The sequence below is a fragment of the Desulfomicrobium norvegicum genome (assembly GCF_900114595.1).
Taxonomy (GTDB): domain Bacteria; phylum Desulfobacterota; class Desulfovibrionia; order Desulfovibrionales; family Desulfomicrobiaceae; genus Desulfomicrobium; species Desulfomicrobium macestii.
This window is the reverse complement of record NZ_FOTO01000020.1, coordinates 1-50,385: the sequence shown is the minus strand read 5'-3', so window position 1 is coordinate 50,385 and position 50,385 is coordinate 1. Positions and strand designations below refer to the sequence as shown.

Annotated in this window: 48 protein-coding genes, 1 tRNA gene, 2 pseudogenes and 1 riboswitch; of the genes and pseudogenes, 14 read left to right on the top strand and 37 right to left on the bottom strand. The window is 55.7% G+C overall.

The window, feature by feature from the left end; genetic code table 11:
* Positions 1 to 1,410 precede the first annotated feature (1,410 nt).
* From BMZ24_RS18565 to BMZ24_RS19590, 6 genes are all read right to left on the bottom strand, one after another.
* Positions 1,411 to 1,785 (bottom strand): ASCH domain-containing protein, encoded by a 375-nt coding sequence (locus BMZ24_RS18565; RefSeq protein WP_092194462.1) that lies wholly within the window; start codon positions 1,783 to 1,785, stop codon positions 1,411 to 1,413.
* Positions 1,757 to 2,806 (bottom strand): hypothetical protein, encoded by a 1,050-nt coding sequence (locus BMZ24_RS18560; RefSeq protein ID WP_092194460.1) that lies wholly within the window; start codon positions 2,804 to 2,806, stop codon positions 1,757 to 1,759. The genes BMZ24_RS18565 and BMZ24_RS18560 overlap by 29 nt, the downstream gene beginning before the upstream one ends.
* A gap of 18 nt (positions 2,807 to 2,824) precedes the next feature.
* Positions 2,825 to 3,313 (bottom strand): GNAT family N-acetyltransferase, encoded by a 489-nt coding sequence (locus tag BMZ24_RS18555; protein WP_092194458.1) that lies wholly within the window; start codon positions 3,311 to 3,313, stop codon positions 2,825 to 2,827.
* Complete coding sequence (locus BMZ24_RS18550; protein ID WP_143077960.1) at positions 3,297 to 4,331, bottom strand: hypothetical protein; 1,035 nt, start codon at positions 4,329 to 4,331, stop codon at positions 3,297 to 3,299. The genes BMZ24_RS18555 and BMZ24_RS18550 overlap by 17 nt, the downstream gene beginning before the upstream one ends.
* A 168-nt stretch (positions 4,332 to 4,499) precedes the next feature.
* Positions 4,500 to 5,207, bottom strand: a complete 708-nt coding sequence (locus BMZ24_RS19595) for a hypothetical protein (protein ID WP_143077959.1) — start codon at positions 5,205 to 5,207, stop codon at positions 4,500 to 4,502.
* Positions 5,158 to 5,454 carry a hypothetical protein gene (locus tag BMZ24_RS19590; protein ID WP_143077958.1) on the bottom strand — a complete coding sequence of 99 codons (297 nt, stop codon included), beginning with the start codon at positions 5,452 to 5,454 and terminating at the stop codon, positions 5,158 to 5,160. Before BMZ24_RS19590 ends, BMZ24_RS19595 begins: the two co-directional genes overlap by 50 nt.
* A 720-nt stretch (positions 5,455 to 6,174) precedes the next feature.
* Here BMZ24_RS19590 and BMZ24_RS18545 point away from each other — a divergent pair.
* The 4 genes and pseudogenes from BMZ24_RS18545 to BMZ24_RS20275 all read left to right on the top strand — a co-directional run.
* Positions 6,175 to 6,762, top strand: a complete 588-nt coding sequence (locus BMZ24_RS18545; RefSeq protein WP_092194455.1) for a hypothetical protein — start codon at positions 6,175 to 6,177, stop codon at positions 6,760 to 6,762.
* Between the two features lie 14 nt (positions 6,763 to 6,776).
* Positions 6,777 to 7,277 carry a double zinc ribbon domain-containing protein gene (locus BMZ24_RS20570; protein WP_092194454.1) on the top strand — a complete coding sequence of 167 codons (501 nt, stop codon included), beginning with the start codon at positions 6,777 to 6,779 and terminating at the stop codon, positions 7,275 to 7,277.
* Entirely contained in the window at positions 7,274 to 7,741 is a 468-nt protein-coding gene (locus tag BMZ24_RS18535) for a hypothetical protein (protein WP_092194453.1), read from the top strand. The genes BMZ24_RS20570 and BMZ24_RS18535 overlap by 4 nt, the downstream gene beginning before the upstream one ends.
* 95 nt (positions 7,742 to 7,836) lie before the next feature.
* Positions 7,837 to 8,051, top strand: a pseudogene (locus tag BMZ24_RS20275) (transposase); the annotation flags it as partial.
* A 339-nt stretch (positions 8,052 to 8,390) separates the two neighbouring features.
* Here BMZ24_RS20275 and BMZ24_RS18530 read toward each other — a convergent pair.
* Positions 8,391 to 9,551: a Fic family protein gene (locus BMZ24_RS18530; RefSeq protein WP_092194451.1), complete on the bottom strand. Its 1,161-nt coding sequence runs from the start codon at positions 9,549 to 9,551 to the stop codon at positions 8,391 to 8,393.
* A gap of 210 nt (positions 9,552 to 9,761) precedes the next feature.
* A tRNA-Arg gene (locus BMZ24_RS18525) sits at positions 9,762 to 9,839 on the bottom strand.
* Between the two features lie 228 nt (positions 9,840 to 10,067).
* Between BMZ24_RS18525 and BMZ24_RS18520 the strand changes: the two genes are divergently transcribed.
* Together BMZ24_RS18520 and pgm are read left to right on the top strand one after the other, a co-directional pair.
* Positions 10,068 to 11,429: a tetratricopeptide repeat protein gene (locus BMZ24_RS18520; RefSeq protein WP_092194449.1), complete on the top strand. Its 1,362-nt coding sequence runs from the start codon at positions 10,068 to 10,070 to the stop codon at positions 11,427 to 11,429.
* A 54-nt stretch (positions 11,430 to 11,483) separates the two neighbouring features.
* Positions 11,484 to 13,124, top strand: coding sequence for a phosphoglucomutase (alpha-D-glucose-1,6-bisphosphate-dependent) (gene pgm / locus BMZ24_RS18515; RefSeq protein WP_092194447.1), 1,641 nt, complete (start codon positions 11,484 to 11,486; stop codon positions 13,122 to 13,124).
* Positions 13,125 to 13,558: 434 nt separating this feature from the next.
* On the opposite strand, the gene hypB is transcribed toward pgm, so the two are convergent.
* The 4 genes from hypB to BMZ24_RS18495 form a co-directional block, all read right to left on the bottom strand.
* Positions 13,559 to 14,215: a hydrogenase nickel incorporation protein HypB gene (gene hypB, locus BMZ24_RS18510; RefSeq protein WP_092194445.1), complete on the bottom strand. Its 657-nt coding sequence runs from the start codon at positions 14,213 to 14,215 to the stop codon at positions 13,559 to 13,561.
* Positions 14,216 to 14,228: 13 nt separating this feature from the next.
* Positions 14,229 to 14,582 carry a hydrogenase maturation nickel metallochaperone HypA/HybF gene (locus BMZ24_RS18505; protein ID WP_092194443.1) on the bottom strand — a complete coding sequence of 118 codons (354 nt, stop codon included), beginning with the start codon at positions 14,580 to 14,582 and terminating at the stop codon, positions 14,229 to 14,231.
* A gap of 174 nt (positions 14,583 to 14,756) precedes the next feature.
* Complete coding sequence (locus BMZ24_RS18500; protein ID WP_092194441.1) at positions 14,757 to 15,086, bottom strand: hypothetical protein; 330 nt, start codon at positions 15,084 to 15,086, stop codon at positions 14,757 to 14,759.
* A gap of 17 nt (positions 15,087 to 15,103) precedes the next feature.
* Positions 15,104 to 16,813, bottom strand: coding sequence for a LysM peptidoglycan-binding domain-containing protein (locus BMZ24_RS18495; RefSeq protein ID WP_092194439.1), 1,710 nt, complete (start codon positions 16,811 to 16,813; stop codon positions 15,104 to 15,106).
* A gap of 131 nt (positions 16,814 to 16,944) precedes the next feature.
* Between BMZ24_RS18495 and BMZ24_RS18490 the strand changes: the two genes are divergently transcribed.
* Positions 16,945 to 17,598 (top strand): CBS domain-containing protein, encoded by a 654-nt coding sequence (locus BMZ24_RS18490; protein WP_092194437.1) that lies wholly within the window; start codon positions 16,945 to 16,947, stop codon positions 17,596 to 17,598.
* A 47-nt stretch (positions 17,599 to 17,645) separates the two neighbouring features.
* Here BMZ24_RS18490 and BMZ24_RS18485 read toward each other — a convergent pair whose 3' ends face one another.
* The 8 genes from BMZ24_RS18485 to BMZ24_RS18450 form a co-directional block, all read right to left on the bottom strand.
* Positions 17,646 to 18,479 (bottom strand): MBL fold metallo-hydrolase, encoded by an 834-nt coding sequence (locus tag BMZ24_RS18485; RefSeq protein ID WP_092194435.1) that lies wholly within the window; start codon positions 18,477 to 18,479, stop codon positions 17,646 to 17,648.
* 36 nt (positions 18,480 to 18,515) lie between these two features.
* On the bottom strand, positions 18,516 to 18,830 hold the full coding sequence (ppnP, locus tag BMZ24_RS18480; RefSeq protein ID WP_092194433.1) for a pyrimidine/purine nucleoside phosphorylase: 315 nt from the start codon (positions 18,828 to 18,830) through the stop codon (positions 18,516 to 18,518).
* Positions 18,831 to 18,984: 154 nt separating this feature from the next.
* Positions 18,985 to 20,292: a M23 family metallopeptidase gene (locus BMZ24_RS18475; RefSeq protein WP_092194431.1), complete on the bottom strand. Its 1,308-nt coding sequence runs from the start codon at positions 20,290 to 20,292 to the stop codon at positions 18,985 to 18,987.
* A gap of 153 nt (positions 20,293 to 20,445) precedes the next feature.
* On the bottom strand, positions 20,446 to 21,270 hold the full coding sequence (locus BMZ24_RS18470; protein ID WP_161949242.1) for an ADP-ribosylglycohydrolase family protein: 825 nt from the start codon (positions 21,268 to 21,270) through the stop codon (positions 20,446 to 20,448).
* A complete protein-coding gene (locus BMZ24_RS18465; protein WP_092194427.1) occupies positions 21,257 to 21,535 on the bottom strand; it encodes a HypC/HybG/HupF family hydrogenase formation chaperone in 279 nt (92 codons plus the stop codon). Before BMZ24_RS18465 ends, BMZ24_RS18470 begins: the two co-directional genes overlap by 14 nt.
* A gap of 9 nt (positions 21,536 to 21,544) precedes the next feature.
* Entirely contained in the window at positions 21,545 to 22,030 is a 486-nt protein-coding gene (locus BMZ24_RS18460; protein WP_092194426.1) for a HyaD/HybD family hydrogenase maturation endopeptidase, read from the bottom strand.
* A gap of 98 nt (positions 22,031 to 22,128) precedes the next feature.
* Positions 22,129 to 23,838 carry a nickel-dependent hydrogenase large subunit gene (locus tag BMZ24_RS18455; protein ID WP_092194424.1) on the bottom strand — a complete coding sequence of 570 codons (1,710 nt, stop codon included), beginning with the start codon at positions 23,836 to 23,838 and terminating at the stop codon, positions 22,129 to 22,131.
* A gap of 51 nt (positions 23,839 to 23,889) precedes the next feature.
* Positions 23,890 to 24,849: a hydrogenase small subunit gene (locus BMZ24_RS18450; protein WP_092194422.1), complete on the bottom strand. Its 960-nt coding sequence runs from the start codon at positions 24,847 to 24,849 to the stop codon at positions 23,890 to 23,892.
* A gap of 523 nt (positions 24,850 to 25,372) precedes the next feature.
* Between BMZ24_RS18450 and BMZ24_RS18445 the strand changes: the two genes are divergently transcribed.
* Both BMZ24_RS18445 and BMZ24_RS18440 read left to right on the top strand, forming a co-directional pair.
* Positions 25,373 to 26,032 (top strand): NAD(P)H-dependent oxidoreductase, encoded by a 660-nt coding sequence (locus BMZ24_RS18445; protein ID WP_092194420.1) that lies wholly within the window; start codon positions 25,373 to 25,375, stop codon positions 26,030 to 26,032.
* 33 nt (positions 26,033 to 26,065) lie between these two features.
* On the top strand, positions 26,066 to 26,842 hold the full coding sequence (locus BMZ24_RS18440) for a tetratricopeptide repeat protein (protein WP_161949241.1): 777 nt from the start codon (positions 26,066 to 26,068) through the stop codon (positions 26,840 to 26,842).
* 48 nt (positions 26,843 to 26,890) lie between these two features.
* Here the strand turns inward: BMZ24_RS18440 and BMZ24_RS18435 are convergent, their stop codons facing one another.
* The 9 genes from BMZ24_RS18435 to BMZ24_RS18395 all read right to left on the bottom strand — a co-directional run bounded on the left by BMZ24_RS18435 (position 26,891) and on the right by BMZ24_RS18395 (position 37,522).
* Positions 26,891 to 27,322 (bottom strand): GNAT family N-acetyltransferase, encoded by a 432-nt coding sequence (locus BMZ24_RS18435; protein ID WP_092194416.1) that lies wholly within the window; start codon positions 27,320 to 27,322, stop codon positions 26,891 to 26,893.
* Positions 27,323 to 27,362: 40 nt separating this feature from the next.
* Entirely contained in the window at positions 27,363 to 29,624 is a 2,262-nt protein-coding gene (locus BMZ24_RS18430; RefSeq protein WP_092194414.1) for a hypothetical protein, read from the bottom strand.
* 169 nt (positions 29,625 to 29,793) lie between these two features.
* A complete protein-coding gene (gene thiE, locus BMZ24_RS18425; RefSeq protein WP_092194412.1) occupies positions 29,794 to 30,444 on the bottom strand; it encodes a thiamine phosphate synthase in 651 nt (216 codons plus the stop codon).
* Positions 30,441 to 31,064, bottom strand: a complete 624-nt coding sequence (thiF, locus tag BMZ24_RS18420; RefSeq protein ID WP_092194410.1) for a sulfur carrier protein ThiS adenylyltransferase ThiF — start codon at positions 31,062 to 31,064, stop codon at positions 30,441 to 30,443. Before thiF ends, thiE begins: the two co-directional genes overlap by 4 nt.
* Positions 31,061 to 32,167 carry a 2-iminoacetate synthase ThiH gene (gene thiH / locus BMZ24_RS18415; protein ID WP_092194408.1) on the bottom strand — a complete coding sequence of 369 codons (1,107 nt, stop codon included), beginning with the start codon at positions 32,165 to 32,167 and terminating at the stop codon, positions 31,061 to 31,063. Before thiH ends, thiF begins: the two co-directional genes overlap by 4 nt.
* Positions 32,164 to 32,955 (bottom strand): thiazole synthase, encoded by a 792-nt coding sequence (locus BMZ24_RS18410; RefSeq protein ID WP_092194406.1) that lies wholly within the window; start codon positions 32,953 to 32,955, stop codon positions 32,164 to 32,166. Before BMZ24_RS18410 ends, thiH begins: the two co-directional genes overlap by 4 nt.
* A 59-nt stretch (positions 32,956 to 33,014) precedes the next feature.
* Positions 33,015 to 33,215: a sulfur carrier protein ThiS gene (gene thiS, locus BMZ24_RS18405; RefSeq protein ID WP_092194466.1), complete on the bottom strand. Its 201-nt coding sequence runs from the start codon at positions 33,213 to 33,215 to the stop codon at positions 33,015 to 33,017.
* A gap of 83 nt (positions 33,216 to 33,298) precedes the next feature.
* Positions 33,299 to 33,400, bottom strand: a riboswitch (TPP riboswitch).
* Positions 33,401 to 34,541: 1,141 nt separating this feature from the next.
* Positions 34,542 to 35,849, bottom strand: a complete 1,308-nt coding sequence (locus BMZ24_RS18400; RefSeq protein ID WP_092194404.1) for a histone deacetylase family protein — start codon at positions 35,847 to 35,849, stop codon at positions 34,542 to 34,544.
* An 11-nt stretch (positions 35,850 to 35,860) separates the two neighbouring features.
* Complete coding sequence (locus tag BMZ24_RS18395; RefSeq protein ID WP_092194402.1) at positions 35,861 to 37,522, bottom strand: hydantoinase/oxoprolinase family protein; 1,662 nt, start codon at positions 37,520 to 37,522, stop codon at positions 35,861 to 35,863.
* A gap of 250 nt (positions 37,523 to 37,772) precedes the next feature.
* Here BMZ24_RS18395 and BMZ24_RS18390 point away from each other — a divergent pair, with 250 nt between their 5' ends.
* Positions 37,773 to 38,567, top strand: a complete 795-nt coding sequence (locus tag BMZ24_RS18390) for an inositol monophosphatase family protein (RefSeq protein WP_092194400.1) — start codon at positions 37,773 to 37,775, stop codon at positions 38,565 to 38,567.
* Here the strand turns inward: BMZ24_RS18390 and BMZ24_RS18385 are convergent, their stop codons facing one another.
* From BMZ24_RS18385 to BMZ24_RS18370, 4 genes are all read right to left on the bottom strand, one after another.
* Entirely contained in the window at positions 38,568 to 38,774 is a 207-nt protein-coding gene (locus tag BMZ24_RS18385) for a hypothetical protein (RefSeq protein ID WP_092194398.1), read from the bottom strand.
* 189 nt (positions 38,775 to 38,963) lie between these two features.
* On the bottom strand, positions 38,964 to 39,254 hold the full coding sequence (locus BMZ24_RS18380) for a hypothetical protein (protein WP_092194396.1): 291 nt from the start codon (positions 39,252 to 39,254) through the stop codon (positions 38,964 to 38,966).
* A gap of 130 nt (positions 39,255 to 39,384) precedes the next feature.
* Complete coding sequence (locus BMZ24_RS18375) at positions 39,385 to 40,230, bottom strand: menaquinone biosynthetic enzyme MqnA/MqnD family protein (protein WP_092194394.1); 846 nt, start codon at positions 40,228 to 40,230, stop codon at positions 39,385 to 39,387.
* A 59-nt stretch (positions 40,231 to 40,289) separates the two neighbouring features.
* Positions 40,290 to 40,958, bottom strand: a complete 669-nt coding sequence (locus BMZ24_RS18370; protein ID WP_092194392.1) for an adenylate kinase — start codon at positions 40,956 to 40,958, stop codon at positions 40,290 to 40,292.
* 138 nt (positions 40,959 to 41,096) lie between these two features.
* Here BMZ24_RS18370 and BMZ24_RS18365 point away from each other — a divergent pair, with 138 nt between their 5' ends.
* Together BMZ24_RS18365 and BMZ24_RS18360 are read left to right on the top strand one after the other, a co-directional pair.
* Entirely contained in the window at positions 41,097 to 41,903 is an 807-nt protein-coding gene (locus BMZ24_RS18365) for a hypothetical protein (RefSeq protein WP_092194390.1), read from the top strand.
* 368 nt (positions 41,904 to 42,271) lie between these two features.
* The gene (locus BMZ24_RS18360; RefSeq protein WP_092194388.1) at positions 42,272 to 42,553 is read left to right on the top strand and encodes a hypothetical protein; all 282 of its coding nucleotides are present in this window, start codon (positions 42,272 to 42,274) and stop codon (positions 42,551 to 42,553) included.
* A gap of 35 nt (positions 42,554 to 42,588) precedes the next feature.
* On the opposite strand, the gene sbtM is transcribed toward BMZ24_RS18360, so the two are convergent.
* The 4 genes from sbtM to BMZ24_RS20565 all read right to left on the bottom strand — a co-directional run bounded on the left by sbtM (position 42,589) and on the right by BMZ24_RS20565 (position 45,715).
* Positions 42,589 to 44,202, bottom strand: coding sequence for a thio(seleno)oxazole modification radical SAM maturase SbtM (sbtM, locus tag BMZ24_RS18355; protein WP_092194386.1), 1,614 nt, complete (start codon positions 44,200 to 44,202; stop codon positions 42,589 to 42,591).
* 177 nt (positions 44,203 to 44,379) lie between these two features.
* Complete coding sequence (sbtA, locus tag BMZ24_RS19935) at positions 44,380 to 44,577, bottom strand: SbtA family thio(seleno)oxazole RiPP natural product precursor (protein ID WP_167364161.1); 198 nt, start codon at positions 44,575 to 44,577, stop codon at positions 44,380 to 44,382.
* A 449-nt stretch (positions 44,578 to 45,026) separates the two neighbouring features.
* Positions 45,027 to 45,407 (bottom strand): helix-turn-helix domain-containing protein, encoded by a 381-nt coding sequence (locus BMZ24_RS18350; RefSeq protein WP_092194384.1) that lies wholly within the window; start codon positions 45,405 to 45,407, stop codon positions 45,027 to 45,029.
* Positions 45,408 to 45,415: 8 nt separating this feature from the next.
* Positions 45,416 to 45,715 carry a type II toxin-antitoxin system HigB family toxin gene (locus BMZ24_RS20565; protein ID WP_092194382.1) on the bottom strand — a complete coding sequence of 100 codons (300 nt, stop codon included), beginning with the start codon at positions 45,713 to 45,715 and terminating at the stop codon, positions 45,416 to 45,418.
* A 564-nt stretch (positions 45,716 to 46,279) separates the two neighbouring features.
* Here BMZ24_RS20565 and BMZ24_RS18340 point away from each other — a divergent pair.
* Both BMZ24_RS18340 and BMZ24_RS19580 read left to right on the top strand, forming a co-directional pair.
* A complete protein-coding gene (locus BMZ24_RS18340; protein ID WP_092194380.1) occupies positions 46,280 to 49,897 on the top strand; it encodes a hypothetical protein in 3,618 nt (1,205 codons plus the stop codon).
* Between the two features lie 260 nt (positions 49,898 to 50,157).
* Positions 50,158 to 50,322 (top strand): annotated as a pseudogene (locus tag BMZ24_RS19580) (IS5/IS1182 family transposase); the annotation flags it as partial.
* Positions 50,323 to 50,385: the final 63 nt, after the last annotated feature.

Genomic DNA, 50,385 nt, shown 5'->3' with positions numbered 1-50,385 from the left:
CGCCTACCAGCTCAACCTCAAAGGAGAATCCATGCGGAAGATGAAATCCATCATTGACCCCAACTGACCAGTTCCCATAGCGTCCCAAAACCAGCATCGCTTCGCTCCGATTCTCTGGTCAGTTTCAGCCGGAACGGGTGGGCGGTTTCCCGTGGAATCACTGGTCAGTTTGTCCGGAATGCGCAAGGGAGACCACATCGACCTCTGGAACGGTTATGGAACCAAGTCTGGCGAGTATTTTCAAGAGTCCGGGGAGGTTTGGTTTTGGCCGCTGTAATGAATGCTTTTGTGGGGATGTGCGTGGCCTTCCTGCTAATGTCCGGATGGCTCTGGGCCGAAGGGAAGGCTGAATGTGTTCAGGTTTCCGGGGTTGATGTGTGCATCAGTGATGGCTCGGTCCGTTACGGAGAAAATCAGGACCGGCTTGAGGCCGCATTTTCGGAGGGGGCGGTCTTCGCGGTTGACGCATCCGGAACGCCGCAGGTCGTCCGGACCGGGAAGGGGAGCGTCGTTGCGGTTGTAGATTCCAGCGCAGTGCATGGCAGTGGGGAATGCAAAACGACAGTGCGCGGAATTCTGGTTACCCCGGCCGGGAAGGTCCGGCTTTGCCCGAAGGTTCAGAATGTTTGGAGCTGTTCCCGTGGGCCCTGGGACGAGAAAATGTTTATCGTGATTGGAAATTCAGCGCTGGAAAAGTAATTGGCTCTGGAAGCATTGTGCTGGTCAACTTTTGGATTGGGATTGGGGGAGGCCGGTGCGCAAAGTGTGAACGGGATTCCTTTTGCCGGAAATACTCGAAATTCCCGTCGCAGACTCAGATCACTCAACCTGCCAAGCATGGACCGACTACATACAACCTCTCCAATTTGGTCAAATGGGCATACTTACCGGCTTAGAAACGATTTATGTTGTTATATTTCAAGTTATTGAAAAGAAAATTCGCAAATTTTCAATCAGAAATCACATTCTAACGCCCTCAAAAGGGCCTTTTTGAAGAAAAAGATCAATCATTTCAGTATACTGTTGGTCTCAGAGACCCAGGCCCGAATCTTGCCCTCCGTGAGGCAATCTTTACCAGAAATCTCTATTTTTCAATGGCTCGGTTTTAGGGGAAGGCTACAAAGTCAGTACGTATTTATTTTCGACGTGTGACAGAATGATGCCGGTGAGGATCGTGGCCCTGAATGGATTCAAGAGAAGAGGGAGGCTGGTGCACAAAAAAAGGTTCCGAATTGAAGTCCGGAACCTAAAGGTCCTTGGTGCCCCCACCATGACTCGAACATGGGCAAACCGGGATTAGGAACCGTTCAAAATGCCGGGGAATGGCCAGACACCGATCTGAATATGTCCGGATTTGTCTGCTTTGGGCCTGAAAAGGTGGCGTTTTGGGTGGCCATTTTTTTGAAAATTCTAGTTGTTAACGTAAATAAAAGACTGAGGCGGGGTTGCTCCGGGACTAAATTTTGCTAAGTCAATAGGTTTTGCGTACTGTACAGGTTTGATAACTTCGATGGCTACAGCAAGTTGCTTTCCAGAAAAATATAGATCAAAAAAATCTTTGCTGATTCCCGAATATTCTTTAGTTTTATTCCAAACATATTTTGGATTATTAAGTATTATATCGCCAACATCAAATTTTCCGACTATTTTGCTGATAGGAAATGTTGCATAAATGAATATGGTATTAATATCATGTTTAAAATTAACTTTTCTAAATTCAAATTTTTTAGTTCCATCAAAAATTTTTTGTACGTACTCAGGTTTTATTGATAAAATAGCGTTCATTAATTTGTCCTGCATTCGTTATTGCGTTAAAATGATCATTAGTAAGTTGGAAAAAACCCCAATAGTTACTTAATATGTTTAAGTTTTCTATAAGATGCTTTCTATTGATTTTTTTTACCATCGATGTGTTGTATAAAAATTTAATAATTTTAGGAAATCTTTTTGTTCTATATAAGTTACTGAGCTCTGTTTTGTCGAATACACTGTAAGACACATTTTTGTCAATAAATTCATCCTCTGATTTGTACGCATATATCGATGAAATTTCTTCTACAGTGCAAATTGTTGTTATTACAGATCTATAATGAGCTGGGCCTCCGCCATCAGACGTCCTATATATACATAATATATCGCCTCGCTTAAGATCTTCAACGCCGCCCATATTGCACATATATATTTTGTGTATACTGTTTGTGTGTGAGACATCTTGAATGATGTCTTGTGGGTTTTCGTTGTTTAAAATAGAATCAGGAAAAAGACGTGTGTGCCATTGCGGATATATCGAAAGAACAAATTTATTTTTTGAACAGTCAACATTTGGGTAGTTCTTGAGTATGTCAGCAGAATATCGGGATAATTTTTTTATGAATACTTGTTCGATACCGTTTGGACCAATTTTAGTACCGTGCGAAATAAATCCGTATTTTTGGATTAAATTAATAAGTGGTGCATGTTTTTCAAAAATTGTTATATATAATTCGTCAATATTGCTGTGAATAGCAAAATCTAATGATTTTTTTATAAATCGCTCGCCTAGCCTGGTTCCATGAGCGTCTATTTTAAATGTCCCTAATTTAATCCTTTGTTTTTTTGGTAACTTAGGAACAATATCTTCATGTGCTTCATCTTCAATTTTTAAATATAGAAAACCGTCTATGGTTCCTGGGACCGTACTATGGACTAATGCAAATTTATCTGATTTTTTTACAAACCAATCCTCAAATTCTTTATAATCTAATTTTAGACTGTCAAAAAAAATATTATCAATATCGATATCTTTGAATTTTTTATAACTAAGCATTAAAACAATTCCTCGAAATTAGTAGTTTTCGTTAAAATACATTTCGGCGAGGCCTTTTTTGTGCTCATCCATTATAATTCTTGTTTTTTTGAATCCGTAGTATTGGAAAATTCTATGAAATTTTGAAATATTGTTTTGAGAAATTGTAAAAAAAGGTTTTTCTGTATCCAGTAGAGCAAAGGATCTATAAAAAAGTTTTTTGCCGATTCCGCAATTTTTGAATTTATCTGAAACACAAATTGTTGAAAGCTTGCGTTCAGACTCAATTTTCACAAGCGAAATTCCTGCAATTTGACCATCAATTTCTTCAATTATAATGTCTCTAGTTTTATTAAAGAAGCCAGGAACTACTTTTCCATAAAACCATCCGTCAAAACTTGGATAATCTTTTTTAATATCGTGCAAGAAATAATAAATTTGGTTAATTCTGCTTAATATTGAATAATTTAAAATATTATTATTTAAATAACAAAAATCCTTAAATATAATCTTATTTTTCTGTACCATTGCCGATCTCCATTGTCTGTATATTGACAGGTTCTTCTATCTGATTTGGAGATTCATCAAGAAGATGAAAAGATGCATAATTTGCGAAGAGACTGCTTATTGTTCCGAAAATAAGTAATGATATAATCATCATAATTATGATTTTTAAATTTGTAAATGAATAGTCTGTCTTTAAGAATAAGCTATAATCAGAAAAGTCTGTTTTTTTCCAATGATGCGCAATAATTTTGCTCTGCGCAGTTAGCCTTAATGTATCTTTAATCTTTTTGTTTTCTTTTCGAGAGCCAATTATATATTGATTCCAGATGTCATTTTCAAGTATTCTGGATGCATTAATTTCTTTGCTAATGAATTTAAACTCTGTAAATAGATCTGTTATCAAAAATAGGTTCATAGATTCAAATTTACAACATTCTCCGATAGACTCTACTATGTCATTTGGTAGTTTTCTCGCAGAGTTGATATTAATTTCTACAAAGTCAACTTTGTTGTAGAATCCATTGGTTAGGCCAAAATTTTGGCTAATTGTTTTTACCGTATCTGTAATTTTATTTATTCTAAATCTGTAATATCCATTAATAACAGGATTTTCTTTTGATGGATGTGAAGTTATTGTAATTTGAGTTCCAGTGACTTTTTCTCCGACTTTGTATGGGCAAGTTTTAAAAAATTTATCTGATAAAGTTATATAGTGAAATGGATCCTCTCCTTGCATCTTAACTTCGTGAAAAATTCCACCACCGTTTGATATTGTTGTTTTCTTGTTAAAAAGTGCATTAGTGATATTTGTATTTTCAGCTAAAATTTTTATTTTATCTTCGATGTCTTTTTTCTCAATCACATAAGGAAGATATATGTGAATTTGTTTAATCTTTTCATAGTTTTTAATCTTAATTCCAAATTCTATGTATCGAAATTCTTTATTTTTAGATAGCCATATATTTATGTCTAAATGAATCTTAATGTCAGAAAGCAATTGGTTTTTCTTGCATGTCCACCATACAGCAATAGAATTCATTTTCTTATTTACGCTTATGTGTTGATTGTTTACCACTAACAGTGGTTGATTGATTTATTTAATTTGCTGAAATTTTATCAACGAGAAATAAAATAGTACTTTGAACATCTTGTGGAAGCGTATCAACCCCGAATTTTTTGGTTTATGTTATTTGTTTGAATTTTATTATTAATTTAACCGGATGGTTTCTTTTTCTTCGTCTATTGAGAACTCTTGCATTCTGTTGATTCCATTGCCAATTATTTTCGCATTATATTCACCATACGGAAAATCAACCACGACTAAATCGTGCGGGGATATACTTTTCATCAGAACTAATTTATTAGTTTTCTTATTTTGTATTACTACTGAAATCGTATTGAATGAAGTAAATAGTACTCTGCTAATTTCACTTTCTACATTATTTTTTTTAGGGTATGATTTTTGTTTGTAACTAGTATTTGCTACGTATTGTTTACTCTTTTCATATTTATTTTGTTCTAGAAAATATGTGTTTTTATTTTCAGACTCTGTTTTAATATTGCTAACTTGTTCGTTTACTGCATGTCCAATTATATCAATTTGTTCAATATTCCAATTTCTTGATTTTTTGTAATATTTAAATTGACACTCAAAAAGTTCTCCCTTTCCTGAAAACCTCTGTAGTGATGTTTCTGCCCATTTTCTATATCCATTATCATTGGAAACTAATATGCGTATTTTTAAATAATCTGCATATTTACCACCCTGAATTCTTCCACTTATATGCACTGTGTTCAATTTATGAAGAACATTTGCATTTGAGAGGTGGTAACCGTTTACACTCCAAATACCTTCCGCTTGGGCATCATTGATCCAAATTGTCAGGAAGATCAGGATCAATATTATTTGCTTCACGTTTTAGCATCCTCTCTAGGCGCAATTCTCGTTTCATAAGAGTTAAATAAATTTTTTGAATTTCATCGGGTAGGTTATCTGCAAGTTGTCCAATTTTCAATGCGTTTGGATTTTGTATGACATGTGCCGTCTGGTCCGTAAGCAACCAAAGCGGATCAATTTTAAATTTCTCATAAATAGCTAGTAGTGTTTTTGCGCTAGGGTCTGGAAAAGGAAAGGGGGCAAGCCTACCTTTGGCTTTTCTCAAGGACACGCGTGGCAAATTTTATTGCTAGATATTCCTGGTTTTCCCTAATTACAAGCTTGATTGGGGTTCTGGCATTGAAGCGGTCGAAAATTAAAATTCCAACACTCCAGTATCGCTTTTAAAACTCACCATCGAAACATTTGTCTTTCCAGCCAGCAGAATTTCCGCCTTGTAAGACCCTGTCCTGATCTCAACAGCTATGAACCGGCTGTTGATGCACAAATTCTTAAGCATAAAGAATTTGCGAATGGGATTGATTAGCAGCACATTTTGGAAGGATCAAGGAAGGAAGCCGTATGACATTGAAGAAAAGTCAGTACGTATTAATTTTCGACGTGTGACAGAATGATGCCGGTGAGGATCGTGGCCCTGAATGGATTCAAGAGAAGAGGGAGGCTGGTGCACAAAAAAAGGTTCCGAACTGAAGTCCGGAACCTAAAGGTCCTTGGTGCCCCCACCATGAATCGAACATGGGCTAACCTGTATTAGGAAACACGGAGAGCGCTTTTGCCGATCACCGCGTGCCCCGAATTTGCTAACTTCCCGGTGCAACGCCGCGTAAGCTCATCAAGAAAGGTGATTCAAAAGGTGAGTCAATTGCACCTCTTCGTGCTACAAAATCGCAGAGGCCAGTGATCCACAAAAAGGCTTGTCTGACAACTTTTCTTGCTGACCATGGGCAGGAAGCGTGGTAGGGGCGCAGGAAAAGGGGAGGATGTGATGATCGTGGGCGCGAAGGAGCGGATAGTCTGGGTGCTGGTTGTTCTTTTTGCTTCAACAGTGGGCTATTTCCTTGGGCAAAAAGTCGCTGTGCCAGAGCACAAGGCGCAAGTCGCAGTAGAAGTCGTCTCTGAAGACACAGACGTTTCAAACGAGATCAGTAAATCGTTTGGATGGGCAGACGCCCCGTCAAATATGAATGTTGAGGCTGTCGATGTCGTCAAAGGCGTGCGACTAGGCGGCGACGATTACCCACACCCACGGCCAGCGGTAAAGCTGGCTCTGAAAAACATTGGTGACGAGGACCTCGGCAGCTTCGGAATTAACGTCTTGGTCTTGGACGAGCAGAACAAAAGACGGGTTGCTACCTATGGGCAGGCAAGCGGATCCATCAAGGAAGGCTGGACGTCTGGCAGGATGCTATTTGACGCGACAGAAACAGACTGGAAAGACCTTGTTGGCACCAACAAAATTGATTTTCCAGTGACGATGATTTTTTACGCGAGCGTTACGGGTGGTGACAAGGATATCCTTCGTGTAGTGTTCGAGCCTTGGGAAATCGATACGCTCCCAGAACTTAGCCACTAAAGGAGTGGGTCGGTATGGAAGGACTTGGGCTTCTTTGGATAATCTTTCTTGTTTTAAGCGGCTGCGTCACAATTGCGCCCCTCATAATCTGGCGAAACACGAACCGTACAAACAGGTTGCTTGCTCTCATGCTCTTGCAGCAGGGTGCCAAGCCAGAGCACGTGCGCGGGGCCTGGTCGCAAAGTGGATCTTCTCTTACCTCGATACCGGGATACGAAGATATGGGTATCGTTGGCGCGCTCAAGGACGCCGGACGTGCCGTCCAAAAGATCCAGAAAGACTTCAAGGAGGCCGCCTCCGAAGACCCTAAGCCCGCCCCCATAAAGCCAAAATCTCGCTATTGCCACCATTGCGGATCAGACGCGCCACTTGAGGCGTCCGCTTGCCCAACATGCACCAGGGAGTTGCCGGACCGTCCTGTGTTTTGTCCCAAGTGCGGACATGAGATTTCGCACAGGCCAGAAGCATGCCCAGGATGTGGCGCCAAATATCGATACAAGGACAACCCGGCATGAAGCGCATAGCGATCATCGCCATCACTTTGGTCGTATCCGCGGCCAGCGTCCACGCAGGTTTCAAAATGTACGGCCCAAATGGTCAGCACATGGGCAGCTCCGAGACGGCCGAAGAGCGCACCGCGCGAGAAGCAAGAGAGGCCGTTCACAGGCAGATCGTAGAGGACTATCGCAGATCTCTCCCACCCTTAGTCCCGCCTGCCCGCAAAACGGGTAAAAATCCATTGTCTGTTGAAGATGTAGAGAGGGGCAAGCCGCCCGCCATCGACGACGGCCCAAGGCCCGGCGGTCATCGCCGCCACCTTTGGCGTGAGCGCACAGGTTTCAATACGCCAGCAGAGCGTACCAGATATGTGCGCGAGATCCAGCGCTTGAACCGGGAGCTTAAAAAAGAACGTGCAAAGCCCAACCCCGCCGGAGATCACCCTTCAAAGATCCGTAAGCAGTTTGCCCCTAAGTTTTAAACCGCAACATACCGCACTCTCGGCGTACTCCCCGACGCGCCGCCGATGATTTGCAGCAAAGGGGTCAGGCCTGCCCTTAGCTTTTCTCGAGGACGCTATTGGAACCCGTGCGCGGTGCATTGGCCAGCTTTGAGCGGTATTTGTCGCGAATTCTTCATCGTTCGCATTCCTTGCATACCAATGCGAGGCTCGAAGGGTTCAACGGCCTGTTTATGCAGCGAGGGCCAGAGCAAGGAGATATCGGAATGTGGAAAATTTCATCACCATGGTCGAAGTCCGGAACCTAGAGGTCCTTGGTGCCCCACCATGACTCGAACATGGGCGAACCGGGATTGGAGCGCGCATTTTTTTGAGATATTCTTATGAGTACCGCAGAATCTGGACTTCAGCCAGAGCATAAAGTTGACTTCGTCCTTGTCCTGCTGAAGGGCGCTGATCGCGCCCATGAGATAAATATATTTGATTCCATTCCCGTCGCTGATTTTCTTTCACGGCAGGCGTACCCTCCCGGTCAAGAGTTTCTGTATGATTGCCTGCTTGAGCATACGGGTTTTTTCCCGCCGTTGCGTAAGTATCGACAGTTCTGTGTCCGAGTCCGAGAGGATTTCGACGAAGTCGGTTTGTTCGGGGCGGGTTGGAGTGGCATGGCTTATGCGTTTCGGTTGAGCGTTGACGGGATGAAACCTTCCTCGGACAGCGCGCGGATGATGCCGCGCAACAGAAAACTGTTGCTGAAGCCCAACGTGTACTGTCGTGCACCTTCCTTGATCGGCAGCAGCATCTTGCGCTCGACCAGCTTCCTGATCTGATATGTGCGTTGTGCCGATGTCATGCCCGGCATGGCAGGGCTCAGGTCGGAAGCCTTGGCGATGCCCGTTTGCGCTCCAACCTGAAGAATACGCGCTTCGGCCATGGTGATCAGTTCGCGTTCCCGGGCAAAGGCAATGGCGGGCAGCAGTATGTTATCGGCCAGATAGGTGAAATCAGTCAGCCGATCCACCTTGCGCAATTCATCCAGAATGCCCCGCAGCACATAGATGCACCACGTTTCCAGACCGGCCTGAGTCCCGGCATCGGCTTTTTCCAGCATGGAGTAATAGCGATCGCGGTCATTGCAGAACACAGCAGTCGGATTTAGTACCCGCCCTCCGGCCTGGACGTTGAAGCCGTATTTGATCAGCAGCGAGTACGTCAGCAGGCGCACTACACGTCCGTTGCCGTTGCCAAAGGGGTGTATCCAGCCGAAACGATGATGGGCCAGCGCCACCTTGATCAGATCGTATTTGGGTGGATGGTTCTCGTTGATGAAGGCCACCAGTTCCTGCATGTACTGCGGCACCAGCAGGAACTCTGGCGGCAGATGTTCCGACCGTGCGATTGTGACCTGTTGACGGCGGTAAGCACCGGGCGTGGCGTCGCCCTCGCGTTCCAGACTGCCGACCGTCATGGCATGCAGTTCGCGGACGAAATGTTCCGTCAACAAATGGCCCTGTTGGACGCTTTCTTCGATGTAGGCCATGGCGGCCTCGATGTTGCCCATTTCTCGCAGCTGGTCGGGCGGAAGTTCCTGGGAACCTTCCAGCTTGCTTTCCACGTAATCGGCCAAGGTGGTGTGATTGCCCTCGATGCGGGCCGAACCCAGACTTTCGAGCATGTGGAAGACATGCTTGAGCTGAAAAAACATCGGAGCAGGCGTGGTGCCGACTAAGTGAAGACGGCGCAGGTGTTCCAGCTCCGTCAGCACATCCACCAGCGGGGAATCAAACGCCGGGTTGAGCAGGCTCAAATCATAATGGCGAAATGTAGGCATGTTGAAGTACTCACGCTCCTATCTTGAATTTTCTGTTTTTCTTATAAAGAAAACAAAATGTTAACTCAAGTATTAGATCGAAGTATCTTTAATAGCGAATTTCGGCATGTTGAATCAATGCCGAAAAACACGCATGGCAAATTTTACTGGCTGAGGGAGACTGGTGCATAAAAAAAGGTTCCGAACTGAAGTCCGGAACCTAAAGGTCCTTGGTGCCCCCACCATGACTCGAACATGGGCTAACCGGGATTAGGAATCCCGTGCTCTATCCACCTGAGCTATGGGGGCGGTCCGTTGTGGAGCAAATTCATTAGGCGAGGCGGGGGGTAAAATCAAGCATATTTCACCCTTGAAAAATGTGTTCGTGGGCGCTCACGGCCGTGAGGGGATGCGTCTCTTTCCCGGGAGAGCCCAGGAACGCGTTGAACATCCGTGCGGCTTTGTGTATTCTTGCGCAGTTGCCTGAGTTCTCATTTCGGGAAAGGCGCGCCAACGAATCAAAACGGGTGAAAATCGATGGGTACATACGTTGCTGCTTCTGCGCCGGGTCAGGATACCTACGGAGCCACGATCTTCGATTACGCCCTGTCCGGGGGAAAATTCGCGGCCTTGACCGATGACACGGTCTTTGTGGAGCTGATCAAGTCGGTCCTCTATCACAGCATGGGCTTGTCGAAAAAATCCTTCCATCATTTCACCCGGCTGGACGATCTCTTCGAGCTTCTGCACGAGGACAGGGACGCCAGATTCATCATCTGCCTTGAGCGCCGCGCGGCAGAGGCGGACATGTCCCAGGTCATGGAGCGCATCATGCGGCTGTGCCCCGGCGCGGGCCTCATCGTCCTGACCCAGGAAGTGGACCAGTACACCACGGCGCTTCTGGTCGAACAGGGCGCGCACAACATCATCACCAAGCCTATTTCCGTGGCCTCCTTCAGCGAGAAGCTGGCCTTCACCATCGCCCCCCAGGGCAAACTCAGCAAGCTCATCGAAAAGGGCAAGAAGCTGCTCGAATCCGGCGGCTGGGGCGAGGCCCTGCTTGTGGCCGAGGACATTCTGCAGCAGAAGCCGGACAGCGCGGTGGGGTTCATGATCAAGGGCGACGCCTATCTGGGCCTCGACATGACCTCCCGGGCCGAAGAGAATTACCAGCGGGCCGTGAAGAGCGCCGAGCTCTACCTGGCTCCGCTCAAGCGTCTGGCCGCGCTCTACGAGCAGGCCGGGGACGCCGCGAAGCAGCTTGAATGCCTGCGCCGCCTGAACGAGATCAGCCCGCTCAACACGCAGCGCATCCTGCATATCGGAGAACTCGAGATCGCACGCGGCAATACCGCCGTGGCCGAGGAGATGTTCCGCAACGTGATGCAGTTGGCGCAGCGCGAGGCCGCCGAGTTCCTGTCCAACCTGTCGAGCAGGATTGCCGACATCTGCGCCAACCGCGATCCGGACATGGCCATCCACTATTCGAAAAAGGCCCTGGATTTGCGGGGCGACAACATCACGGCGGCCGACGTCGCCACCGTGACCATCCTTGGCATATCCCTGCGCAAGCAGGGCAAATGGCGCGAAGCCATCGCCGAGTACCTGCGCGTGCTGGCCGTTGTGCCCGGCAGCGCGACCCTGCTCTACAACATGGCCATGGCCTACAGCGAAGGCGGCGAGACGAGCAAGGCGCTCAAGGCGGTGGAGAAAGCCCTGAAGCTTGATCCCGCATTGCCTTCTTCGGGCAAGAACGTGGCCTTCAACATCGGCACCATCTTTCAGAAGGCGGGGCGAAACGGGACGGATTTTTTCAAGAAAGCCTACGAACTGGACCCCAACGACAAGATGCTCTGGTCCGCGCTGAAGCGGTCCCAGGCGCTGCACGAAAACACCTGACCGGCCAAGGCTCTTGGCCGGGTTGTCTCTTTTTCTCATCCACAAGGAGTATTCATGGCTGTCCATCCCCTTGCCGGCGCATCCGTGCCGGAATCAATGCGTATAAACGTGCCCCGGCTGATCTCCGACTACTACACCCTGGCTCCGGACCCTTTACAGGCGGATCAGCTTGTGGCCTTCGGCACTTCCGGGCATCGGGGCTGCGCTTTCAAGGCGTCCTTCAACGAACCCCACATCCTGGCCATCACCCAGGCGGTCTGCGAATACCGTGCATCCCGCGGCATTGACGGTCCCCTCTTTGTGGGCATGGACCCCCACGCCCTCTCGGAGCCCGCCCTGCGCACGGTTCTGGAGGTTCTGGCCGCGGCTGGCGCCGATTGCCGTTTTCAGCAGGGCTTCGGCTACACTCCGACGCCGGTCATCTCCCACGCCATCCTGACCTACAACCGGGGGCGCGCTTCCGGTCTGGCCGACGGCCTGATCATAACCCCTTCGCACAACCCGCCCGAAGACGGCGGCATCAAGTACAATCCGCCCCACGGCGGTCCGGCCGGGACCGAAGTCACGGCCTGGATCGAGAAGCGGGCCAACGCACTGCTCGAAGACACCCGCACGGTGGCGCGCATCCCCCTGGCCCGGGCATTGAAGCAGGGCCTGTGCCGGGAGCACGACTTCATCCGCCCCTATGTCCTTGATCTGGAGAACGCCATCGACATGCAGGCCATCCGGAATGCGGGCATCGGCATCGGCGTGGACCCTCTGGGCGGTGCGGGGCTTCCCTTTTGGGAACCCATTGCCGAGCATTACGGCCTCGACATCAAGGTGGTCAGCACGGTGCTGGACCCGACCTTCATGTTCATGAGCCTCGACAAGGACGGCAAGATCCGCATGGACTGCTCCTCGTCCCATGCCATGGCCAAGCTCATCGCCATGAAGGACTCCTTTTCCATCGCCTTCGCCAACGACCCCGACGCCGACCGCCACGGCATCGTCACCGCCGGGCATGGGCTCCTGAATCCGAACCATTACATCTCCGTGGCCATCGACTATCTGCTCGCGCATCGTCCGGACTGGTCGCCCTCGGCACAGGTGGGCAAGACCCTGGTCACCAGTTCCATGGTCGATCGCGTGGTGGCGGCGCATGGGCGCGGAGTGCGGGAAGTGCCGGTGGGATTCAAGTGGTTCGTGGATGATCTTCTGGCCGGAACCTGCTGCTTCGGCGGCGAGGAGAGCGCCGGGGCTTCCTTCCTGCGCCGCAACGGCGAGGCCTGGACCACGGACAAGGACGGGATTCTTCTGAACCTGCTCGCCGCCGAGATCACCGCCGTCACCGGCAAGGACCCCGGCGACATCTACGCGGAGCTGGAATCGCGGCACGGCAGCCCCATCTACGAGCGCCTGCAGGCTCCGGCGGGCATGGCCCAGAAGAAGCTGCTCTCGTCGCTCTCGGCAGAGCAGGTGACCTCGGCCGAACTCGCAGGCGAGCCCATCCTGGCCAAGATCACCCATGCCCCGGGCAACGGCGCGGCCATCGGCGGCCTGAAGGTGGTCACGAAAAACGGCTGGTTCGCGGCGCGGCCCTCGGGCACCGAGGACATGTACAAGATCTATGTGGAGAGCTTTCTGGGCCGCGAGCATCTGGAGCGCATCAAGATCGAGGCCCAGGACATGGTCGATGGGGTCCTCAACGGCTGAAAAAAGTCCCTTCGGACTGCGTTGTACGTCTGATTTGAAGAGCTCATGTAGACGGCTACACATCGCCCTTCAAAATAGCCGCGCGCTCTTCGCAAGGGCGAGCCCGTCGTCCGGTTGCGGATGGCGGGCTTGTCCGCGTTTTGCGGTAGGGCTGCGCAGACGAAAGGCAGTGGATCCCCGCCTGCGCGGGAATGTCGATGAGGCATCCCGGCAGTATGGAGTCTGGACCGCCTTGTCAAAAAAAGCGCATCTCTTTCGCCGATTATCGTGTCATTCCCGCGCAGGCGGGAATCCATGACCGATTACGACTACCGGCTGGCGCACACGTTCGTCATTCCCGCGCAGGCGGGAATCCATGACCCGTTTCAGTGAATCCAAAAAAAGACGCCCGCCATCGTTTCCGAGGGCGGGCGTTTTGCCGTCATTGCCGAAAATTACTTTTTCTTCTTGGCCCGTTCGCGGCGCAGCCAGTCGTACCATGCGTCCATGCCTTCGCCGGTGGTGGCGGAGAGGGCGAAGATCTCGATGTCCTTGTTGATGGAGCGGGCAAAGCCGCTGGCGCGCTTCACGTCGAAGTTGACGTAGGGCAGCAGGTCGATCTTGTTCAGGATCATGACCTTGGATTCGGCGAAGATGAAAGGATATTTTTCAGGCTTGTCGTCGCCTTCGGTCACGCTCAGGATGGTGACCTTGAAGTCTTCGCCGACGCTGAATTCCGCGGGGCAGACCAGGTTGCCCACGTTTTCGACGACCAGGATGTCGACGCCGTCCACGCCGAGCTTCTCGGTGGCGTCGCGGACCATGGAGCTGTCGAGGTGGCAGCCGCCGGCGGTGTTGATCTGCACGGCGCGGGCCCCCGTGGCGGCCACGCGGCGGGCGTCGTTCTCGGTCTGGCAGTCGCCTTCGATGACGGCCATGTTGAACTCGTCCTTCAGGTCGGTGAGCGTTCTCTCCAGAAGGGAGGTCTTGCCCGAGCCCGGCGAACTCATCAGGTTGAGGGTCAGGATGCCGCGAGCGCTGAGCGCTGCGTTGAGGTCGGCCGCGACCGCGTCATTGGCCTCGAGAATATTGCGTACCACATCGACTTTCATGCTTTCCTCCACGTTATTCGGCTTCGATGTTATCTATGTAGAGTTCACGGCCGGAGATGATCTCGTGTCCCAGTTCCGTAGTGCACTGCGGACAGGGCATGATGACACGTTCCTCCAGGCTGGGGCTGAATTCGTGGCCGCATTGACGGCAGCGCACGACCATGGGTTTGACCTCGGTCTCCATCTTTGCGCCTGCAAACGGAGTGTCGATGGTCAGGATTTCAAAGGAGGTTTCGAGGGCTTCGGGCACAATGGCCGAGATTTGGCCATAGACGATCTTGAACGAGTGCAGTTTGGTGAGGCCGTGCTTGGCCATTTCTTCGCCGATGATCTTGATCAGGCTCTCGGCAATGGAAAGTTCGTGCATTTTTACTCCCTGACAGGCCGTTTAAAACCGGGGATCCGCGTCTTCACCGCGAAAAATCCAGAACCTGATGCATGCAGGAATGCGTTTGGCTCCGGTATTTTCTGCGCTCCTCGCATTTCACCATATCATTGAACGGCCAGGACATTTGAAATTTTTCAATGGTCGGCGAAGAGCTTATGAACGGCGCTCCGATGCGTAAGCCGTGTCCAGGGCATTGTCCAGAGCAATGCGGGATCGGGTCAGGGCTTTGCCGGCGAGAGTGCAGCGGTACATCTCCCAGTCCTGGTGATTGATGATGTCGATGATGCCGCGCACATCCGGGCCGACGAGATGCAGCAGCCCGTCAAGATCACTGTCCACGTCGATGAAGACGCCTTCGTGCACGAAATCGAGGACCTGGCCGCTGACCTCGCATTCGTAGCCGGACAAATGCCTGAGGCATGATTTCAGTTCGTTCTCATTGAGTCCGGCCAGATGGCCGTAAACGCGAAAGTCGTGAGGCATTGGGCAGTCCTTGTGGTTCAGTCGGGGAGAACAAAGCAGGTGTAACCTTCATGAGAGAGTACGGAGACCAGGAACGGGTCCGAAAAACGCCGGTCCAATATGGCGATTCTGCTTGTCCCGCCCGAAACCGTCCACGCCGGAACCTGCACCGCGATGCGGTTTTGCGCTCCCTCGTGCCAGGAGGCCTGGATCATGCCCTGGCGCAGCAGGTCCTTGTCGCGCAACAGCTGCAGCAGGGAACCGAGCGTGTCGGGCATGGTCCGCCCGAAGGTCTCCTCCGGATTGCTCGGGTTCATGGCCCGGATAATCTCAAGGTGCGTGGCCACGGGAACATAGATGGAGTCGCGCGGGCGGGACGGCAGGCGTGAAAGTTCGTTGTACTCGTCCAGTTCGATGAGCTTGATCTGGGCCGCATCGAGCACTTCGTGCAGTCCCTGGGGCAAAGACGGTGAGTCCTTGCTCTGCCGGGACCAGATCATGTGGATGCGCTTTTGCCCGCCTTGCTCCATGATGGCGATTTGCGGCGACATCAGGGTCACGCCGACGCCGTTGCGGGAAAGCACCAGCTCCCTGCCCGCGCCCCAGAGCCGAAAATGCCTCGGGAAGGAGGATGCCAGTTTTTCCAGCACGTCCTGCAGGCTCCAGCGGGGCGAGATGGTGCAGACCTTCATGCCCAGTTTGTTGGCGCTGGCGATCCATGCTGCGTTTTTCGGCACGGGGCAGAAGAGGATCTTGCCTCCCCAGGGAGCGTCCAGCAGCGGAGTTTCGGACAGTTTGACGACCAGCCATTCCGAACCGGGCAGGGGGAACATGCTTTCGTCACCGGGCACGAATTTGAAACGCATCTGTTCCAGCACCGTTTTGACAAAAGGCAGGCCGGTTTTGGGCGAGCGTTCCGTTTTCTTTGTGGCCGTGGCGTTCGACGTGTCGGATTGCCCGGTGCCGTCCGCGCTGCCCGTGCTGCCCGAGGATGGCGTCACGGTTTGCGGCGGCTCTGCCAGGGGGATTTGCGGAGGCTGCAGCACCAGCGGAGCAGGAGGTGCCGGTCGGGGCTGCGGCTGAACCGGGCGGCTTTGGACCGCCGGGGCCTGGCCTGTCTCGATGACTTGAGTCACGACGGTTTGCGCCGGTTTCGCGGACTGCTGCGCAGGCGGAGCCGGGACAGGGGCGGGAGCCGGAACTGTTTCGTCATTGGTCGTGACGGGCAGGATGACTTCCTGTCCGACGCGCAAGGTGTTGCTGTTGGGGACTTCGGGGTTGAGTTCAAGGAACAGGTCGAGGTACCGGCTGTAGATCAGCTTGTTTGATATCCCTTGCGCCTTGAGGATCTGGATCAGCGTATCCCCCTGGCGTATCACGTAGGGCTTTTTTTCATATGCTCCCGGGGGAACCGATGCCCGGGGTCGCTTGATCCCGGCGTCGGCGGCGGAGGATACTTCGGGAATCTGGATGACCTGACCCGGCATCAGTCGGTTGATGTCCGGGATATGTGGGTTCAAAGTCTGGATGCCGGGTAGGGCACGCTGGATCTGAGAGGCGGAATAGCCTTTTGATTCCAAAATCTTGTAGAGCCATTCGCCTTGCTTGACGATATGCTCCTCACCGGGTTTGCGATCGACGCGGATATTTTTTTCAAAGAAAAGTCGTAGCGGTTTTTCTGAAAATCCCGGCTTGGTTATGCTTGTCAGGAAGCATAGAGCAAGAATAAGAAGAACTGCACGTTTCATGGTTTTCAGATGGACCCGTTTTTTTCTGCCTGTTATTTCCGGTAATGGAACCAAGGATATAGCAAAAAGGATGGAGGCTGTCACTGCACTTTGCGTAAAGGGATTCACCCGAACGACTGAAGGAGTATATCATGTATGTAGGCCTTGCCATGGACAGACATGTCCCCACCATCACTTCGGATACGCTGATTATCAAAGCGGATCGAATGATGGAGGAGAACAGACTTTGGATTTTGCTTGTTGTCGAGGATGGAAAGCTTAAAGGATATGTGGCCAAGGAAGATATCCGGGCTGCATTGCCATCCGGCGCGACAACATTCAGTAAGCATGAAATCAATTATCTCCTGTCCAGGATGACGGTAAAGGAGTTGGTGCGTAGCTCGATGCCTACCGTGACTCCGGAAACGGAAATCGAGGTCGCGGCCAAGATCATGTTCGACAAGGATCTGGCCGGGCTGGCCGTGGTCGACAGGAAAAACCGGCTCAAGGGGTACATCAGCCGGGGTTCCATGCTGGCCGTGCTGGTGGAGGAAATGGGACTGGAGCTGGGCGGTGTGCGCATCGTCATCGAGGCCGAGGATCGCAAGGGCCTCATGGCCGAGATCAGCAGGCTCTTTTTCGACCTGGGCGTGAATATCCTGTCCACATCGACCTTTTTTCGCGACAGCCAGCGTTTGCTGGTCTTCCGCGTGCGCGCCGACGACCCCGAAGCCCTGCAGCGGGTGCTGACGGACAAGGGGTACAAGATCGCCGGGCCCGAGCGCTTCGAGGAGGAGTGGGCATAGACGGTTTTACGCAAGGACGCTTTCACTCAGGCGAAAGCGTCCTTTTTTCAGCGGTAGGTTATCTCAAGCCCCACCCCGACCTCGCGCAGGGGCGCGACCGCCGCCAGCGCGATTTTCGAGTCCAGATCCGTGCAATGGCACGGGCTCAAGGTTTTGGGTCCGATCCGGCGCAGATATTCCACCGTCCCTTCCATGCGCTCCCGTGACGGGGAGAGCAGGTGCAGCCCGCCGATGATGTCCGCGATGCGGGATTCGCCGGTCAGGTCCATGGCCTGGGCCACGATGTTGCAGATGCCCGCGTGGGAGCAGCCAGTTATGATGACCAGCCCCTCGCTTCCCCGGTACACCAGGGCCGAATCGTCCATGATGCGGTCCGGCGTTTCCTGCCCCTCTTTGAAACCGATGCCTTCGGTCTGCTCGAATCCGATCCGGCGTGGTATCTCTCCCAGAAAAAGAAGCCGTTCGCTGATCTTTTGCGCAGCCTTGCCGAGCCTCATGTCGTAATGCCTGGCCAGCTTGCCGGGTTCCAGAAGCGGTCCGATCTCCGGACACTGGTCCAGGGCGATGCTGGTGAAGGCCTCGGGATGGGCGACCAGCGCCGGGCGTTTGCACGGCCGTCCTTCAAGGCGAAGTTCGCAGAGGCGCCGGGTCAGGGCCTCAAGTCCCCAGGTGTGGTCCATGTGCCCGTGCGAAAGCAGCACGAAATCCAGGTCGTCCAGGGAAAGGCCCATTTTCCAGGCGTTTGTCAGGAACAGGTTCGAATAGCCGCAGTCGAAGAGGATTTTGCGGCCGTCCTCCTCGATCAGCAGGGACAGGCCCGGCTCCCCCTCGTAATAGCGGTCGATCAGGGTGTTGTTGTCAACCAGAACGGTGAGTTTCATGCCGGGCTCCTGCCTCGATCGGACGCCTGTCCGGGTTCATTTGATGTAGGAGCAGCAGTAGTCGGTGACGACGCGGACCTTGAGGGAGAATTTTGCGTTGGCCGGGACCTCGAAGGCCGTCCCGTCGCTGAATGTCCGCCAATCGGTTGCGCCCGGCAAGAGGACGTCCAGCTCGCCCGACTGGATTTCCATCAGTTCCTTTTCGGCCGTCCCGAATTCGTATTCGCCGGGGAGCATTATTCCGAGCGTTTTTTTGGAGCCATCGGGAAAAACAAGGGTGCGGCTGGTGACGTTGCCGTCTGAGTAGATGTTGGCCTTTTTCAGGACGGTGACATTGGAAAATTCGGACATGGCTGGTCTCGCTGGGTTGAGGTGCTGGTGGAAAAGCTTCAGGGGTCCGGCCAGGTTTCCTGCGGCCGACGAAAATGCACTAGTCCAGGCGGGCCCGTCTTGTCATCCGGCGCATTTGCGCCGGGCGTAAAAAAAGGCCCCGGGGGGCCTTTTGTCACTGAAGTTTGGAGGTGATGTTGTGGTCGATCCACTGCGGGTCCCACCATTCGATGGGCTGCACCTCGACACCGGAAACCAGCACGCCGAAGTGCAGATGGTCTCCGCCGGCCATGCCCGTGGCTCCGGTCTTGCCGATGGTCTGGCCGCGCTGGACCGTCTCTCCCTTTTGCACGTGGATTTCGCTCAGGTGCGAATACAGGGATTGCAGACCGAACCCGTGGTCGATGACGACCACGTTGCCGTAGATGCCCATGAATTCGGCCAGGACGATGCGCCCGGTGTTTCCGGCCGGAACCGGGGAGGCCGCAAGGGACGCCAGGTCCACGCCCAGATGGGTCTGGTTGTCCACGGCCTTGCCATCATACTTGTAGGTTCGGTTGTCGGCGAAGGCCGCCATGGGCGCACTGTTGGGCAGGCGGATGAAGGTACCGTCCCAGAGCTTCTGGGGCACGGTGTCCTTGCCGAGTTGAATCAGCGAGCCCACGTTCTTGGCCCGAAGCTCGGAGTTGACCTTGAGGAAGATGTCCAGGGGCGTGGCCGCGTCGGGATAGAGGTCCGCGAACTGACCCATTTTCGACTGCAGGAAATTGTCGGAGATGTTGATGTCGTCGTGCCTGAATTTTTTCATCAGAGGCCGAAAGTTGAATCCGATTGTCGATTCGTTGCCCGCCAGATCCCCGGCCACCAGGATAGGCGTGACGGCCTTGGGATCGGCGTTGAAGGGCAGGGCGAAGAAGCACAGGTATTTTCCGGGCTGATAGGGATAGCCGGGGAAAAAGTGATCGCCCAGCTTCACGCCGCTCGCGGCCAGTTCCTCGTTGGTGCTGTAGACCACAAGGCCGGTTCCGCCATGGTTGACGTTGTGCTGGCCTGAAAGAACGGAGATGACCGGAGGCTTGGAATCGATGTCCATCTGGCGCACGACCTGAGCCCTGTTGCCACGTCCCAGGCGGTGCCAGGAGGTGTCCTTGACCGTGACCGTCAGGGTCAGGGCCTCGTTCTTGATGCCTGTCTTGGGGAGGGTGAATTCTTCGCGCAGCTCCCTGGTCCCGGCGGGCAGGTTCTTGTTCATGATCTCGATGCTGTTGCTGCCCTGGGTGGCGACGACAAGCACGCTGCGCAGCGCGGAGTCCTTGTCCGCCGCCGTGATGGTGAACACGGTTCTGGTGCTGGCCGTGGTCTGCTCGGGAGTCAGGGCAAGAGTCGGCGGATTCCATTCCGCCTTGACGTAATACATGGCTCCGATGGCTCCAAGAAGAAGCAGGATGACAAAAAAGAAGGCTGTAGAGATACGGTTTTTCATACCAAATGCTCGTTGTTTGAGGTCTTGTATGTGGGGATGGCGGGCAGGGGGCCGCGCAAGTCCGAATGTCAGGCGCTAATGGGGACGCGAAAAATCGCCGCAAGCATGAGCCATGCTACGGACGCGGTTCAGTTTTGGCAAGTTATGAAGAATTTAAAAGCTGATCAGTTGATTTCCCATTTGTTTCAGCATGTTGCTGCGCTCCAGGCTTTGCCGCCAGACCTGGGGGATGAGATCCCGGCCGTACCATGCGCCGGCAATTTGGCCGTATGCGGCCAGAGCGCGTGGGCCATGAGGGAGGCATTTGATGCTGCCTTCGGCAAAGGAATCGCTGTCGCTGAATGCCTCCATGGCCGCCCGCAGGGCGGCCGCCACCTGCGATTCGGCTCGGCGGGGAGCGGCGGAACACAGCTGGGCGATTTCGGGGATGATGTCCTCCGGGAGCCCTGGGCGCAAAATCCGCGATTTTTCCGTGGTGTGCAGCGCCTCGAAGATCATGGCCGCCAGCAGTCGGCAGGCGTCCACGCTCTGGGGAGAGGCGTGCGTGGTGGCGGTCGATTTGGCGCAGGCATCGAGCATGGCATCCCTGGAATCCGTGAAATACATGACCACCGGAGCCACTCGGGCCAGGCAGACATCGCCCTGTGTCAGGCTTTCGTCCAGCGGGTTCCAGGTGCGCTCGAAGCGCAGTATGGCCTGCTTGACGGTGTCGTCGATGAAGTCGCAGGTCTCGGTGGAGCTCAGGTAGCCGTAACGAAACCAGCTCGTGTAGCGGACCATCTGGTCGCGCTGGTCGATTCCGCCGATTTCGATCAGGCTCTCGGCCAGGCTCAGGGCCATGGATGTTCCGTCACCCCAAAGGCCCGGAATCAGCGGCGCGTTTTCGGATACGCTGGAGGGGTTCGATTTTGCCAGCGCTTCGCAAACCGCAAGGCCGACCAGACTGCCCAGTGACTTGTCCGAATCAGGCCTTGGCACGATCAAGCTCCTCCTGCTCGTACTTGCGCTGCACTTCGTCGTAGGCGTCGGCCAGTTCGCGCAGAATGGCCAGGGATTGCTGGGCCTCCAGCAGGTCGAGCTTGCGGATGGCGAATCCGGCGTGGATGATGACGTAGTCGCCAAGGGACGGCTCTCCGTCGAGGAGCATGAGAGACGCGGTGACGAAGGTCTCGCCTTCGCCGACCCGGCACTGCGCGACGCCGTTTTCAATGGATTCAATTTTGGCGGGAATGGCCAGACACATGGTGACTCCTTAGTTCGGGGTGCAGGTTCCGCCGGCGGATTCGATTTCGCGGATAACGGAATCGATCATCACGGGCATGGACGAGACGGCCGTTGGCGAAAGTTCCAGGGCCATGGAATCGTAGTCGAAGGGCTCCATGCCGATGACCACGGCTTCGGGACGATTTCCTACAATTTCGCACATGCCAAGGGTATCGACAAGGTCGGTCTGGTGCATGGAATCGCGAAAGGCCAGGCTTTTGCGCAGATCATCGCCCATGAGCCGGTACACGGAGCCGGGCTTGTCGTCGCAGAGAACCGCGTCGCAGACGATCAGGTAGTCCGATTCGATGATCGGCCCCATCAGCTTGGTGCCCAGCGTGCCGCCGTCCATGAGGGTGACGTTGTCCGAAAATTTGTATTTTTCCTGCATCTGCTCAATGCAGCGCACACCGATGCCTTCATCGGTGAAAAGAATATTGCCCACGCCAAGAACGAGAATGCGTTTTTCAGTCATGAACGTATCCATGTTTGAGGAATTAAAAAGAAATGCTACGCAAATTTGTGGGTTGATTCAAGAGCGGGAAGGGCCCCGAAATCGGGGCCCTTATTATTTTACAGAATCTTGAATTTGCGGACCTGGTTGGTCCTGGAGTCGATGACATGCACGCCGCAGGCGATGCATGGGTCAAAGGAGTGCACGGTACGCAGAATTTCCACCGGGCGTTCGGCATCGGCGATGGGCGTGCCGATAAGCGCCTCTTCCACTGCGGACATTTTGCCGGCTGAGCAGCGCGGTCCGAAGTTCCAGGTAGAGGGTACGACGAGCTGGAAGTTCTCGATCTTGCCGCCCTTGATCTTGATCCAGTGGCTGAGCGCGCCACGGGGGGCATTGACGTAGCCCACGCCTTCGGCTTCGTCGGGCATGGTCCAGTCCTGATAGATCTTGTTGTTGCCGCTCTTCACGTTCTCGGCCAGTTCGTTGACCCAGTCCATGAGTTTGTCGGCGATGACCTTGGTCTCGATGCCGCGGGCGGCCGTACGTCCAAGAGTGGAGAAGAGGGCCGGAGCACCGACTCCAAGATAGCCCAGCACGTAATCGACGAGTTTCTTAACTTCCGGATGTCCCTTGCCGTAAGCGATCAGAACCGTGGCCAGGGGGCCGGTTTCAACGGATTCGCCATTGTAGCGGGGCGCCTTCATCCAGGAATAGCGGTCGCGGTCTTCGTAGCTGGTGTACTGCGGTTCGGTCACGCCCGTGTATGGGTGGTGGGCCTTGTCGCCCTGGTACCAGCTGTGGCGGACGTGTTCTTCGATCAGCTTGGGATCGAAATTGCCGACTCCGCCGATGTTGCGGTTCATGATCACGCCCTGGGGAATCCAGCGGCTGTTCATGTCGCTCTCGACGGAGGGGAATTCGCCGAAGCTCAGGAAGTTGGTGGTGCCGCCGATGCCTGCCCAATCCTTGTAGTAGGACGCCACGGCCAGCAGGTCCGGGATGTAGCATTCGTCGATGAACTGCTTGGTTTCCTGGAACAGGCCCACGAATTCGGCGATGCGCTCGTCGGTCAGACTTTCGTAACAGGTCACGCCGCCGACAACGGTGAACTGGGTGTGCGGGTTCTTGGCGCCGAAAACGGCCATGGCGCGGGCTGCCTTGACCTGCAGATGCAGGGCTTCAAGGTAGTGGGCGGTGGCGATGAGGTTTACTTCCGCGGGCAGATAGTAGGCTTTGTGTCCGCCCAGGAAGTAGGCGTTGGTGAAAATGCCGAGCTGGCCGGAATCGACCAGGCCCTTGACCTTGTCCTGTACGGCTTTGAGGTCTTCGGCCTTGGTCACGCGGGACGAGATGGAGTTGGCGATGGATGCGGCCTTTTTGGGGTCGGCGGTCAGCGCGCCGGTGACATCGACCCAGTCCAGGGCGTGCAGATGATAGAAATGCACGATGTGGTCATGCAGGAACTGGGCGGCCAGCACCAGGTTGCGGATGAGGCGCGCGTTGTCGGGCAGGTTCTTGTCCACGCCGACGGCATTGTCCACGCAACGGGTAGAGGCCAGGGCGTGCGTATAGGTGCAGACACCGCAGGAGCGCTGGGTGAAATGCTGCGCATCGCGGGGGTCACGGCCTTTGAGGATCAGCTCCAGTCCGCGGAAAAGCTGGGAGCTTGACCAGACATTGGTGACCTTGCCCTGATCCACTTCGACTTCGATTTTGAGGTGGCCTTCGATGCGGGTCACCGGATCCACGATGATGGGTCCCTTGAAGGTTGTATCCATTGGGGTGGCTATAACACCCGGAGCTTGGTTGGGTTTGCAACCGGACATATGTACTCTCCTCTGATTTCAGTAAATGTTGAGCCTTGAGCAACAGCCTTCTTATGCTTCTTCGTAGAAGGGGGAAGCGGCGTCCCAGAAATCGGGTTCACTGCAGCCGATACAGGGATGACCGGCCTGAACCGGCCAGTTCGTCTGGTTGAACTTGACCTTGGGGCAGTTGTTGTAGGTCATGGGGCCTTTGCAGCCGAGCTGGTACAGGCACCAGCCCTTGCGGGCCTCTTCCGAATCAAAGGAGGGGGCGAACTCGCCGGCTTCGTAATGGGGCAGGCGCTCGCACTGTTCATGCACGGTTTCACCGAAAAACATGATCGGCCGGTTTATGGAATCCATTTCCGGGATGGCCAGACTGTGGGTCAGGAGATGAACGATGGTTCCAACGAGGTTGTAGGGGTTGGGGGGACAGCCGGGGATGTTGACTGCGTTGACACCCAGATGCTTGAGTGCGTCGTTGATGCCCTTGGCCTCGGTTGGGTTGGGGCTCGCAGCCTGAACGCCGCCGTAGGTGGCGCAGGTTCCGTAGGAAATAACGGCGATTGCCTTGGGCAGGATTTCGGAGTTGATTTCAAGCATGGTGCGGCCGCCGACCATGCCGTAGATGCCGTTGTCCTTGGTCGGGATGGCTCCTTCAACAACACAGAGAAAGCCGTTGGGGGAGCTTACGGCCGCGTGCAGGGCTTCTTCAGCCTTGTGTCCAGCGGCGGCCATGATGGTTTCATGGTAGTCGAGGCTGATTGTGTCCAGAATCAGGTCGTCGATAAAGGGACGTACAGCGCGGAGAATGGATTCGGAGCAGCCTGTGCATTCCGCGTTATGCAGCCAGACCACGGAAGGACGCTTGGGGGAAGTCAGCGCCAGGGCGATTTTGTTGGCGAATGACGCCTCCATACCCATGACCGCTGCGATTGTGGTACAGAACTTCATGAAATCTCGGCGTGAGACCCCACTTTTTTCCAACCGCTCTTCGGCCCCGGGTTTGCCTAAACCTACAGAAACCTTCATAACACACCTCCATCAGTGTATGAATAAAAGACAGGCGACAATTGTTGTCGGCCTGTCATGTCCACAATCGGGCAGGATGTTCGTCGAATTCGTGTTGTTGACCCGTGGTGTCCACAATCAGCAAGGATGTTCGGTGAATATTTCCTTTTCTTTCCCGTTACATGGCTATGTATTGGAGGTCAATACGTAGTATGAAAAAAATGATGTAGTATCACATTTTTAGATATAAAAGGAGTTACGCATCACAGAGGCTGATATGAGTGCCAACGTGTTACTTTTTTTATTCTTGTAACACGGCCGGGGAGGTTTTATTTTAGGCTCTCTTGGTTTTTTTCTCTAGATGACTCTGATTCCGGCAGGTTGAAAACTTCTGTCCGAGAACGTTCGCGCGGCCTTGATTCCATGAAATGCCTTTGCCGGCATTTCCTATTCTTGAACTTAGATAAAAGCCTGCGTAGTGATGTGATTGCCCTGCCACGATGGGCCCTGGATGTCCGTCAATCCCTTTGCAAGGAGCTGTCATATGGACAAGCAGATCATTCTGGACGCCTTCATGTTCCGTCATGCCTGCAAGGAGTTCGATCCAAAGATCAAGATTTCCGATGAGGATTTCCTGTTTATTCTTGAAACCGCGCGGTTGTCTCCCAGTTCCTTCGGGTTTGAGCCGTGGCAGTTTCTGGTTGTCCAGGACATGAATTTCCGCAGGAAACTTCTGCCGCACACCTGGGGCGGCAAGCTCCAGATTCCCACGGCGAGTCATTTCCTGGTCTGTCTGGCCATGAAGACGCCCCTGCTCAAGTTCGACAGCGTCGGCATCGCGGATTTCATGCGCCAGATTCAGGAATTGCCCGAGGAGCGCATCACCGCCCGCACGGAATACTACGCCACGTTTCAGCAGTCGGATTTCCGCCTCCTGGACAGCGACCGGGCCATGTTCGACTGGGCCTGCAAGCAGTGCTACATCGCGCAGGCCAACATGATGACGGCCGCAGCATTGATCGGCATCGATTCCTGCCCCATCGAAGGCTATGCGCAGGACAAGGTGGACGAGGTGCTGGCGGAGGATTTCGGCGTGGATCTGAGCGAGTACGGAGTGGCCTACATGCTCGCTTTCGGCTACCGGGCCAAGCCGCCGAAGCGCAAGACGCGCAGACCTCTCGAACAGATGGTGCGCTGGTTCTAGATGTCCGAAAAATTGCAGGATAAAGAGAATATCGTGGCTGAAGACTACACCATCGCGGACGTTTCCAAATATTGCATGGCCACGGACCTGGGGCTTGAGTGCGTCTGCTCGAAACGGACCACGGTCGCCATCGGCACGGGAACCACGGCCAAGAAGGAAGACAGCACCCTCTTCTACTACGCCAAGCAGATCGATGACGATCTCCTGGCCCTGCAGTCCCTCAACGCCCATTGGGCGCCTTCGGGTCCCGCCCTGGAAGTGACCATGCTGGAGCTGATCACCCAGTATCAGCCCGAGGTGGACATGTTCCTGAAGCAGGTCAAACCCGTCATCCAGAAAATAGCCAAGGCCGTGGCCAAGGGCGACCGGCACAGGAAAAACGGGGAGCCCTATTCGGCGGCCATGGAATACAACAACGCCCTGGGACTGGATGAAAAGAACGTCCGCGCCCTGTTCGGCCTGGGGCTTACCTATCTGCAATACAATCAGCACGACAAGGCCGCCACGGTTTTCGAGCAGCTCATCGCCCTGGACGGCTTTGCCTCGGCGGAGTTCAAGCACCTCTTCAATCAGTTCGGGATCGAACTGCGCAAGCAGGACATGCTGGACCAGGCCTGTCGCTACTATTCCCGGGCCATAGAGGTCTGCGCCACGGACGAAAACCTCTATTTCAATCTGGCCAGGGCCTTTGTGCAGGGCGGCAGGATCGGCGAGGCGGAGAATGCCCTGGAGAAGTGCCTGGGCATCAATCCCGGGCACGAGGAAGGGCAGAAGTTCAAGAAGTATCTATGTACGTTGTCCTTTAGCTGAACAAAACCCCAAGCGCACCCATTACGGCTTTGCACGCGGGAGCCGTGATCATTCCGGCGTCGTGTCGCGCAGCCACATGTGCACATGTGGTATGCCCGCCTCCTCGAACTCTTCCCCGCAGGTCGTGAAGCCGTGTCTTAGATAGAATCCTATCGCCTGGGTCTGGGCGTGAAGGTCGAAGCGACTGAATCCGTCCTTGCGGCATTCTTCGAGCATGAAACCGAGAAGCGCGCTGCCGAGCCCCTGCCCACGCCACGCGCGGCGCACGGCCAGACGTTGCAGGAAGGCCCGGTCGCCCTGGTGGCGAATCCGTCCGCAGGCCACGGGTTCGCCGTCTATTTCGCCAAGAATGTGCAGAGCCGTGGCATCATGCATGTCCATTTCATCGGTATGGGCGATACCCTGTTCCTCCATGAACACGATGGCACGGACCATCATCACCCGAAGCTGTTCCTCGGGTGATTGCACGCGTTTGAACATGTTAAGATTCCTGTGCGCCGGACCCCTGGCCCGGCTGGGGTTATTGTTTTTTGGCCGGCTCGGCCTGACTCTTCGGCGCGTCGGTAGCGGGCGCGTCGGGCGGAGCCGGTGCCTCGGTGGTGGCGTTGGTCTGTTCGCTTGAGAAGAGCGGGCGCAAGTTGGCGAATATCTGCTGGATGTAGCCCTTGTCCCAGGCCATCCCGAGAGCCATGAAAAGGGCCAGCAACACGGCCCATTTTTTCCAGGGCGTCTTCTTGTCCGCAAAGGGATCCACTGTGGAACGCTTGGCGCCTTCCGGCAGCTCGGCCAGAGTCGTCAGCGTGGCTCCGAAGGGGATGTTGATGCGGGCCTTGGTGTTCACGGCCCAGCCGCCGGCATCGAGAATGGGAGCCAGATTGCGCTGGCGGAGTTTCAGGTAGGCGATGAGCATGGACGGGCCCGAGATCATGAGCACGAGGCCGCCGATGACCAGCGGCATCTGCCAGACGGAAAGGGTCAGAAATCCGCTCATGACCGAGGCCATGGCCGTTCCAAGAGCGCCAAGGGCGAGGCCGATGGCCGCGAAGATGCCGGCGAACTTGCCCACGTCGAAAGGCGTTGGCGGCTTGGCGGGGTCCGCGCCCGGAGCCATGCCCGACAGTTTCGACCCGGCGGCCGTGCTCACGGCACTGTCCTTGGCGGCCGCGAATTTCGCGATCTGCTCCCCGATCATGCGCCCGAGGCGCTTGTAGGGCGAAAGAAAGGCCTGGCGCACGCTGATGGGGTGCTCGATGATCTTGACGATGGTCGCGTCCCAGTCATTTCCGGCGCGGTCATAGAAGATGCCGTTGCGGCCGACCATCAGATTGTCTGAATCTCCGCCGGTGAAGGCCGCCGCGATATGCATCTGTTCCGTGCTGCCCCGCCGCATGCAGCGGCAGTAGGTGAGATAGGTCTGGCTCAGGGTGGCCAGAGTGGCGTGCGTGTCGGGACTTGCCACGCGCACGCAGAGCTCGCAGGCCCGGCCGTCCAGATACAGGGTGCCGGCCTGGAAAATGGCCTTGCGGTCCTGGGCGTAGAAATCGCGAAAGGCCACGAAATTGTTGAGCAGGACCAGAAGATCGCGGGTGAAGTGCACAAGCCGCGTCACCCCTTCGAAGCTCTCCACCTGTTCGGCCAGGCTCAAATCCTCGGTGATGATCTTTTCCAGCTCCCGGCGGCTGTCTCCATCCATCAGTTCCTGGAGTCGAACGGTTCCAAGGCTCTCCACCTCGGCGCCTGCCTTGGCGGCGAGCCATTCCTCGTGGGGCTTGAGGGTGGATTTGACCAGCTCCCACCGGGACTGCTCCAGACTCTGCACATCTCCGAACAGCGGAACGACCACCAGGGCTTTGAATGTCGACAGGGCTTGCGCCCAGGCGGGATTGAGGCCCGTCTCAAGGGGCAGGGGGCGATTTGCCTCGATTCGCGCCACGGGGAAGTGCACAAGATCCGCATCCAGGCGCAGTTCATGGGCCGAGATGGCTTCGTAGGCGGTCAGGGCCGGGTTCAGGGCCTCTTCGGCCTTGGGATCGTAAGCGGCCAGGTTGCAGCGGGTGAAATAGTCGTCCAGCTTGGGCTGCAAGGAATTCACGATGTCCCGCGCCGCCGTGGTGTCATTTCCGAAGGGCAGGATGGTCCGGGCATTTTCCTGTGCCTGGCGCTGCCACTCTACGTACAGGGCGGCGGCCTGGTAGAATGCCTCGACCTGCTCCGCGCCGATGCCGGGCGTCCCGCCGCGATCCTGCACGCTGCCCACGCAGGCCATGATCTCCTCGATGAGCGCCTGCGTACTCTGGTCGCGGGCCGAAATGGGCGTGATCACCCCGTCTCCGTTGAAAGGGGATTCATGCAGCAGGGCCTCGGTTCCGGCGACCTGCTCGATGGTGATGGCCTCGCTCCCTTCCTGACCCAAAAAGTTCTGGATCTGTCTGGCCGAGGACAAAAGCCGCCGTCCTTCCGGGGTGGAGTCGTCCAGGGCCGCCAGGGGCAGGGAAGAGCTTCCGGCCATGAGGGGGCGAAGGTCGCGCAGCACCGTGCAGACCCAGTTCACGGCGGCCAGGATCTCGGGAACCCTGACCCGGCCGTCGCCGTCGGTGTCGAGCATGGACAGGGTGCGCGGATCGAACTCAAGCCCGTCCACTGGACAGCTCAGGGCCGCCCACAGCTTCTGATCCAACTCGCCAAGATGGAGAAGATCCTCGGCCGTGTCGAGTCGAACCTGATCAAAACCGCCAAGGCGGAAAAAACGCCAGCGGTGCGAGGATGACGAACCAGTCTCCATGCGGTGCTCCTTGTGCGAGGACGATTGGGGGTGCGGACGGTGCGGGTATTTCTTACGCTCAACACGGAACCGATATCAAGAAAGAAAGCCCGTCATACGTGAACCGTATGCCGTCGCCGGGATGCTTTGGACCGTATCGCCGTCGCGTCCTTTTTTTTCCTGCGCGGCGTCAGGGGCAAAGAATGTTCGTCAGCGCGGCGATCTTGCCCCGGATGTCCTCGGCGGCGGTGATCTCGGTGACCAGGGCCATGCACCGGGCACCGTGGTTGGCCACTTCCTTGATGTTGTGCTCCTTGATTCCGCCGATGGCGACAAAAGGCAGATCGATATTGCGCGCGACGAAGTCCAGATAGTCAAAGCCCACGGGCGCGCAGACATCCTCCTTGGTCCGGGTCGCGAAGATCGGCCCGACACCTATGTAATCCGCGCCTCGTGATACTGCGGCACGGGCCTGTTCCGGGGAATGGGTCGAGAGGCCGACGGCCATGCCCTCGCCCACCAGGGCGCGCACGGCCTCGACCGGCAGGTCTTCCTGGCCCACGTGCACTCCGTCGGCTCCCGTCAGCAGGGCCAGATCGATGTCGTCGTTGACGATGAAGGCCGCGCCGGCCTCGCGGGTCATGGCGCGCAGCTGAAGGCATTCCTCGTACTTGAGTCCCATTTTTTTCGTCTTCTCGCGGTATTGGATGATGCGTATCCCGCCGTCCAGCATGGTCCGGACAACGTCCGCGTTGCGCCGTCCCAGGGAGAATTTCTCAGCGGTCAGCCCGTACAGGCCGCCTTCATGCATCAGCCGGGTCACAAGTTCGCGTCCGTTCATGCCTTTTCCTTATATATGGTGTGAAAATGGTTCAGAATCACGTCGGCCTGCATGGCCGCGGCCATGCCCACACAGGGAGACATGGGCGGATTCGGGATGTCGCAGGCCGTCACGTGGTCCCCGACAATGACGAGGCCCGGCCGCACGGCCCGGACAGTCATGCTCCCGGCGCGGCCGAATCCCCCGAGCCCCGACGCCCCGACCACGAGCCGGCCCGTCTGGGTCATGGTCTCGACGATGAGCTTCTTGGTGCGCGGATCGTCCACGGCCTCGACCACGGCGTCGCAGGATCCAAAAAGGCCGGTCATGTTCCGGGCGTTCACATGCAGATGAAGGGCCTCGATCCTGGCCGCCGGATTGATGGCCATGAGGTTGTCGCGCAGGGCCTCGACCTTGGGGCGGCCGACCTGGGCCAGCGTGAAATGCTGGCGGTTGAGGTTGGAAGGCTCCACCTCGTCCGCATCGGCCAGGACAAGGTCCGTGAATCCGCTGCGCACGAGGTGCACGGCGCAGTTGGAGCCAAGGCCTCCGGCGCCGATGATCCCGATCCGCACGGAACGCAGGAAGGAAAGGAAGCCCTCGTCCAGATAACGCTTCAGGCCGTGTTCAAAGGTGTTCACGCGCTGGCCTCGATGGGTTCCCAGTCCTTGAATACGGCCTGATATCCGCGTGAACGCAGCATGGCCTCGATCTCGGCCACGCTGCGCGGGTCGGAGATCTCGAACTGACCGGTCTTTGCGGGTTTGGCGTGTCCGCCCACGGCGGTGCTGACCCCTGCCGACATGCGTGTCACGCCCAGCGGCAGAATGTTGTCGCGAAAGCTCGGAGCCTCGCGGGTGGAGATGGTGATGGACAGGCGCGGCAGGAAGATGCGCAGGGCGGTCATGGCCTGCACCAGCTCCCGGTCGGAAACGATGCACGCCGGTTGAAACGCTCCTGCATGGGGGCGCATGCGCGGCAGGGACACGGCGATGTCCACGCCGGGATAGCGTTTTTGCAGCCAGGCCGCATGCAGGCCGACGGCGTAAATTTCCTGCCGCCAGTCGGTCAGACCAAGGAGCGCCCCGATGTTGACCACGCGCATGCCCGCCTCGGCTCCACGCTGCGGAGTGTTCAGCCGAAACGCATAGTCCCGCTTGGGTCCGGCCGGGTGCAGCTCGGCGTAAAGGACCGGGTCATAGGTTTCCTGGAAAACCGTCAGCCCGTCCACGCCCGCCCGGGTCAGGCGCGCGTAATCCGCCGTTTCCATGGGGTAGACCTCCACGGATATGGAGGGAAACAGGGGGCGCAGCACCTGCACGCAGGCTTCCAGATACGCAACGCCCGCCTTGCGCGGGGCCTCTCCGGTCAAGAGGAGCAGGTGCCTTAACCCCGTGGCGGCGATGGCCTCGCCCTCGGCCCGGACCTCGTCCAGGCTGAGCTGGCTGCGCGGAATGCTGTTTGGGGCCGCGAACCCGCAATAGCGGCAGTGGTTGGCGCAATGGTTGGAGACGTAAAGCGGGGTGAACAGACTCACCGTGCGGCCGAAATGGCTCAGGGTCAGCGCGTGGGCGCGGGCGGCCATGCTCTCCAGGTGCTCGTCCGCGGCCGGGGAGAGCAGGGCCGCGAATGCGGATGCATCGACGCGCGGGAGGTCCACGGCACGGCGCACGTCATCCCCGCTCACGGTTTCGAGATGCAGGGGAGTCTGGCCCAGACGAAGGGCTTCGGACAGAAAGCTCATGACGCGCCTTCCGTCCGGTCCAGAAATCCGGTCAGGGGCGAGGAGGCCTGGGCCAGGGTGGCGACCGCCCCGGGCCCGGCCAGCCAGGCTTCGCGTCCGGCCGTCACCGCCCGTCCGAAGGCCCGGCCCATGAGCACGGGATCAGCGGCCGTGGCGATGGCCGTGTTGACCAGACAGGCCGCCGCCCCCATCTCCATGGCCCGGCAGGCTTGGCTGGGAGCGCCGATGCCTGCGTCGACGATGATGGGCAGCTCCATCTCCTCGATGAGGATGCGGATCATCTCTTCGGTCCGAAGGCCCCGGTTGGTGCCGATGGGCGCCCCCAGCGGCATGATCGCCGCCGCCCCGGCATCGGCCAGGGAGCGGGCCACGTAGAGATCGGGATTCATGTACGGCAGGACCACGAAGCCTTCCCTGGCCAGAGTTTCCGTGGCCTTGGCGGTCTCGTATCCGTCGGGCAGCAGGTAGCGGTTGTCGGAAATGACCTCGATCTTGATCCAGTCCCCGCAGCCCATGGCCCGGGCCAGACGGGCGATGCGCACGGCCTCGTCGGCGTTGCGCGCCCCGGAGGTGTTGGGCAGCAGGGTCATGTGGGAGGGGATGTGCTTCATGACGTTGTCCGTCTTGCCGTCCAGGTCCACGCGGCGCAGGGCCACGGTGATGACCTCGGAGCCGGAGGCTTCGCACACGGGCGCGATGAGCGCGTCGTTGCCGTACTTGCCCGTGCCGGTGAACAGGCGGCTGCTCAGGCGCTTGCCGCCGATTTCAAAAATATCGGTATGTTCCATGGTGATTCTCGCTGTTTGCGGTGTGGGAAAGGTGTCTGGTCGTCATTGCCGGGGCAGGATCAGCCGCCGCCGACAAAGCTCAGCAGTTCGAGCCGGTCGCCGTCGCACAGGCTGGTGGCGGCGAATTTGTCGCCGGGCACGATGCTCTGGTTCAGTTCGGCCACGACCACGGCAGGATCGAGATTCATGGACAGGATCAGACCGTGCAGGGTCTGGCCGGTTTTTATGTCCTGGGTGCGTCCGTTGACGATGATGTGCATGGGTGCCTCCGCGTTTTTGTTGCAGGCCGGGCGGAGCGCAAAAAGAAAACCGCGCCGGATGGGGCGCGGTTCGATGAATGGGTGTTTTCCGGAACCAGCTTCCCTACGGCAGCATGATCTGCGTCAGGTCGTAAGGGTCGGGAACGTGTTCCCTCTCAGCCCATCGGGCTCCCCCAGCTTGTGATGGGTAGCATTATGTGGATCGGGCGGGGTTGTAAAGGTGAGGATGAGGATGAGGTGATTTGCGATGATGAGGTGATTTGCGATGATGAGGTGGTTTGCGATGATGAAGCGGGTTGCGAAGACAGGTCAGGTCACCGAGTGAGCGTTGCGGGGTGTTTTGGGCAAGGGCCGCCGAAACTCCCTCTCCGGCCTCGTAGAGTTCAGCCGTCGCCCCTCTGGACAGCGGCTCGCGCTCCGGACGACACGCGACGGCTGAACAAACGATGCCTGGATCGGTCAGACAGTCGCCGACCCTTGCCCAAAACACCCCGCAACGCTGCCGGACGTTCGAGGCTCCGTCGTTGCGTTGTGAAGGCAAAGACTTCCTCTTTGGCCTCGTAGAGTTCAGCCGTCGCCCCCCCTGAAAAGTGGATCGCGCTCTGGACGACACGCGACGGCTGAACAAACGATGCCTGGATCGGTCAGACAGTCGCCGGCCCTTGCCCAAAACACCCCGCAACGCTGCCGGACGTTCGAGGCTTCGTCGTTGTGTTGTGAAGGTAGTTATTTCTTCTTTTATTTCGAATAGTTGAGTTGATGCGTTAATGAGCGTTCTTGATGTCGCCGACCAGGATTCAATTTGTCGCAGCAAAAGTAGTCATTCCCGCGAAGGCGGGAATCCATCCTGCTGTTGCCTGTCTGTTTTGATGTCGCCGTCCAGGATTCAATCTGTCGCAGCAAAAAGTAGTCATTCCCGCGAAGGCGGGAATCCATCCTGCTGTTGCCTGTCTGTTTTGATGTCACCGTCCAGGATTCAATCTGTCGCAACAAAAAGTAGTCATTCCCGCGAAGGCGGGAATCCATCCTGCTGTTGCCTGTCTGTTCTTGATGTCGCCGACCAGGATTCAATCTGTCGCAGCAAAAAATAGTCATTCCCGCGAAGGCGGGAATCCATCCTGCTGTTGCCTGTCTGTTCTTGATGTCGCCGTCCAGGATTCAATCTATCGCAGCAAAAAATAGTCATTCCCGCGAAGGCGGGAATCCATCCTTATGTTGGCTGTTTGAAAGTAAATGAAATCAGAAGGCAGGGGGATGGATTCAGGGCATGATCGGCGTCGTTTGGAAGGGGGGCCGGGCAGAGGGGAGCCCTCTGCCCGGCGCCTTTTATTTGGCGTATTCGTATCTTTTGGTCACGCGGTCGGAGAGCTGGGCGTGGGCGAAGCCTGCCTGGCGGGATTTGGCGAAACGCTCCTCGGCTTCCTGGCTGCACATGTCGCAGCCCTGAACCGGCACGTGCAGTCCCAGGGATTTGGGCGTTTTGGCGGTTTCGCTCTCGATGATGAGAAGTCCCGGGCAGTGCGGACAGTCCTTGAGACGCTCGACCTGGGTCTCGGTGATGTCGTCCGTGTCGTAGTAGATGGAGCGGCGGCGCGTGAAATATCCGCCCTCGCGCACGGCCTCCGAGGGCCTGGGGTTGAAGTAGACTTCCGGCAGCTGGTCGCACAGGGCTTCGAGATAGTCGATGGTGGATTTTTGTTCGCGAATCTTCTCCCGGTCCAGATCGGGTTCCTGCACGGCGGAGAAATCCACTCCGGCCAGCGCCAGACTGATGCCCAGGTTGACGTAGGGCAGCGCGCCCTTGATGGCGTATCCGCCTTCGAGCACCGCGATGTCTGGTTTGAGCATCTGGGTGAGCTTGGCGTAGCCTTGGGCCGTGAAGTTCATGTTGGTGATGGGGTCGGAGAAGTGGTTGTCCTGCCCGGCGGAGTTGATGATCAGGTCGGGTTTGAAGTGATCGAGGATGGGCATGACGATCCTCTCCACGGTCATGAGATAGCCTTCATCCGAGGTGCGCGGGGGCATGGGCACGTTGATGGTCCGGCCCAGGGCCTTGGGGCCGCCGGATTCCGAGGGGAAGCCCGTGCCGGGATAGATGGTGCGGCCGTCCTGATGCAGCGAGATGAAGAGCACGTCCGGGTCATGCCAGTAGATGTCCTGGGTGCCGTCGCCGTGGTGGCAGTCCGTGTCGATGATGGCCACGCGCAGGTTGCCGTAGTTCTCACGGATCCATTCGATCATGACCGCTTCGATGTTGATGTTGCAGAAGCCGCGGCTGCCGTGGACCGTGCGCATGGCGTGGTGCCCGGGAGGCCGGACCACCGCGAAGGCGCGTTGCCGTTCCTTTTGCATGACCAGCTGGGCCGCGCGGATGACTCCGCCGGCCGAGATGAAATGCGAATCCGTGCAGACGGACTTCACGCTGGGAAAGCAGAAATGGGCGCGCATGATGTCTTTTTCCTCGGCCACGAGGGGGCGGTATTCGCGGATGCCCTCGATGTCGAAGATGCCCTCTTCCCGGAACTGGTCCTGGGTGTAGAGCAGTCGCTCCTCCCGTTCGGGGTGGGTGGGGGAGATGGCCCAGTCGAAGGCCGGGAAGAAAATGATGCCGAGGCTTGATTGTGCGGTGAGCATGGTCCCTCCGTTCAGGATGCCAGGATGGTGGTGACGCCGGGTCGCATCTGACAGCGGACACGGATGTTACGGCCGATGGTGTAGTGCCCCTCGACCATGTTGAAGGCATCGGCCTGGATGACCTGGATATCGCCTTCTTCTGCGGGAATGCCCTGACGGTCCAGCTCGGCCCGCAACATGGTGGTGGCGTCGTGCACGGCCTCTTCAAGGGTGTAGGTGCGCTTGACGGTCTTGTGGATGCCAAGGCCCGGCACGGTGAAGCTGCCGCGCGAGGTGTCCACGGTCAGGACCAGGGACTGGGTCGGCCGGGTCAGGCATGCGCCGATGGCGTTGGCCACTTCCGCGTGCTGCGGGGCCACCACGGGCAGGCCGAAGGCTTCTTCCAGGAGCGGGACCATGGCCACGGCCGGACCGCCGATGACCAGGATGCTCTTGGGACGCACGATCCGGTCCTCCAGAATTTCCTGGATGGTGTAGACCGGGCGGGCATTGATGGCCGCCAGGAAAGCCGCAACCTTTTTCTTGAGGATGTCCATGGCCAGGCTGACGGCCTGTTCGGCGCATTCACGGGCGGACAGGCCCTGGGTCATGGCCACTTCCTTGATGCCCTTGGCCGAGCGCTCCCGGTCGCCGAAAGAGGCGTGTCCGAGGACGTTCATGGCGTCCATGAGCGCCGGGGCGGGTCCGCCGGCAGCCATGCACGGGCCGTGGCGATCCGGTCCGACCCGCAGTTGGCCGTCGCGGGAGCTGATGAACGAGTCGCCGCCGATGCCGATGGATTCGACTTTTAGCGCCCGCACCAGGGTGGGGTGTTCGCCGATGGAGATGCCGTCGCGCTCCAGGAGCGGGACGCCGTCCAGGAGCACGGCCATGTCCGTGGTGGTGCCGCCGATGTCGAGGATCAGCGCGTCCTCCTGCACCGGCGAGGTGCTGAGGATGCCCATGACCGAGGCGGCAGGCCCGGAGAAGATGGACTGCACCGGGATCTCCCGGGCCAGCTTCAGGGGCATGGTCCCGCCGTCGGCTTTCACGATGTTGATGTCGGCCTGGATGTCCAGGTCTTTGAGGCTCTGCTCAAGCGCGTCGGCAAAGGCGTTGAAGGTGCGCCAGACGGCCGAGTTGTAATAGACGGTGCTGATGCGCCGTCCGAAATTGAGGGATTCGGATACGCGGTGCCCCTGGGTCACGAAATCGGCTTGCGGGGCGAGGGCCTCGGCCATGGCCGTTTCCTGTTCGGGATTGCGCGTGCAGAATTTGCCCACCACTCCGTAGACGCGGATGCCCTCTTCGCGGCAGCGTGCGGCCATGGGCTTGATCTGGTCCACCCTGGCCTTGGCGGAGATGGCTCCGCGGTGGTCGACGCATCCTGACAGGATATGGTACTGGGTGCCCAGCGCGTATGCTCCCGCGTCGATTCCCGGTCCGGGGATGACGAACATGCCCACTTTTTCGGTGTGGCCGGTGACGATGGAGTTGGTGGAAAGAGTGGTGCTCAGGTTGATGGTGCGGATTTCCGCGCCCTTGCAATCCTTCAGGATGGCGCACAACGCCTCGGTGATGGTCGCGAGCAGGTTGTCGTGATCCGTGGGGACCTTGGCCATGGCTTCCACCCGGCCGTCCCGGATGCAGACGCCGTCCGTGTGGGTTCCTCCGACATCGATTCCGATAAGCATAAGTCCGATCCTTGGGCTGACTGTTGGCCGCGACGGGTGCAGCGGCTCCCGGTCGCCTCGGCGATTCCTCAATGATCCTGAGGAGGAGGCGGAGGCTTGGGGCTTGTGTTTTTTTCAGGTCTGTCGCACCCCGGAGCGGGAACAAGGTGGCGGCGGGGCGAAGGCAGGAAACACAAGTTGCTTTTTCAAGTTGTATATTTACCGGACTGAAGACGAAGCGCAAGCAGAATTCAGTAAACGGAGGGAAATCATGGATAAACAGTTGGTGGACGGTTTTTTGGCCTGCGTGCGGCAGGCGGGCGGGGTGGTGCGCGCACAATGGAACGACGCCAAGGAGATCACCTTCAAGGGCCGCATCGATCTGGTCACCCAGACCGATCTGGCGGTGGAGAAGTTGTTGCTTGAGGGTTTGCCGGCGCTGCTTCCCGGCTCCACGGTCCTGGCCGAGGAATCGCACGTGTCCCTTGATCCCGGCGCGCTGACCTGGATCGTCGATCCCGTGGACGGCACCACCAACTACGCCCACGGCCTGCCCATTGTCGCCGTGTCCGTGGCCCTGTGGAAGGAGGGACGGGTGGAGATGGGCGCGGTCTACGTGCCGATGCTCGAAGAGCTTTTCTGGGCTGTGCGCGGCCAGGGGGCCTTTTTGAACGGGACCCGCATCGGCGTCAGCCGCGAGGCAAGCATGCAGAATTCCCTCATCGCCACGGGATTCCCCTATTCCTTTTATACGGAGGTCGATGAGATCTGCCTGCGGCTGCAAAGGGTGCTGCTCGCTTCCCAAGGCATCCGGCGCCTCGGTTCGGCGGCCGTGGACCTGGCCTACACGGCCTGCGGACGGTTCGAGGGATATTACGAGACCGGCCTCAAGCCCTGGGACACAGCCGCCGGATGGCTGCTGGTGGAGGAAGCCGGGGGGCGGGTCGGCGGTCTGGACGGAGAGTACGGCCTTGGTGGCCACATGATCGTGGCCACCAACGGCCTAGTCCACGAGGACCTGCTGGCCTTGCTTCGTCTTGAGGACGCGGCGGACCGCGCCCGATGATCAGGTGCCTGTTTTCAGGGAAGAGGAAAGAGGGATGAGGTCTCCCTTGGAATTGTACAGCGATCCGTTTTCCGCATCCTTGCTGGACGTTTCGCCGTCAGGGGACTGGTTCTTCTGCTGTCTCTTTTTCTGATGTCCCATGTCCCAGGAAAGCTGGCCTTCTCTCCATCTTCCCTGAGCCTGGGGTTTGTCCACGCGCAAACTCATTTTCGCCTCCTCGGCCGTCCATGGCCACGGGTATTGCGTCAAAAGGGGCGTCCATGCCCTGTATGACGTATCGGACGATCGGCGAAAAACTTGAATTTGCGCGTTCCCAAGAAATGCAAAAGGCCCCGGATGCACGCATCCGGGGCCAGATTGCGGGGCTTTCCCGCAATGAGCGTCATGTTCCATTTCTCATCCCAGATCGTCGAGAATGGTGCCCCGGCCCGTATAGGTGGGCATGAGCACATCCTTTTGAAACGAGTATGAGTCCTGGGTTCTGTTTTGATGACGGTTCGTGTTCGCGTTCATGGTATCGAGCGTTTTGGTCACCACGGCCGCCCCGAATGTTTCCCTGTCAAAGGGCTGAGCATTCGAGGCGCCTGCGCCGTTCATGTAGTCGAGGGTTTTCCCGACCACGGCGGCTCCGAAGGTCTGCTTTGCGTAGCCCTGGGAGATGCCCCCAAGGGTTCCTTCAATGTCCATAACTCCTCCCTTTCGTGTCGGAACATGACGCCTGATCAATCTTATCGGATGGAGTACATGAAAACTTGAGGTCGGGGAAGGGCCGCTGAGTCCTTGATTCGTGAGTCCAAAGGGACTGTCGCGGATGGCTTCAGGCGTCGAACCAGCGCAGTCCCGGCATGCCGGGCAGCAGCCCCTGCTTCGTGCAGCGCTCGCCGAAGAGGGCCAGGGAGGCCTGTTCGTCAGGCCCCAGCCCGTAACTCATGGCGCGCCAGTAGCGAAACAGGTCCGGACTGGTCAGCCAGGCCGGAAGCTCGGGCAGGCGGGACAGGGTTTCGAAATGGCTGTCCAGATCGGCGGTGATGGCGTTTATGTGCAAGCGCAGGCGGGCCAACTGTTCGCGGGCGGCAGCGGAGAGCGCCCGGCGCACGATCCAGACCGCGAAAACAAAAGGCAGTCCGGTCCAGTTCGCCCACTCGGTGGCCAGGTCGACGACATGGTAGCCCGCGGGCGGATCCACGAAATGGCGCAGGGCGAGGTTGCCGATTTCCAGGAAGGGGCGTCCGGTGGACAGGCCGTGTCCGGGTTCGACGGTCATCCAATGCGGCTCGGGCAGCTTCCATTTCTGGGACCACAGAACCTTAAGAAGGGCGGTGGATGTGGCCGATGCCCCGGTCAGGCAGACCGGACCCGGGTTGTGGGCAAGCCACCCAGGCAGCTCTTCCAGGGGAACCGGAGAGAGAAAGAGGACGCTCTGGACTTCCTTCCGGGCGCAGATCGAGGCTCCGGGAAGGAGAACGTAATTTTCGGCGTGGAGAAGGTACTCGAAAGAAGAGGACGGCGAGATGTCCAGTTCGCCCTTGGCCAAAGCCCGGTTCAGCTCGCTGGGGTGATCGGGCACATAGTGAAAATCCGGACCTTCGGGGCAGGTCTTGGCCAGAAGGTGGAAAACGTGCCAGATGTTGAGATAGTCGATTCTGCCGATCTGAAGTGTCATGATAAATAAAAAAGGCGGGGCTTCCCCCGCCTTTCCTCATCTTGAGATGAACGCCTGGCTTACAGCTGAGCCATGAGGGTGGCGCGGATGTCGTCGATGGAACCTTCGCCGTCGAGTTCAATGTATTTGAAGCCGAATTCCTTGGACAGGTTCTTGTAATAATAGGAAGCGGCCAAGGTGCCGGTGGTGGTGTCGTAGTAGATGTTGTGACGCTTGTCGATGGCGTCTTCATCCTGGTCGTCGGCACGGGCGGTGAGCTCGCCGCCGCAGACGCGACACTTGTCGCCGTCGGGCTTGATGGCGTCGATGAAGATGTTGTTGGGATGGTTGTTGTCGTTCTTGCAGAGGCGGCGGCCCATGATGCGGTTCTTGGCCACTTCGCGGGGCAGGAGGATTTCAATGACGAAGTCCAGCTTTACGCCGTCGGCCTGCAGTGCTTCCCACAGCTTCTGGGCCTGCACGATGGAGCGGGGAAAGCCGTCCAGCAGCCAGCCGTTGGGGCTCGCGTTCTTGAGTACGTCGAGGACCATGGGGATGGTGATGTCGTCGGGAACGAGCTCGCCGCGATCGATGTAAGCCTTGGCCTTCAGGCCAAGCTCAGTGCCGCCGCCGATGTGCTTGCGGAAAATCGCGCCGGACTCGATGTGGTCCAGATCGTACTTCTTCTTCGCCAGGGAGCCCTGGGTTCCCTTGCCACTGCCATTGGGTCCGAAAATCAGAATATTCAAGGCGTAAACCTCCTGTAAAAAATTTCACAAAGTACTATAGCCAGCCCTTGAGCCTGTCAATCAAAGATCGGAAGCGCGCTTGTCAGGACTGATTGGGGTGCGTAGAGTCGTCATGAATCAGCACTGAACGGGGGGCGCATGGGACTTCTGGATGAATGGGGTAACGCGTTGGTGGAAGAGGGGCTGCGCGAGGCGGCCGACACGTTTTTCGGGGCGCGCACGGCCCTTGAGGAAGAGATCGCTTTTTTTGAAGCGCAGGTCGCCAAGCTCAAGCCCCAGGTTGAAAACATCCGGTCCTGGTTCGCGGGTCTCAACTGCCTGCTCGGGGCCGAAGCCGACTCCCGTCTTTTTTTTGATTCGCTGGGCGTGACCCTCGATGATCCGGCTCTGTACACGCACAAGGTTTGCAGCCTGCAATTCCGCAGGCCGCGCAGTTTCACCCGCAAGGGGCTTTTCGCCAAGACCGTATGGGAGATCTACGAACCGTTGGCGCGCATGATCGAATCCTACATGCACGGAACCCCCTACTCCGACCCGCTGCATCCCGGCCGGGTGATGATCACCGTCAATCACGACCAGCTGCGCAGGCTCGGCGAAGAGATCAACACCCGCGTCAAGACCGTCAACGAATCCAACCGCCCTTCCGAATCCCTGGCCTTTGCCAAGCGCATGGATCAGGCCCAGGTGCTCAAGGAGTCCGTGACCGGCGGCGGTGGACAGACCTGGACCCTGGACCGGGACCTGGCCTACGCGCCCCTGGTCTTCGAGGATTACGATTTGCCCGCCTTCCCGGATCTGCCGCTGGACTCCAAGGCCCGAGCGGCGCTTGAGGAATCCTGCGCCAAGATTTTCAGCCGCCGACGTGAGCATGTGGACGCCATTCTGGACGAGGTCTTCGATCCGGAAGACAAGACGATCTGCGTGCTGGACCGGACCGGGCATTGAGAAGGGCTGGACGGGGGCGTCGAAGCGGCCCCGGTCCGGATGTCTTTTCCATCCTGTGACTGGGCTCCTTTTTTCCGCCACCCCATCGACCGATCGACTGGCCGCGCCTTCTTCCCCGAGCTGCTTTCCCCTCCTGAAAACGGCTGATTCGCACACCGCGAAGACGTGTACGTCTTCCTCTCGAAGGATATGATTTTTCGCAACCGGGCTCCATCATATTCCAGAAGTCATGCAGGCCCCGGACACTGTCCGGCAGAACTCCTGTTTGCCCGGCTTAATCTGGTTCGGGATTGTTTTTTCGTTCAAAGTCTGACAGGTTCGCAATGGAAATTTCGAGTGATCGGACCGTGCAATCAAGGAGGCATTCAATGCAGGTGAAAGCGAGCGAACTCTTGGCGAGGATCGGGGAAATGTTCCCGGAAATAGAGAAGAACGGCGTTCAGACATCGTGTTATTACGAGGAAAAGACCGAAGCCTGGGTGGTCGAATTCACGCACGGGGACCACTCCCTGGAAACCCATCTGGACAAGAAGGATGTCGAGGACTGTCTGGCCGGAAGAAAATGCGTGCACATGGGCGTTCAGGTCGGACGATTCGTGGAAAGCTATTGCCTCAAGGATGACGTCTGTCCGACCGGCATCAAAAAATAGTTTATCGTCTGTTTTTTTTGAGGAGTGGGCGTGATTCATGGGGCTGGCTTGGCGGGAGGCTGGGGCAGGAGGATTGGTCCCGGACAAAATGGGTCGCGATTCTTGGCGATGTCCAGGCCAAGGCCTGAAACTACCGCCGGACAACCGCCGCATGTCGCCACGATGGAGCATTCCCGGCAGGCTTCGCTGCGGGTGCGGTAGCTGACGGCTGCTTGCCCGTCGTAAATTTCGCCAAGAGACGCGGCTGTAATGTTGCCGATAAGTGAAGGGAATTTTCGGCAGGCATGCACTTCTCCGTCCGGTAGCAAGGCCATGAAATTAAAAGCAGCTCCACAGCCGAATCCGGTGCAGCCCCCGAAGAGTGGTTGTCCTGTGGCGGCCAGATGCGCATTGAGCATGTTGTCCTTGAAAGACAAGACCTTGAGCCGTGAGGCGGACTCGCAATACCGTGCCGCGAAGTCTTGAAATTCGGCGGGATCAGGCAGGGCGAGAGCAGCTCCTCTGCCCACCGGGGAGAGCCGGTTGAAGGCCAGGCCCCAGACTTTTCCTTCCAATATTTCGGCCAAGGGCAGCACTTGGTTCATGTTGTCCCGCGTCAGGGTGAGCATGACCTGCCCTTGGACCTCGACAGCCCGCAATATCTCAAGAAAGTTCATGACCCGCTGGAAATGCCCGTGGCCACGGATGGAATCGTTGTGTTCGGGCAATCCTTCCAGGCTGACCTGAAAGTATTCCGGCCGGGCGATTTTTAAGATCGAGTCCATCATTTCCCTGGTGGTCGGATTCCCGAGGATGGCCACGGCGAAACCCTTCCGGGCTGCCTGTTCGTAGACTTCCAGAAATTCAGGGTAGAGCAGGGGATTTCCTCCGGAAAAACTAATTTGGCCGCGAACGTGCCGATCCCGGCAAAAAGTATGGAAATCGTCGATCACATCCAGAGCCTTGTTCACGGGCATATTCGCTCGGGCGCTGCGGTCGTAGCAATGCCTGCAAAACAGGTCGCAATCCTGGGTGATATGCCACTGCAGAGTGAAGACTTCCGCGCTGAGATGTTGTTCCGGGATGCAAAGGCTGCCCGAAAAATCCTGGCGCCTGCGTCGTATGAGCGATGCGGGAGAAAGGAGGATGCCTTTGCCCAAGGCTCTTCGGAGAAGAATATCGACAAGGCCGGGCGCAACGTTGGCTTCTGTTTCCGCGCTCGCGGGATTCACCCCGTCTGTGACAATTTTGATCGCGGCGAGATCTTCGGGCTTTGCCACGGCAACAGCAGCTTTCTGCGTTCCACTTTTTTTCCACACCAGAACCATCTCTTGACCCGGCACCGGGCATGTCTTTGCGTCGAGGCCGTGAATCACGTCAACGCATCCCGAAGTGGCCAGTACGCATAACTCAAGGCTCGGGTTCACGATAATGCTCTCGGTCGGTCCGGGCTGGACAACCGTTTTCGCCACGACCTTCTGAATTGCACGTTCCACTGCGAAGATGTCCGGCAGGAAAAAGGGTGCCAAGCCTTCACGGGAAATCTGCTCAACAGCCTTGAGGAGCATTTCTGCATTCTTGCTGTGGGCTGTCTCAAGATTTGAGAGTGTTGCCGCATCGAGAAATGATGCTGTCACTGGATAAAGCGTATGGAGCGCCGCTTGAGCCATGGTTTTTTTCCTGTGAAAAGTGGCGGAAGAGTTGCGAGGCTAACAGGATCTTCTGGATTTCATCAATACATGACACAGGGGGGAGCCATGCAGCTCCCCCCTTATTTTCCAGGTGATACGGTGTTACTGTTTCTTGGGTGTATCGGTGCTCCCGGCACCGGTTTTTGCTCCACCGCCTCAGCCACTTCCACCGGGAACGGTTTTCGTGGAATTTCCATCCGATTCATTTCCATCGCTGCCACCGGCAGCGGGCTTCGAACTCCCACCTCAGCCGCTCCCGGAGGCCACTGCATTGACCACGCCTGCCGAAGCACTGGCCAAGAGCGCCGCAAGGCAGCAGCCAGCCAGAACTTTTTTCAGATCATTTGTGTCCATTTTCCCTCCTTTGTGAACAATAGCTCACAGTTGGCATTGTAAACACCGATGACTCTTGAGGACTTTTATAGATGATAGCTATCTGAACTGCGCCAGAAACGTCAACACTTGGCATAAAATGGATTGAAAAAGAGTATATTCTAGTCGGCATTTCCTTTTTTACTGATAATTATGAGCTTGTTATCAGTCTTTTTCAAGAAAATGAGAATTGGCGGGTTCGTTCACGGCAATTTGGCAAGCGCGCAATACATCTTTCGAGGCAGGGTCTGATCTGTCAAACTTGCGCCCCGACACCTTCACCATCTTGATCGCAGTCGCCGGAAGGAGTGCCGGTTGGTCACGGAATGGAATCTTATGATTTCCGAAGAAATCTTGAACAGGCTGTTGGGGAAGTGCTTGACTTTTTCAGGTCTGATAAAGCGCGAGGCGTTGTTGGGTGCGCATCTGGACTATGCCGAGGTATTCCGATGCCGAGTCGGTTCCTTGATCAAGCTTTCCGCCGGAATACCGAACTGACCATGAAGGTTGCGTATCATTTTCAGGGTAAGGGGGCGCTTATGGTTCAGCACTTCATAGACACGGTTCATGCGTCCGATAACCGGCTCCAAGTCCTTGGGCGTCATTTCGTTTTGTTCCATATGGAATTTGATGGCCTCCACAGGGTCAGGAAAATTCATGGGATACGCCTTGCGCTCATAGGCTTCCACAAGCGTTACAAGAATATCGAGCAGATCGCCTTCGGGCGTATTCTCTTGCGCGTTCATCAAAGTTTCAATCTGGCGCAGAGCGGCTCTGTAATCATCTTCATTGTGAATAGTCTTTATATTCATAAGTCACCTCATATCGTTTGCGGATCAATGGCGTCATAGTGCGCATGTGTCCCGATAAAGCGGATGTAAACAACCCGGTAAGGATAATTTATCCAAACAACCAATCGGTATTTGTTCCCGGCAATGTTGAAAATCACTCTTCCATCCTGCAAAATGCTGGCGCTTCGCAAATCAGCCTTGATATCGGTTGGGTATGCCCAGTCAGCCTTCAAAACAAATCTGTACCAGGCAAGCAGCGGTTCTTTGGCATCCGCATAGGTCGGGGATTCCCAAAAAATTTTCAATGTGGACAGAGCGATTATTCTCATAAAAGTAAAATAGTCCCAAATTGGGACTATGGCAAGGGCAAAGGCGTCGGGCGAAATGGAAAACTGAGGGCGGCCTACGCATTTCCAGGCGTGGTTAAATCAATGTACCCAGAAACATGGCAATATTTTTACGCAGCTTCCTCTGGGGTGAAATACTGCTGCCCATCGCAACGATGTTCGGGTTTGGTACTTATAGCTTGTCCAAAAGTGAGCTTGTCCGATTCCAGGCTAGGCTGAAGGAAGAAGCTACTCTTTTAATATTCTGTTATTATTGAGATTTTTTATGTGAGTTGAAGGAGGCGCCCTTTCCAGCAATCGTAACAACCAGCAAAATGGCCATTACCGCCTACTATCTGCCCATTGCCATCTTTATTAAGCGGGCTGTATGTAATCGTCATGAGATGGACTACCGCAACCCAGTTGGACAGATGGGCGGATACGAGACTGAGCCAAGGTCAATTGCCGCACCTGGTCCGCCGTTTGATCATGGCTTCCTGCACGACTCTGCGCCCTGCGCAAATACCCGTTCATGACAGCATCTCGCGACCAGGATGGGACGGTATCTTGGCTGCTAGAGATGATGAAGGCAACGAATTTATCCCACAAGGCGTGTCTGTTTGGGAATTTGGGACTAACCGTAACATTAATCAAAAAGCCAACGAAGACTTTGGCAATCGTAAAGATCAACCGGGCGTTGGTATCATCCCCGCTGAAACGACCTTCATGTTTGTCACCCCGCGCAGGTGGCTTAAGAAACAGGAGTGGGAAGAAGCCAAACGACAAGAGGGCCCATGGCGCGATGTGAGGGCCTATGACGCTGAGGATTTAGAGCTTTGGCTTGAGTCGTCGCCAGCGGTAGGCGCTTGGTGGGCCAAAGAACTTGGATTTGTCCCCCCAGACGCGATTTCTTTGAACGGTTGGTGGGAAGAATGGAGCAGTGTGACGAATCCCGTTCTCACGCCACCCCTAATATTGGCGGGACGAGAAAATGAAACGCTCAAATTGGGCAAATGGATTGAGGCTGCCCCTTCGATTCTTACTCTTAAGTCTTTGTCGCCGGATGAAAGTGTCGCTTTTTTTGCAGCCTTTGTCCAAAACCTGCCAGACGACCAAAAGCAAGTTGTTGAAGCACGTACCTTTATTTCTGGTTCCCAAGAGTTCTTGCGGCAGTTTGTTCCAACTAAGAGGCCTCATATTGTGGTGACCCTGCAAACGGAGATAGGTATCGCGTCCTCCTTGGTGCGGTATGGACATTATGTACTACTTTGCGTTGGGAATGAAGTTCCTGACGGTGGGCAATACCTCAAACTTGACCGTCCAGCACGCGAGCCGTTCATCAACCAGTTGAAAATGATGGGACTTGGGGAAGACAAATGTAAAAAGTTGGCCGACAGTACTGGTCGTAGTTTTTCCATCCTTAGACGGCGGTTAGCACCATCCGGGATGCTATCATCGCCGGAATGGGCTTTGCCGGATAATGGACCACTCTTAATTCCTGCTTTGCTGGCCAACAAATGGGACGAACACAATAAACATGACCGGCAGGCACTCGCCGAACTAGGCGGCCGGCCATATGAGGAACTCAGCGCAGTGTGGGCGCGTTGGCGCAATGTTTCTGATTCTCCCTTCACTTGTGTGGGCAGTTCATGGAAACTCACCTCGACCGAGGATGCTTGGACCATGCTTGCGCGGTTTCTGACGGGGCCGGATCTGGACCGCTTTGAACAAGTCGTTCGGACTGTTCTTGGGATGGACCATCCCAAATATGAACTCGAACCTGATAAACGTTGGTACGCGGCTCTCTACAACAAACAACGCCCGTATTCTGACCGTATCATTGAAGGCTTAGCCCATAGCATCAATAGAATGGGAACAATTCGGCACGACGACGCTCCAGATCAAACCATTTTTTTGCAAAGCCGCGCTCGTAGTCTTGTCCAATACTTACTTTATGATGCCACTGGCGTCCGCTGGGCATCTTCAGCCCGCTGCCTTCCAGATCTAGCCGAAGCGTCTCCTTTACAATTTCTGGCGGCCCTTGAGCATTCTTTGGTCCAAGACGATCCGCCCGTCATGGAAATGTTCACCGAAGAAGGATTCATGGGGGCGTCCACACATACCAATCTGCTTTGGGCACTGGAAACGCTGGCATGGTTTCCGGAACACTTTGGGCGCGTTGTTTTGGCCCTTGCCCAACTTTCACGCTTGGACCCCGGCGGACAAATGAGCAATCGATCCGGAAACAGCCTTCGGTCAATTCTTTGGCCCATCGCACCTCAATCAACGACGACTCAGGAACAACGAGTCGAAACGTTGCGGATGCTGCACGATCGGGAGTCCGACGCATTCTGGAAGGTCGTTCTCCGCTTACTCCCCGATAATTTAGCCAGTTGGACGGACAATCCTCGTCCAAAATTCCGTGAAGACATCGCACCGTGCCCCAGAACCTACTCCCCCTATTTGCTGGGACGGGAATGGGATGCCATTGCCGACCTCGTCCTTGAAAAAATAGCTGATATCCCAGTTCATTGGCCCAAACTGTGGCAGAAGTATCCCGATCTTTCTCCACCTAGCAGGAAAAATGCACGGGAAATTTTTCAACGCTGCATCCCTGCCATTAACCAGACCCAAACGACCTGTCTTGAAATAGTCAAGGAACTTCGCAACATCCTTAATCTCCACAGATCGTACACCGATGCCGAATGGGCTCTTCCCGAAGAGGAACTCGAATCCATCGAAACAATTTTTCATCAAATAGGATCCAATGGCCTATACAAGTATGCTTGGCTCTTTGTGTTTGGATATCCTGAATTTCTTGATGGAGGAGACATCACCGACGATCAATATGGCGCGCGGGTACAGATCGCGAGGGAGAACGCAGTTCTTGATATTTTTACACATTTTGGATTCCATGGAATCATTGAATTATCTACAATTGTTAAGCATCCAGGCAGTATTGCTTTTAGTTTGCGATTGGTAGAAGAACAATGGAACTTAGAAGAATCAATCTATCCTTTGCTGAATATGCCAGAAGACTCCGCCCAATACGCCTTTGCCACAGGCTACATCAGTAGCCAAATTTATCCGCTGGAAAATAACAATTTCGCACGGTTGTCACAAAATGCCCGTGACGAACAGTGGGGGGCATCTGCTATGAAGGCCTTGTTCCGCCAGGCCCCAACTCGCAGAATCGTCTGGGATTTGCTGGAAGAATTTCCTGAAGAAGTCCAAGAAGATTATTGGAATAAAGCATACCCGGACTTTGGGGCAGCCGAAGAAGAGGACATCCTTTACGCCCTCAGCTCGTATCTCCAGTACGCAAATGCGGCTATAGCGCTTAAAGCAATAGCAAGTCATGGAAAATTTCTTCCCACTGGAATGCTGATTCAGGTTCTTGAATGTTGCCTCACGCATCAGAATCAATTGAACAAGCGGCTTGAACACATGAGTTCCTACTATATAGACGTGGCCTTCAAGGAACTAAAGAAACGAACAGATCTCCATGAAATGACAGTTGGCCTTCTGGAATGGCGCTACCTCCCTGCGATCGACCAGGGCGAACCTCTCACCCTCGCTCTTCACACCTCGTTGGCAAAGAGTCCAAATTTATTCATTGATTTTCTTGCTATGGCGTATCGTCCAGATGAAGCGGAAGAGCCGGAGAAGGACCTATCGGATCAACAAACTCGGAGTGCAGTCAATGCCTCCAGATTCTTGTCAATGTGGGCCAATCCTCCGGGAACTGATGATAACGGGAAAATTGACATCGAAACGCTCTCAGGATGGATTGCCGATGTCCGCCTGCGGGCAAAGGAAAGGGGGTATCTCAGCTCCTGTGATTATACACTAGGAGGCTTGTTGGGACGGTTTGTCGGCCCAGAGCCTACGGGAGAAGCTTGGCCACCGGCTGAGATCTGTCGCATTCTAGAAGAACTTAACTCTCGAGATATGGATGACAGTTTTTGCAGCAGTATCTGCTATGGGCGAGGAGTTATTTCACGCTCCATGAATGAAGGTGGCGCCCAGGAAAGGAAGCTGGCGGCCAGCTTTAGTAAAAGCGCTGAAGGAGTTGGAAAGCAATGGCCCCGAACGTCGGGCATTCTCCGAATTATCGCCGAATCATACGAGAAAAACGCGATACGGGAGGACTCTGAAGTGAAGCGGCGAGATTTGAAGCTTTAAAAGAAGTCAGAAGGACACCTGTGGACACGCCTGAGAGCGTAAGAAAAAGAGTTTGATTTTTGTTTGACTTTTTTTGGATCGTTCAGCTGGCTTCATCACCATTCATAAATTTACAAATCGAATACTAACTAGTCGACCCTGAAAATATGACAATATACTGAAATAAATTGAAATTTACTCGGAAATAACGTATTTCGAATAACCAGTAATGCAGTGAAAAATGCATTTTTCTGGTCGAAATCACTCCGAGGTTATCAACGATGCAGCCCAAAAAATCGGACCACCAGCGCAGCTTCCTTTGCCCGGATCTGCTCGATCAGCTTGATCCTCGAAACCACCTTCTCGGATTGGCCAAGGTTATCCCGTGGCAGGTGTTCGAGGATAACTTCCGGCTGACCTGCCCGGCACTTTTCAGACCAGTCGAAACTTGAGATAGGTTCCCCCTCAACCACGAGGGAACTGATGAAAAAGGGACGATTTTCCGAAGA

What these genes read in the sequence shown, in the direction of transcription:
- BMZ24_RS18565 (WP_092194462.1), bottom strand. Translation starts at nt 1,785, where the DNA reads ATGAACGCTATTTTATCAATAAAACCTGAGTACGTACAAAAAATTTTT.
- BMZ24_RS18560 (WP_092194460.1), bottom strand. Translation starts at nt 2,806, where the DNA reads ATGCTTAGTTATAAAAAATTCAAAGATATCGATATTGATAATATTTTT.
- BMZ24_RS18555 (WP_092194458.1), bottom strand. Translation starts at nt 3,313, where the DNA reads ATGGTACAGAAAAATAAGATTATATTTAAGGATTTTTGTTATTTAAAT.
- BMZ24_RS18550 (WP_143077960.1), bottom strand. Translation starts at nt 4,331, where the DNA reads ATGAATTCTATTGCTGTATGGTGGACATGCAAGAAAAACCAATTGCTT.
- BMZ24_RS18545 (WP_092194455.1), top strand. Translation starts at nt 6,175, where the DNA reads ATGATCGTGGGCGCGAAGGAGCGGATAGTCTGGGTGCTGGTTGTTCTT.
- BMZ24_RS20570 (WP_092194454.1), top strand. Translation starts at nt 6,777, where the DNA reads ATGGAAGGACTTGGGCTTCTTTGGATAATCTTTCTTGTTTTAAGCGGC.
- BMZ24_RS18535 (WP_092194453.1), top strand. Translation starts at nt 7,274, where the DNA reads ATGAAGCGCATAGCGATCATCGCCATCACTTTGGTCGTATCCGCGGCC.
- BMZ24_RS18530 (WP_092194451.1), bottom strand. Translation starts at nt 9,551, where the DNA reads ATGCCTACATTTCGCCATTATGATTTGAGCCTGCTCAACCCGGCGTTT.
- BMZ24_RS18520 (WP_092194449.1), top strand. Translation starts at nt 10,068, where the DNA reads ATGGGTACATACGTTGCTGCTTCTGCGCCGGGTCAGGATACCTACGGA.
- pgm (WP_092194447.1), top strand. Translation starts at nt 11,484, where the DNA reads ATGGCTGTCCATCCCCTTGCCGGCGCATCCGTGCCGGAATCAATGCGT.
- hypB (WP_092194445.1), bottom strand. Translation starts at nt 14,215, where the DNA reads ATGAAAGTCGATGTGGTACGCAATATTCTCGAGGCCAATGACGCGGTC.
- BMZ24_RS18505 (WP_092194443.1), bottom strand. Translation starts at nt 14,582, where the DNA reads ATGCACGAACTTTCCATTGCCGAGAGCCTGATCAAGATCATCGGCGAA.
- BMZ24_RS18500 (WP_092194441.1), bottom strand. Translation starts at nt 15,086, where the DNA reads ATGCCTCACGACTTTCGCGTTTACGGCCATCTGGCCGGACTCAATGAG.
- BMZ24_RS18495 (WP_092194439.1), bottom strand. Translation starts at nt 16,813, where the DNA reads ATGAAACGTGCAGTTCTTCTTATTCTTGCTCTATGCTTCCTGACAAGC.
- BMZ24_RS18490 (WP_092194437.1), top strand. Translation starts at nt 16,945, where the DNA reads ATGTATGTAGGCCTTGCCATGGACAGACATGTCCCCACCATCACTTCG.
- BMZ24_RS18485 (WP_092194435.1), bottom strand. Translation starts at nt 18,479, where the DNA reads ATGAAACTCACCGTTCTGGTTGACAACAACACCCTGATCGACCGCTAT.
- ppnP (WP_092194433.1), bottom strand. Translation starts at nt 18,830, where the DNA reads ATGTCCGAATTTTCCAATGTCACCGTCCTGAAAAAGGCCAACATCTAC.
- BMZ24_RS18475 (WP_092194431.1), bottom strand. Translation starts at nt 20,292, where the DNA reads ATGAAAAACCGTATCTCTACAGCCTTCTTTTTTGTCATCCTGCTTCTT.
- BMZ24_RS18465 (WP_092194427.1), bottom strand. Translation starts at nt 21,535, where the DNA reads ATGTGTCTGGCCATTCCCGCCAAAATTGAATCCATTGAAAACGGCGTC.
- BMZ24_RS18460 (WP_092194426.1), bottom strand. Translation starts at nt 22,030, where the DNA reads ATGACTGAAAAACGCATTCTCGTTCTTGGCGTGGGCAATATTCTTTTC.
- BMZ24_RS18455 (WP_092194424.1), bottom strand. Translation starts at nt 23,838, where the DNA reads ATGTCCGGTTGCAAACCCAACCAAGCTCCGGGTGTTATAGCCACCCCA.
- BMZ24_RS18450 (WP_092194422.1), bottom strand. Translation starts at nt 24,849, where the DNA reads ATGAAGGTTTCTGTAGGTTTAGGCAAACCCGGGGCCGAAGAGCGGTTG.
- BMZ24_RS18445 (WP_092194420.1), top strand. Translation starts at nt 25,373, where the DNA reads ATGGACAAGCAGATCATTCTGGACGCCTTCATGTTCCGTCATGCCTGC.
- BMZ24_RS18435 (WP_092194416.1), bottom strand. Translation starts at nt 27,322, where the DNA reads ATGTTCAAACGCGTGCAATCACCCGAGGAACAGCTTCGGGTGATGATG.
- BMZ24_RS18430 (WP_092194414.1), bottom strand. Translation starts at nt 29,624, where the DNA reads ATGGAGACTGGTTCGTCATCCTCGCACCGCTGGCGTTTTTTCCGCCTT.
- thiE (WP_092194412.1), bottom strand. Translation starts at nt 30,444, where the DNA reads ATGAACGGACGCGAACTTGTGACCCGGCTGATGCATGAAGGCGGCCTG.
- thiH (WP_092194408.1), bottom strand. Translation starts at nt 32,167, where the DNA reads ATGAGCTTTCTGTCCGAAGCCCTTCGTCTGGGCCAGACTCCCCTGCAT.
- BMZ24_RS18410 (WP_092194406.1), bottom strand. Translation starts at nt 32,955, where the DNA reads ATGGAACATACCGATATTTTTGAAATCGGCGGCAAGCGCCTGAGCAGC.
- thiS (WP_092194466.1), bottom strand. Translation starts at nt 33,215, where the DNA reads ATGCACATCATCGTCAACGGACGCACCCAGGACATAAAAACCGGCCAG.
- BMZ24_RS18400 (WP_092194404.1), bottom strand. Translation starts at nt 35,849, where the DNA reads ATGCTCACCGCACAATCAAGCCTCGGCATCATTTTCTTCCCGGCCTTC.
- BMZ24_RS18395 (WP_092194402.1), bottom strand. Translation starts at nt 37,522, where the DNA reads ATGCTTATCGGAATCGATGTCGGAGGAACCCACACGGACGGCGTCTGC.
- BMZ24_RS18390 (WP_092194400.1), top strand. Translation starts at nt 37,773, where the DNA reads ATGGATAAACAGTTGGTGGACGGTTTTTTGGCCTGCGTGCGGCAGGCG.
- BMZ24_RS18385 (WP_092194398.1), bottom strand. Translation starts at nt 38,774, where the DNA reads ATGAGTTTGCGCGTGGACAAACCCCAGGCTCAGGGAAGATGGAGAGAA.
- BMZ24_RS18380 (WP_092194396.1), bottom strand. Translation starts at nt 39,254, where the DNA reads ATGGACATTGAAGGAACCCTTGGGGGCATCTCCCAGGGCTACGCAAAG.
- BMZ24_RS18375 (WP_092194394.1), bottom strand. Translation starts at nt 40,230, where the DNA reads ATGACACTTCAGATCGGCAGAATCGACTATCTCAACATCTGGCACGTT.
- BMZ24_RS18365 (WP_092194390.1), top strand. Translation starts at nt 41,097, where the DNA reads ATGGGACTTCTGGATGAATGGGGTAACGCGTTGGTGGAAGAGGGGCTG.
- BMZ24_RS18360 (WP_092194388.1), top strand. Translation starts at nt 42,272, where the DNA reads ATGCAGGTGAAAGCGAGCGAACTCTTGGCGAGGATCGGGGAAATGTTC.
- sbtM (WP_092194386.1), bottom strand. Translation starts at nt 44,202, where the DNA reads ATGGCTCAAGCGGCGCTCCATACGCTTTATCCAGTGACAGCATCATTT.
- BMZ24_RS18350 (WP_092194384.1), bottom strand. Translation starts at nt 45,407, where the DNA reads ATGAATATAAAGACTATTCACAATGAAGATGATTACAGAGCCGCTCTG.
- BMZ24_RS20565 (WP_092194382.1), bottom strand. Translation starts at nt 45,715, where the DNA reads ATGAGAATAATCGCTCTGTCCACATTGAAAATTTTTTGGGAATCCCCG.